General features: G+C 61.5%; 45 protein-coding genes, 1 tRNA gene and 1 pseudogene. 23 read left to right on the forward strand and 24 right to left on the reverse strand.

The window, feature by feature from the left end; translation table 11 throughout:
• Positions 1–115: IS3 family transposase (locus tag ROE7235_RS12180; RefSeq protein WP_220669565.1), on the forward strand; the 115-nt coding region annotated here is incomplete at its 5' end.
• Positions 116–323: 208 nt separating this feature from the next.
• Here ROE7235_RS12180 and ROE7235_RS12185 read toward each other — a convergent pair.
• The 3 genes from ROE7235_RS12185 to ROE7235_RS12195 all read right to left on the reverse strand — a co-directional run bounded on the left by ROE7235_RS12185 (position 324) and on the right by ROE7235_RS12195 (position 1,839).
• Positions 324–400 (reverse strand) — tRNA-Met (locus ROE7235_RS12185).
• Between the two features lie 61 nt (positions 401–461).
• On the reverse strand, positions 462–1,520 hold the full coding sequence (mnmH, locus tag ROE7235_RS12190) for a tRNA 2-selenouridine(34) synthase MnmH (RefSeq protein WP_121095806.1): 1,059 nt from the start codon (positions 1,518–1,520) through the stop codon (positions 462–464).
• Between the two features lie 91 nt (positions 1,521–1,611).
• Positions 1,612–1,839: a DUF1127 domain-containing protein gene (locus ROE7235_RS12195; protein ID WP_121095807.1), complete on the reverse strand. Its 228-nt coding sequence runs from the start codon at positions 1,837–1,839 to the stop codon at positions 1,612–1,614.
• 94 nt (positions 1,840–1,933) lie between these two features.
• Between ROE7235_RS12195 and ROE7235_RS12200 the strand changes: the two genes are divergently transcribed.
• On the forward strand, positions 1,934–3,337 hold the full coding sequence (locus ROE7235_RS12200) for an aminotransferase-like domain-containing protein (protein ID WP_121095808.1): 1,404 nt from the start codon (positions 1,934–1,936) through the stop codon (positions 3,335–3,337).
• On the opposite strand, the gene ROE7235_RS12205 is transcribed toward ROE7235_RS12200, so the two are convergent.
• The 5 genes from ROE7235_RS12205 to ROE7235_RS12225 form a co-directional block, all read right to left on the reverse strand.
• Entirely contained in the window at positions 3,334–3,924 is a 591-nt protein-coding gene (locus tag ROE7235_RS12205) for a methyltransferase domain-containing protein (RefSeq protein ID WP_121095809.1), read from the reverse strand. The two genes, ROE7235_RS12200 and ROE7235_RS12205, sit on opposite strands and share 4 nt — an antisense overlap.
• A gap of 15 nt (positions 3,925–3,939) precedes the next feature.
• The gene (locus ROE7235_RS12210; protein WP_183073498.1) at positions 3,940–4,578 is read right to left on the reverse strand and encodes an exopolysaccharide biosynthesis protein; all 639 of its coding nucleotides are present in this window, start codon (positions 4,576–4,578) and stop codon (positions 3,940–3,942) included.
• 94 nt (positions 4,579–4,672) lie between these two features.
• The gene (gene nagA, locus ROE7235_RS12215; protein WP_121095811.1) at positions 4,673–5,818 is read right to left on the reverse strand and encodes an N-acetylglucosamine-6-phosphate deacetylase; all 1,146 of its coding nucleotides are present in this window, start codon (positions 5,816–5,818) and stop codon (positions 4,673–4,675) included.
• A complete protein-coding gene (locus ROE7235_RS12220) occupies positions 5,818–6,840 on the reverse strand; it encodes an SIS domain-containing protein (RefSeq protein ID WP_121095812.1) in 1,023 nt (340 codons plus the stop codon). The genes nagA and ROE7235_RS12220 overlap by 1 nt, the downstream gene beginning before the upstream one ends.
• On the reverse strand, positions 6,837–7,712 hold the full coding sequence (locus ROE7235_RS12225) for a glucosamine kinase nucleotide-binding domain-containing protein (RefSeq protein ID WP_121095813.1): 876 nt from the start codon (positions 7,710–7,712) through the stop codon (positions 6,837–6,839). Before ROE7235_RS12225 ends, ROE7235_RS12220 begins: the two co-directional genes overlap by 4 nt.
• 316 nt (positions 7,713–8,028) lie before the next feature.
• Between ROE7235_RS12225 and ROE7235_RS12230 the strand changes: the two genes are divergently transcribed.
• The 7 genes from ROE7235_RS12230 to ROE7235_RS12260 all read left to right on the forward strand — a co-directional run bounded on the left by ROE7235_RS12230 (position 8,029) and on the right by ROE7235_RS12260 (position 14,797).
• Complete coding sequence (locus ROE7235_RS12230) at positions 8,029–9,282, forward strand: ABC transporter substrate-binding protein (RefSeq protein ID WP_121095814.1); 1,254 nt, start codon at positions 8,029–8,031, stop codon at positions 9,280–9,282.
• Positions 9,283–9,347: 65 nt separating this feature from the next.
• Entirely contained in the window at positions 9,348–10,277 is a 930-nt protein-coding gene (locus ROE7235_RS12235; RefSeq protein ID WP_121095815.1) for a carbohydrate ABC transporter permease, read from the forward strand.
• Positions 10,278–10,293: 16 nt separating this feature from the next.
• Positions 10,294–11,133 carry a carbohydrate ABC transporter permease gene (locus ROE7235_RS12240; protein WP_121095843.1) on the forward strand — a complete coding sequence of 280 codons (840 nt, stop codon included), beginning with the start codon at positions 10,294–10,296 and terminating at the stop codon, positions 11,131–11,133.
• Entirely contained in the window at positions 11,130–12,164 is a 1,035-nt protein-coding gene (locus tag ROE7235_RS12245) for a Gfo/Idh/MocA family protein (RefSeq protein WP_183073499.1), read from the forward strand. The genes ROE7235_RS12240 and ROE7235_RS12245 overlap by 4 nt, the downstream gene beginning before the upstream one ends.
• A gap of 1 nt (position 12,165) precedes the next feature.
• Positions 12,166–13,176 (forward strand): ABC transporter ATP-binding protein, encoded by a 1,011-nt coding sequence (locus tag ROE7235_RS12250; protein ID WP_121095816.1) that lies wholly within the window; start codon positions 12,166–12,168, stop codon positions 13,174–13,176.
• Positions 13,177–13,187: 11 nt separating this feature from the next.
• Positions 13,188–14,066, forward strand: a complete 879-nt coding sequence (locus ROE7235_RS12255) for an N-acetylmuramic acid 6-phosphate etherase (protein ID WP_220669564.1) — start codon at positions 13,188–13,190, stop codon at positions 14,064–14,066.
• Entirely contained in the window at positions 14,063–14,797 is a 735-nt protein-coding gene (locus ROE7235_RS12260) for a GntR family transcriptional regulator (protein WP_121095818.1), read from the forward strand. Before ROE7235_RS12255 ends, ROE7235_RS12260 begins: the two co-directional genes overlap by 4 nt.
• On the opposite strand, the gene ROE7235_RS12265 is transcribed toward ROE7235_RS12260, so the two are convergent.
• The 5 genes from ROE7235_RS12265 to ROE7235_RS12285 form a co-directional block, all read right to left on the reverse strand.
• A complete protein-coding gene (locus ROE7235_RS12265; protein ID WP_121095819.1) occupies positions 14,792–15,346 on the reverse strand; it encodes a sarcosine oxidase subunit gamma in 555 nt (184 codons plus the stop codon). The two genes, ROE7235_RS12260 and ROE7235_RS12265, sit on opposite strands and share 6 nt — an antisense overlap.
• Positions 15,339–18,284, reverse strand: coding sequence for a sarcosine oxidase subunit alpha family protein (locus ROE7235_RS12270; protein WP_121095820.1), 2,946 nt, complete (start codon positions 18,282–18,284; stop codon positions 15,339–15,341). Before ROE7235_RS12270 ends, ROE7235_RS12265 begins: the two co-directional genes overlap by 8 nt.
• Positions 18,281–18,568, reverse strand: a complete 288-nt coding sequence (locus ROE7235_RS12275) for a sarcosine oxidase subunit delta (RefSeq protein ID WP_121095821.1) — start codon at positions 18,566–18,568, stop codon at positions 18,281–18,283. Before ROE7235_RS12275 ends, ROE7235_RS12270 begins: the two co-directional genes overlap by 4 nt.
• Before the next feature lie 81 nt (positions 18,569–18,649).
• Positions 18,650–19,900 carry a sarcosine oxidase subunit beta family protein gene (locus ROE7235_RS12280; RefSeq protein ID WP_121095822.1) on the reverse strand — a complete coding sequence of 417 codons (1,251 nt, stop codon included), beginning with the start codon at positions 19,898–19,900 and terminating at the stop codon, positions 18,650–18,652.
• A gap of 209 nt (positions 19,901–20,109) precedes the next feature.
• Positions 20,110–21,480 (reverse strand): trimethylamine monooxygenase, encoded by a 1,371-nt coding sequence (locus tag ROE7235_RS12285; RefSeq protein WP_121095845.1) that lies wholly within the window; start codon positions 21,478–21,480, stop codon positions 20,110–20,112.
• 169 nt (positions 21,481–21,649) lie between these two features.
• Between ROE7235_RS12285 and ROE7235_RS12290 the strand changes: the two genes are divergently transcribed.
• Positions 21,650–22,957, forward strand: coding sequence for an ABC transporter substrate-binding protein (locus ROE7235_RS12290; protein ID WP_121095823.1), 1,308 nt, complete (start codon positions 21,650–21,652; stop codon positions 22,955–22,957).
• On the opposite strand, the gene ROE7235_RS12295 is transcribed toward ROE7235_RS12290, so the two are convergent.
• The 3 genes from ROE7235_RS12295 to ROE7235_RS12305 all read right to left on the reverse strand — a co-directional run bounded on the left by ROE7235_RS12295 (position 22,954) and on the right by ROE7235_RS12305 (position 26,515).
• Positions 22,954–23,685, reverse strand: coding sequence for a FadR/GntR family transcriptional regulator (locus ROE7235_RS12295; RefSeq protein WP_245963955.1), 732 nt, complete (start codon positions 23,683–23,685; stop codon positions 22,954–22,956). The genes ROE7235_RS12290 and ROE7235_RS12295 overlap by 4 nt on opposite strands.
• A 144-nt stretch (positions 23,686–23,829) precedes the next feature.
• Positions 23,830–25,188 carry an ammonium transporter gene (locus ROE7235_RS12300; protein WP_121095847.1) on the reverse strand — a complete coding sequence of 453 codons (1,359 nt, stop codon included), beginning with the start codon at positions 25,186–25,188 and terminating at the stop codon, positions 23,830–23,832.
• A 322-nt stretch (positions 25,189–25,510) separates the two neighbouring features.
• Positions 25,511–26,515, reverse strand: a complete 1,005-nt coding sequence (locus ROE7235_RS12305; protein WP_121095824.1) for a GlxA family transcriptional regulator — start codon at positions 26,513–26,515, stop codon at positions 25,511–25,513.
• 89 nt (positions 26,516–26,604) lie between these two features.
• Between ROE7235_RS12305 and ROE7235_RS12310 the strand changes: the two genes are divergently transcribed.
• A complete protein-coding gene (locus tag ROE7235_RS12310; RefSeq protein WP_245963956.1) occupies positions 26,605–27,267 on the forward strand; it encodes a helix-turn-helix domain-containing protein in 663 nt (220 codons plus the stop codon).
• Between the two features lie 3 nt (positions 27,268–27,270).
• Here ROE7235_RS12310 and ROE7235_RS12315 read toward each other — a convergent pair whose 3' ends face one another.
• Genes ROE7235_RS12315 through ROE7235_RS12330 form a run of 4 tightly spaced genes read right to left on the reverse strand, consistent with a single transcriptional unit; the run spans position 27,271 to position 31,116 of the window.
• Positions 27,271–28,338, reverse strand: a complete 1,068-nt coding sequence (locus ROE7235_RS12315) for a heme-dependent oxidative N-demethylase family protein (protein ID WP_121095825.1) — start codon at positions 28,336–28,338, stop codon at positions 27,271–27,273.
• Between the two features lie 13 nt (positions 28,339–28,351).
• A complete protein-coding gene (locus ROE7235_RS12320) occupies positions 28,352–29,314 on the reverse strand; it encodes a PDR/VanB family oxidoreductase (RefSeq protein WP_121095826.1) in 963 nt (320 codons plus the stop codon).
• A complete protein-coding gene (locus ROE7235_RS12325) occupies positions 29,311–29,919 on the reverse strand; it encodes a dimethylamine monooxygenase subunit DmmA family protein (protein ID WP_121095827.1) in 609 nt (202 codons plus the stop codon). The genes ROE7235_RS12320 and ROE7235_RS12325 overlap by 4 nt, the downstream gene beginning before the upstream one ends.
• Positions 29,920–29,979: 60 nt before the next feature.
• Entirely contained in the window at positions 29,980–31,116 is a 1,137-nt protein-coding gene (locus tag ROE7235_RS12330; protein ID WP_121095849.1) for an aminomethyl transferase family protein, read from the reverse strand.
• 397 nt (positions 31,117–31,513) lie between these two features.
• Here ROE7235_RS12330 and ROE7235_RS12335 point away from each other — a divergent pair, with 397 nt between their 5' ends.
• From ROE7235_RS12335 to purU, 5 genes are all read left to right on the forward strand, one after another.
• Entirely contained in the window at positions 31,514–32,410 is an 897-nt protein-coding gene (locus tag ROE7235_RS12335) for a class II glutamine amidotransferase (RefSeq protein ID WP_121095828.1), read from the forward strand.
• A 3-nt stretch (positions 32,411–32,413) separates the two neighbouring features.
• A complete protein-coding gene (locus tag ROE7235_RS12340) occupies positions 32,414–33,097 on the forward strand; it encodes a GltB/FmdC/FwdC-like GXGXG domain-containing protein (protein WP_121095829.1) in 684 nt (227 codons plus the stop codon).
• A gap of 11 nt (positions 33,098–33,108) precedes the next feature.
• Positions 33,109–34,452 (forward strand): FMN-binding glutamate synthase family protein, encoded by a 1,344-nt coding sequence (locus ROE7235_RS12345; RefSeq protein ID WP_121095850.1) that lies wholly within the window; start codon positions 33,109–33,111, stop codon positions 34,450–34,452.
• A 72-nt stretch (positions 34,453–34,524) separates the two neighbouring features.
• Positions 34,525–35,853, forward strand: coding sequence for a type III glutamate--ammonia ligase (gene glnT / locus ROE7235_RS12350; protein WP_121095830.1), 1,329 nt, complete (start codon positions 34,525–34,527; stop codon positions 35,851–35,853).
• Between the two features lie 41 nt (positions 35,854–35,894).
• Complete coding sequence (gene purU / locus ROE7235_RS12355) at positions 35,895–36,779, forward strand: formyltetrahydrofolate deformylase (RefSeq protein ID WP_121095831.1); 885 nt, start codon at positions 35,895–35,897, stop codon at positions 36,777–36,779.
• On the opposite strand, the gene ROE7235_RS12360 is transcribed toward purU, so the two are convergent.
• The gene (locus ROE7235_RS12360) at positions 36,755–37,783 is read right to left on the reverse strand and encodes a LacI family DNA-binding transcriptional regulator (protein WP_121095832.1); all 1,029 of its coding nucleotides are present in this window, start codon (positions 37,781–37,783) and stop codon (positions 36,755–36,757) included. The genes purU and ROE7235_RS12360 overlap by 25 nt on opposite strands.
• 157 nt (positions 37,784–37,940) lie before the next feature.
• Here ROE7235_RS12360 and ROE7235_RS12365 point away from each other — a divergent pair, with 157 nt between their 5' ends.
• From ROE7235_RS12365 to ROE7235_RS12395, 7 genes are all read left to right on the forward strand, one after another.
• The gene (locus ROE7235_RS12365) at positions 37,941–38,138 is read left to right on the forward strand and encodes a hypothetical protein (RefSeq protein WP_147434209.1); all 198 of its coding nucleotides are present in this window, start codon (positions 37,941–37,943) and stop codon (positions 38,136–38,138) included.
• 25 nt (positions 38,139–38,163) lie between these two features.
• Positions 38,164–39,318, forward strand: coding sequence for a TRAP transporter substrate-binding protein (locus ROE7235_RS12370; RefSeq protein ID WP_121095834.1), 1,155 nt, complete (start codon positions 38,164–38,166; stop codon positions 39,316–39,318).
• Positions 39,319–39,393: 75 nt separating this feature from the next.
• Positions 39,394–39,900 carry a TRAP transporter small permease gene (locus ROE7235_RS12375; protein ID WP_121095835.1) on the forward strand — a complete coding sequence of 169 codons (507 nt, stop codon included), beginning with the start codon at positions 39,394–39,396 and terminating at the stop codon, positions 39,898–39,900.
• 10 nt (positions 39,901–39,910) lie between these two features.
• The gene (locus ROE7235_RS12380; protein ID WP_121095836.1) at positions 39,911–41,239 is read left to right on the forward strand and encodes a TRAP transporter large permease; all 1,329 of its coding nucleotides are present in this window, start codon (positions 39,911–39,913) and stop codon (positions 41,237–41,239) included.
• A gap of 37 nt (positions 41,240–41,276) precedes the next feature.
• Positions 41,277–42,593, forward strand: a complete 1,317-nt coding sequence (gene hisD / locus ROE7235_RS12385) for a histidinol dehydrogenase (RefSeq protein WP_121095837.1) — start codon at positions 41,277–41,279, stop codon at positions 42,591–42,593.
• Positions 42,593–43,348, forward strand: coding sequence for an SDR family NAD(P)-dependent oxidoreductase (locus ROE7235_RS12390; RefSeq protein WP_121095838.1), 756 nt, complete (start codon positions 42,593–42,595; stop codon positions 43,346–43,348). The genes hisD and ROE7235_RS12390 overlap by 1 nt, the downstream gene beginning before the upstream one ends.
• Positions 43,349–43,357: 9 nt before the next feature.
• On the forward strand, positions 43,358–44,347 hold the full coding sequence (locus ROE7235_RS12395) for a zinc-dependent alcohol dehydrogenase (protein ID WP_121095839.1): 990 nt from the start codon (positions 43,358–43,360) through the stop codon (positions 44,345–44,347).
• A gap of 12 nt (positions 44,348–44,359) precedes the next feature.
• On the opposite strand, the gene ROE7235_RS12400 is transcribed toward ROE7235_RS12395, so the two are convergent.
• The 3 genes and pseudogenes from ROE7235_RS12400 to ROE7235_RS12410 all read right to left on the reverse strand — a co-directional run.
• Positions 44,360–44,824 (reverse strand): YaiI/YqxD family protein, encoded by a 465-nt coding sequence (locus ROE7235_RS12400; RefSeq protein WP_121095840.1) that lies wholly within the window; start codon positions 44,822–44,824, stop codon positions 44,360–44,362.
• Positions 44,811–45,557 (reverse strand): GntR family transcriptional regulator, encoded by a 747-nt coding sequence (locus ROE7235_RS12405; RefSeq protein WP_121095841.1) that lies wholly within the window; start codon positions 45,555–45,557, stop codon positions 44,811–44,813. The genes ROE7235_RS12400 and ROE7235_RS12405 overlap by 14 nt, the downstream gene beginning before the upstream one ends.
• Positions 45,558–45,568: 11 nt before the next feature.
• Positions 45,569–45,769, reverse strand: a pseudogene (locus ROE7235_RS12410) (IS630 family transposase); the annotation flags it as partial.

Below are 45,769 nucleotides of genomic sequence, written 5' to 3' on the forward strand. Positions count from 1 at the left end.
GCGACAGGCTGAGATGGCCATCTTCGAATATATCAATGGCTTCTACAATCCGCGCCGCCGTCACTCAGCACTGGGCTGGAAAAGCCCGGTCGCATTCGAACGAAAGGTAGCTTAAACGAGCACTTGGGGCGGCACAAAAACGGGACAGGTCCATCACTCCAAATTAAAAACAGGCAGATCAGCAAGATAAAAAGGGTGTTTCGGGCATCGCCCTGCAAGACTGAAAAAATGCAGGATTTGTCGGTCTTGCCTTGGGTATAGCAAGAACACGCAAAATCCTATGCCCATTCGGTGACTTGGGCAACGTTGCAATTTGGGAATTTTGGTAGCGGAGGAGGGACTTGAACCCCCGACACGCGGATTATGATTCCGCTGCTCTAACCACCTGAGCTACTCCGCCGGACCGAGAGTGCGTTTAAGTGAGCCCGCGGAGAGCGTCAAGCCCTCAAGCGGTGTCCGTTTCAAGATTTCGGCCCCTTACGCGCAGCGGTATCACACAAGGTGTGTGCCGCCTGTTTCAGCGTGGTTTGGGACATGTCGGCCAGCGTGATTTTTTCCAGCACGGTCGCGCTGCGCGGGGCTGGGGCATAGCGCCGGTCGTAATGCTGCGCGATCAGGTCTCGGGCCAGATCAACGGGTTGCGCGATCATGGCCTGCCATGCCTGCACACGCGCGGCGGGGTGATGTTTGCGCAGTCCGTCCAGTATCTGGGAAAGCTGGGCGCTATCTTGCGACATCTGCGCGTATCGCTCTGCAATATAGTGCGCACGGGCATCCAGCGGTGCGGTGATCTGCACCAGATCGGCCCCGCGCATTGCATCCCAAAGCGCGGGGGGCAGCCGAATTGCGCCTATACGGTTGGATTCGGCTTCAATCAACACGGGCCTCTTGGGGTCCAGCATGGCCATGGCGCGCGCCAGCCGTGTCTCGAACAGTTTTTGCGAAGGTTGCGGACCGGTGCTGCCGAAGACAGAGCCACGATGCTGCGCAAGTCCTTCAAGGTCGATCACCTGCGCCCCCATGGCGGCTGCGTGATGCAGGATGTCGGTCTTGCCAGTGCCCGTGCCACCATCCAGAAGCAGCACGGGGGCCGGAAACGCGGTTTCATAAAGCTGCGTCTGCACCATGCGACGCCAGCTTTTATAACCGCCCTCCAGCACGGATACCCGCCAGCCGATCTGTGACAGGATTGTCGCGAAAGACCCAGAGCGCTGCCCGCCCCGCCAGCAGTAAACCAAGGGCGCCCAGCCACCCGGCTTGTGCACAAGTGCCGTTTGCAGATGGTGCGCGGCATTTTGTGCGACGAGGGCTGCGCCGATCTTGCGCGCTTTGAACGGGCTGTCCTGGGTGTAGATCGTGCCGACCTGCGCGCGCTCTGCATCCGACAGGACCGGCAGGTTGATCGCGCCGGGTACATGGTCTTGGGCATATTCGGATGGCGCGCGTACGTCGATGATTGTCTCGAACGGGGACGCGCACAGATCGCGCAACGTGTCGGGGGTGTAGCGGGATAGACTCATCCCGGTGCTATAGTCGGTCTGCGACCCCCTTACACCCACAAAAAAATGGCGCGGGCAAAGCCGCGCCAAGTCAGAGAGAACTGGTATGCGCCTATGGGCGCCAGAAGGGCTTTTGACCTTCGCGCCATGCTTGCGCTTGCGTCAGGCCAATATCGCGCAGGCCGCCCGCGTCCAGTTTGTGCAAGTCTTGGCGGGTGCGGCGGCGTTCTGACCATTTTGCCACGGCGACAGCCACACGCAGCGCCAGAACCGAAATCGCCGGCAGCGTGGTCGCTGTGGTCAGATAGGCGAGGGCAGGGCGGGTGATGGTCTGTGTCATGGCAGTGTCCTTTCGATTGTATTGACACAATATTAGCTTTCGCTATATTGATACGATACAAACTGCGAAGCGGCCTGTCCAAGGAAACATTGTTATGGATACAATTTTGGCGCATTACGTTCCGGGGGCCGGGCGATCCAAGTTTCGCGATGTGGTGGCCGCCATTCGCGGGGCGATTGCCCAAGGCGTGCTTGAACCGGGCGACCAGTTGCCGCCCGTGCGCGACTTGGCATGGACGCTGGGCATGACGCCGGGCACCGTGGCCCGTGCCTATGCCGCGCTGACGGACGAGGGCGCGACCGAGGGGCAGGTCGGACGCGGCACATTCATCGCGCGCCCGCAACCGCCGGTGCAATTCGTGCCAGAGCCTTGGGTTGAGAGCACGCTCGCCGCCGAGGGCGATGAGCAGATCAGCCTGTTTGCGACCGCGCTTCCCGATATGGGGCAGGTGGCGCTGATCCATGACGGCTTTGCGCGGTTGGCCGAACGCGCTCCGCGCGATCTCCTGGCCTACCCGTCGCGTGCCGGGTTCGCGCCCGCGCGGCGTGCCGTGCTGCATTGGCTGGAAGGCGCGGCCCTTGGGCCGATAGACCAAGAGGATATCGTGCTGTCGCATGGCGGGCAGTCGGGTGTGTCGCTGGTCATGCAATCCGTATTACAAGGCCGCAAGCCGGTGGTGTTGCTGGAGGAACTGACCTATCCGGGCTTTCGTCGTGCCGCGCAGATATTGCGCGCCGATGTGGTGTCGGTGCCGATGGATGCACAGGGTATTATACCCGAAGCTTTGGCCGATCTGGCACAACGTCACGAGGCGCAGCTTTTGTGCACCTGCCCCGAAGTGCACAACCCGACCGGTATGTTCACGCCGGAAGCACGGCGCAGGGATATTGCACGGGTTGCGCGCCAACTCGGTCTGCATGTTCTGGAAGATGATTGCTATCGTTTGGGTGTGGCCCGTGCGTCCAGCTATCGCGCGCTCTTGCCCGATCTGGGGTGGTATGTGTCATCGCTTTCAAAATCATTGACCCCGGCCTTGCGCATCGGCTTTGCGGTCGCACCGCGTGCCCATGCCACCACCTTGCGCCGCGCCGCAGAGCACGGATTTTTTGGTTTGGCGCGGCCACTGGCCGATCTGACAGAAGACCTGCTGCAACGCCCTGAGACGATGGCGATCGCGGAAAAAGTTCGCGCGCGGTTGCAAAGCTATACCCGTGTGGCGGTAAATGGGTTGGGCGGCTACGATCTGCGCTGGGGCGATGATGTGCCATTTCTGTGGCTGACCTTGCCCGAGGGGTGGCGCGCGGGATCGTTTACAAAAGCCGCTGCAAGCCGGGGTGTGCAGCTACGCTCTGCCGAAGATTTCGCCCTGCGCGACGCTCGCGTGCCCCACGCCGTGCGCATCGGGATCAACGCGCAAATCCCGCTTGGGCGGTTTGAAAGCGCCATTGCGCGGTTGCGCGACCTGCTGGACAACCCGCCCGACGGGATGGTGGTTTAGCGCGTTTCGCGCCTGAAAACGGCCATCTGGCTTGCCCCGCCAAGCTTTGGGTGCGCGCCGCCCAGGTCTTGAAATACCACATCGTATCCATGCGCATGCGCGACCCGCGCAGCCCATGCGCGGAATTTGACGCGCGGCCACTCGAATTTGTGGTCAGGGTGGCGAAAGCGGTGGGGCGGCACACCCAGCAGCGTGTTGAATTCGGCATTGGGCGTGGTCACGACAAGCTTTGCAGGCCGCAAGGTCCGCCACAAGGCACGTTCCAGTTTCGACAGATGCGCCGGATCCAGATGTTCGATGACCTCGACCAGTGCGGCGCAGTCGAACCCGGCCAGATCGGGCGGCGGGTCCAGAGCAGAGGCCATTCGTATCTCGACGCCAGCTTGGCGGGGCATGCGCGACCGCAGACGGGCCAAAGTCCCGGCGCAGGGGTCGATCCCGACCAGCCGTTCAAGCCCGTGTGTGCCCGCCAGCCGCAGCATCAACTCGCCATCGCCGCAGCCAAGGTCAAGCACCCGCGTCGGGGCGTCTGCAAGAATTTCGGCCAAGACCGTATCCAGTCGGTCGCGGTGCAACGCTGTTGTCATGGCTGGCCTTTCACGTCAGGCAAAAAGCCACTGAAATATCTCGCCCGAAATCCGGTAGACAAAAAACGCTCCTGTCGCGGCCACCATATAGCCTGCCAGCATCAACACCCCGTCGCGAAACAGCAACCCCGCCGCGAACAGCGCAAGCGCGCAGGCGACAAAGCTTGTGACAAAGGGCATCAACTCTATCAGGGGCATGAAGAGTGGCATAATGCAGCAAATCAGCAGCGCAGGATAGTTGCCGGGGCGGTCGGTCAGCACGGTCAGGCGTTCGTTTATGAACGGATCAAGCCAATAGGCAAGCTTGCGCAAAAAACGCAGGCTTTGATCGAACCTGCGCGCGCTCAACCGTTTGCGCAGCAGGAATTCGGGCAGCCAGACCTTGTCATGTTTCAGCACGATCTGCATGGCAATCAGCCCGATGGCAATGCACAGCATCGTCGGCACTGTCGGGATGGCAGAGGCGGGCGAGACAATCGCCAGTGCGGGCACCAGCAACATCGGCCCGAAGGACCGTGGCCCGAGCGTGTCGACAATGTTGCGCAGGGTCACACCGTCTGTGCTTCCTGCCTCTGCCACATGCTTGACCAGCCTGTGCAGATTGCCGCGCTTGTATTTGAGTTTCGCGCCGATAGGGCCGCGGTCGAAGGGCATGTGCTTGGGCCGCCTTGAAATAGAATAGGGATTATATGGCGTTTGGCGCAGCTCTGCACCACTGCAATAACGCAAGCGTGAGCCTGTGCCGCGACTATAGCTGTGCCGCCACCGATGCCGATTGCGCTGCGCGCCAGACCTGACGGGGTTGGAGGGCATCGTCGAGAAGCACCATATCGGCTTGTGCCCCGGGCGTGAAACGCCCCAGATGGCGCGCCCCGATCGTATCGGCGGGGATACGGCTGGCCATGGCGAGCGCGCGTTCCACCGGCACGCCCAGTCCGGCCAGATGCGCCACCGATTGAGGTAGCGAAATATCGGCACCCGCCAGCGTGCCATCGGCCAGTGTCAGACGTTTGTTGCGGCGGAACACTTGCCGCCCGTTCAGCATGAAAGAACTGGCTGTGCTTCCTGCCGCCGCCATCGCGTCGCTGACCAGAAACAGCCGATCCGGGGCCATCATGTTCAGGGCAACGCGCAATGGGTCCTCTGCCACATGCACGCCATCGGCAATAATGCCTGCGCGCGCATCGCTGCACAGCGTGGCACCGACCAGCCCCGGCGCGCGGTTGCCAAGCTGGCTCATGGCATTGAACAGATGGGTCACGCAGCTTGCACCATCAGCGAAGGCAGCGCGCGCTTCTTCGGCGGTGCAATTCGTGTGGCCAAGGCTGACGACCGCGCCCGCTGCCCGCAATCTTGCGATCTGCGCCGAGGTGACTGCGACCGGCGCCAATGTCACCATCAGCGCGGGCAGGTCATGCGCGGCTTGTTCCATTGCGGCCAGATCGGCCTCGTCCATCGGGCGGATCAGGGCCGGATCATGCGCACCATGGCGGGCCGGGTCCAGATGCGGGCCTTCCAGATGAAGCCCGGCAAATCCGGGGATCTTGGCCTTTGCCGCCGCACGCGCGGCGGCAAGCACCCGCCCCGTCACGTCGGGCCGGTCCGTGATCAGCGTGGGCAGGATGCTGGTGGCCCCCAGGGCAAGATGCGCCGCGCAGATGCGGGCGATCTGGTCAATGTCGGTGTCGGGGCCGATCATCTCGCCCCCGCCGCCATTGACTTGCAGGTCTACCATACCCGGCGCCAGCACCCCTGCGCCTGGCTCTGTCACCGGCACACCTGCGGGGATCGTGTCGACCACAGCTTCGACACGCGCACCGTCCAGCAACAGCGCCCGGCCCGTATGTATCTGCCAGCCGTCGAAAATCTGGTCTGCCCGGAGCGCGCGTCGCATCAGACCGTCTCTGTTACTTTGCGCAGGTGGCGCGGCGTGTCGGGCTGCAAGCCGCGACGGCGTGCCAGCGCCTCTATGAAGACATAGAAGCTGACGACGCTCAGAAGCGGGTCCAAAAGCGGGTGCAATGGTGCGGCGCGTGGCAATTCCGTGGTGCCTGCAACCTTGTCGGTCACGAACACATCTGCGCCTTGGCCTGCAAGCTTGGCGGCGGTGTCACAAAACCCATCGCGCGCGGCATCATCGCAGATCAGGCCCAGCACCGGAAAACCGCGTTCCACAAGTGCGGACGGGCCATGCAGAACCTCGGCAGCGGAATAGGCTTCGGCATGAATGGCGCTGGTTTCCTTGAACTTGAGCGCGATTTCAGACGCAATCGCATATCCCGGTCCGCGCCCCAGCACATAGAGCGCAGGCGCGCGCACCAGGCGGTCGGCAAGGGGCGACCAGTCTTGCGCAAGTGCCGTAGCACAGGCGTCGGGCAACTTGGCCAACGCGGTTTTCAGCGCAGTATCTTCGGCCCAATGGGCCAGCATGGCCAAAGCGGCGACCACAGAGGTGACAAAGGTCTTGGTGGCCGCAACGCTTTGCTCTGGTCCGCAACCCAGCGGCAGGCAGAAATCGGCGGTTGCGCCAAGCGGCGCTTCGGGGTGGTTGGTGATGGCCAGTGTCTTGGCCCCGGCGGATGCACTGGCGCGGGTCATCGCCACGATATCGGGGCTTTTGCCAGACTGCGAAATCCCCACGCAAAGCGTGCGTGGCAGGCGCAGCGGCACACCGTAGACCGATGCAACCGATGGGCCGACAGAGGCAACGGGCACCCCCGTGAGGATTTCGCAAGCATATTTCATATAAGTCGCCGCGTGGTCGGACGAGCCGCGCGCAACACTGGTTACAAGTTGGGGGTCATGCGCGCGAAGCGCGGCACCGATGTCGTCCAGTGTTGCGGCATTGCATGTCAGCATTTCACGCACCCGATCCGGAATTTCCGCAATCTCGCGCGCCATATGGGTTTCGGTCATTCGGTAAGTCCTTTGGTTTTGGCCAAATGGCGGGCACGCCAGAGCGCCCCGTCCAGTGCAGTGCCTTTGGGTGGTGTGATGTGCAGGGGCGGGCTTGTGCCTTGCGCGATCCGGTCCAGCAGAACCGGACCTAGCCCGCCCGTTGCCGCGACAGGCAATTCGGCGTTACCGGCCTGCAAATGGCGGATAGCCTTCAACAGATAGGCACAGCCCTCGTCCAAAATGCGGCGGGACAACGCACAGCCTGCTTTGTCCAACGCAACGATCTGCGGTGCAAGCGACGCGAAATCGGCGGGCCGGGACGCGGATGTAAAGGCCAGAAGCGCCGGCACGGTTTTGAAGCGTGCCCAGACGGCTTTGGCAAGCGGTGCATCCGGAACAAGCCCGTCGCGCACATGAAGCGCGGCAGACAGGGCGCGCCGCCCAAGCCATGCGCCGCCAGCCTCATCGCCCAACGCGAAGCCGTAGCCGCCCACCCGTTGCATCTGCCCCCCGACCTGCCGCGCCAGCACAGATCCGGTGCCAACTGCCATGACGATCCCGTCCGCATCTTCGAACGCGCCGGACAGGGAAATATCTATGTCGCCCAAAACCGTCAGGTTCGGGTAGGGCAAGGCCGCCGAAAGCCGCGCGGCTGCGCCGGATTCGGATGCACCAGCCAAGCCAAGGACGATATGCAGGTCAGTGTCGGCATAGTCTTCGGCAGCCAGCAGGCGGGCCAACACATCGCTGATCTGCTGCTCTGCGCCGGTGGGGTCGGAATGGATATTGGCGCTGCCTCCCTCGAAAATGGCGCCAAGGCTTCCATCAGCACGGGCAGCGCGTGCACGGCACCCGGTGCCGCCCCCATCAAGGCCAATATACAGCGTCATTTTTCACCTCATCATTTGATCTAATACCACAGTAATACCAAAAGGAAAGAGGCTTTGGCCGACGACCTGATACCGCGAGCCGGAGACGGGAAAATTTATCATGGTACCTTTATATCATTTATTTTCATATAAATAGGCTAAAACCTTCTGGTTGAATGCCAGACATCTATCACCCAAACGAGGTTTTGAAAAAGAAAACTCTGGACAAGTGGTATTAGTTTGGCATTACATGTGGCGCAGGGGATGCATGGGGACTACACCGCCAGTAACGTGCGGTGGACCATTGCGTCCTTCGGCAACACGGAGGTTCCACAAAATGACGGCACGCAAGACGACTTTCGCCGCGGCGGCATTCCTGCTCAGCGGCACTGCGCTTATGGCGCAGGATGTGACGCTGACCATCGAAAGCTGGCGCAACGATGACATCTCGATCTGGCGCAACCAGATCATCCCCGCATTCGAGGCGGAATATCCCGGCATCAAGCTGGATTTCCAGCCGACCGCGCCCGCGCAATACAATTCCGCGCTCAACTCCAAGCTGGATGCGGGTACGGCGGGCGATATCGTCACCTGCCGCGCGTTCGACGCGTCGCTGGCGCTGTTCCAGAACGGACAACTTGCAGACCTGACCGAACTGGACGGCATGGCGAATTATTCCGACGTGGCGAAATCGGCATGGTCCACCGATGATGGCAGCCAGCAATTCTGCGTGCCGATGGCGTCCGTGATCCACGGGTTCATCTACAACGCCGATGCGTTCGAGGAACTGGGGCTGGAAGAGCCTGAAACCGTTGACGAATTCTTTGCCGTGCTGGATGCGATTGCCGAAGATGGCAGCTATATCCCGATGGCGATGGGCGTGAACGACCAGTGGGAAGCGGCGACGATGGGCTATGCCAATATCGGGCCGAACTACTGGAACGGCGAAGAGGGGCGCAACGCGTTGATCGCCGGCGAGGCGAAGCTGACCGATGCCGAATTCGTCGCCCCGTTCGAGCAACTGGCGCGCTGGTCCGACTATCTGGGCCGTGGGTTCGAATCGCAAAGCTATCCTGACAGTCAGAACCTGTTCACCCTGGGCCGTGCCGCAATTTTCCCGGCCGGATCGTGGGAGATCGCGGGCTTCCGCACGCAGGCTGATTTCGAGATGGGGGCCTTCCCGCCGCCAGTGCAGAACGCGGGCGACACCTGCTACATTTCCGACCATACCGATATGGGCATGGGTTTGAACGCGGCCTCGCCGCATCAGGAAGCCGGGCGCACTTTCCTGAACTGGCTAGGCAGCAGCGAATTTGCCAACCTGTTCGCCAATGCTGTGCCGGGCTTCTTCCCGCTGTCGAATGCCGATGTGTCGCTGGATGATCCTCTGGCGCAGGAATTCATCAGCTGGCGTGGCGAGTGTGAAAGCTCGATCCGGCCCTTCCACCAGATCCTGTCGCGTGGCACGCCCAACCTTTCGAATGAAAGCTGGGGCACATCTGCCAACGTGATCCGTGGTGGCCAGACCCCCGAAGAGGCTGGCGCGCAAATGCAAGAGGGTCTCGCCTCTTGGTATGAACCGCAGCAGTAAACCTGCTCTGGGCGGCCCCGTTTCGGGGCTGCCCAATCACTTTTCCCGAACCTGATAGGTTGCCTATGTCTGACCGCGCCCAGAAAAGGCCGTTCCGTTGGCATATCGTTGTGTTTCTGGCACCTGCCGTGCTGATCTACACCGCGATCATGATCATACCGCTCTTCGGCACGCTGAACCTGTCGCTATTTGCGCGCGCAGAGGACGGCACCCGCGTTTTTGTCGGGTTGCAGAACTTCCGCACCCTGTTCGGCGATGACCGCTGGTCCGATGCCTTCTGGAACGCAACCGGCAACAACCTGTGGTTTTTCGTCATTCACATGCTCGTGCAGAACCCTATCGGGATTGCGCTGGCGGCCATCCTGTCCACACCGAAACTGCGCTTTGCCGCGTTCTACCGCACGGCTATTTTCATCCCCGCCATTCTGAGCTTCGTGATTGTCGGCTTTGTCTGGAAGCTGATCCTGTCGCCGCTGTGGGGCGTTGCGCCCACATTCATGGATGCACTGGGCCTCGGCGACTGGTTCGCGCCGTGGCTGGGGTTGGAGCGGTCGGCGCTGACCACGCTGGCGCTTATTTCGGTCTGGCAATTCGTCGGCATCCCGATGATGCTGATGTATGCCGCACTTCTATCCATCCCCGACGAGGTTCTGGAAGCTGCCGAGATGGACGGCATCACCGGCGCAAGCCAGTTCTGGAAGATCAAGCTGCCGCTGCTGCTGCCCACCATCGGGATCATTTCGATCCTGACTTTCGTCGGCAACTTCAACGCGTTCGACCTGATTTATGTGACTCAAGGCGCGCTGGCGGGACCGAATTTCACCACCGATATTCTGGGGTCATACCTGTTCCGCACCTTCTTTGGGTTTCAGTTGCAACTTGGCGATCCGAATATGGGGGCGACGGTGGCGACCGTGATGTTCGCGATCATTCTGGTCGGCGTCTCTATCTACTTGTTCGGCGTTCAAACGCGGCTGCGCCGCTACCAGTTTTGAAAGGGGCCGGAAGATGATGACCTCTGCCCGTGCCAATATGGGGCGCTCTGCCGCCGCCCATGCTATCCTGATCGCCTACACGGTATTGGCGCTCTATCCGGTGTTCCTGATCCTGATAAACTCGGTCAAAGGGCGGCGCGCCATTTTCAACGACCCGCTTTCACTGCCCACGGCCGAAACCTTCGACCCGATCGGCTTTCAGACGGTGTTGGAGCAGGGCAATTTCCTGCTCTATTTCCAGAACAGCCTGATCGTGACGGTGGCGTCCCTGTTCTTTGTGCTGCTGTTCGGGGCAATGGCGGCGTTTGCGCTGGCCGAATACCGGTTTCGCGGCAACCTGCTGATGGCGCTGTATCTGGCGCTGGGCATCATGATCCCGATCCGTTTGGGAACGGTGGCGATTCTGGAAATCATGGTCGCGGCGGGGTTGGTCAACACGCTGACGTCCTTGGTGCTGGTCTATACCGCGCAAGGGTTGCCGCTGGCGGTGTTCATCCTGTCGGAATTCATGCGGCAGGTGTCGGATGACCTGAAGAACGCCGCACGGATTGACGGCCTCAGCGAATACCGCATCTTTTTCACCATCGCGCTGCCACTGGTGCGCCCCGCCATGGCGACGGTTGCCGTGTTCACCATGATCCCGATCTGGAATGATCTGTGGTTCCCGCTGATCCTGGCACCGGGAGAGGCCACGAAAACCCTGACGCTCGGCAGCCAGATCTTCCTTGGCCAGTACGTGACCGACTGGAACGCGGTTCTGGCGGCGCTGTCGCTGGCGATATTTCCGGTGGTGGTTTTGTATCTGATCTTTTCGCGCCAGTTGATCCGGGGCATCACGAAAGGAGCGGTCAAATGATCCGTGTGCTTGTCGTGGGCCTTGGGCAGATGGGGCAAAGCCATGCGCTGGCCTATGCCACCAACCCTGCCTATCAGGTCGTGGGATTGGTTAACCGCAGCCCTGTAGACCTGCCGGAAGCGCTGGCCCACCTGCCGGTTGACCACGATTTCGATGCGGCCTTGGCGCGGCTAAACCCCGATATGGTTGCGATTGCCACCTATTCCGACAGCCATGCGCAGCTTGCCCTGAAAGCAATGGATGCTGGCGCGCATGTGTTCGTCGAAAAGCCGCTCGCCACCACGGTTGACGAATGTGAACGTGTGGCAGACACCGCCCGCGCAACCGGCCGCAAGCTGATGGTCGGCCATATCCTGCGCCACCACCCGACATGGCAGGCCCTGATTGCCGAAGCGCGCGCATTGCATGGCCCCTATGTGTTCCGGCTGAACCTGAACCAGCGCTCCACCGGCCCTGCATGGGAGATTCACAAGGCGCTCATGCAATCGACGCCCCCTATTGTGGATTGCGGCGTGCATTATGTTGATGTGATGTGCCAGATCACCGACTCGGCGCCCGTTGAGGTGCGCGGCATGGGCCTGCGCCTGAGCGATGAGATCGCGCCCGATATGTACAATTACGGCCATTTCCAAGTGCTGTTCGAGGACGGCTCTTGCGGTTGGTATGAAGCGGGCTGGGGGCCGATGATGTCCGAAACCGCGCATTTCGTCAAAGACGTGGTCAGCCCCGGTGGCGCGGTCAGCTTGCGCGCGCCGCAAGGCGTGGGCTCTGCCGATGTCGAAGGGCACACCGCCGCCGACCAGTTGATTGTCGCGCCCACAGGCCAGGGCGAAACCTGCCACGAATTTCCCGACAGCCCCGGCCATCAGGCCCTGTGCGACCGTCAGGCCGCCGCAATGGCGCAGGCGATAACCGAAAACCAGGATCTGACCCGCCATGCAAAAGATGCCGTGCGGTCCGTCGCCATATGTCTGGCGGCAGATGAAAGCGTGCGCAGCGGCCAGCCCGTGCGCCTGAAGCCAAGAGGATAGAATGGGACACCTGACACTGCACAATGCCTGCAAATCCTTTGGCACCGTCGATGTGATCCGCGATGTGACCCTAGAGGTTCAGGACGGTGAATTCTGTGTGTTTGTCGGCCCTTCGGGCTGCGGAAAATCCACATTGTTGCGCATGATCGCAGGGCTGGAGGATATCACCTCTGGCGATATTCGCATTGATGGACAGTTGGTCAACACCACACCGCCCTCGCAGCGCGAGATCGCGATGGTGTTCCAGTCCTACGCGCTCTATCCGCATCTGAACGTGCGTGACAATATGGGGCTGGGTCTGAAACAGGCAGGCCAGCCCAAGGCGCAGATCGCCGAGTCGGTCGATCGCGCGGCGGGGATGCTGGACCTTGGCAGTTATCTGACCCGTCGCCCCGGTGAACTGTCGGGCGGGCAGCGTCAGCGTGTGGCCATTGGCCGTGCCATCGTGCGCAAGCCCAAGCTGTTCCTGTTCGACGAGCCGTTGTCGAACCTTGATGCGGCCCTGCGTGTGCAGACCCGCATTGAAATCGCCAATCTGCACCGCGAACTGGGCGCAACGATGGTTTATGTCACCCACGACCAGGTCGAGGCGATGACGCTCGCCGACCGCATCGTGGTGCTTCGTGACGGCCGGATTGAACAAGTCGGTGCCCCGATGGAGCTGTATAACAACCCCGCCAACGAATTCGTCGCCGGATTTATAGGATCGCCCAAGATGAACTTTCTGGACGCCCCCGCGCTGGGTGCGGTTGGAAAATCCATGGGTGTGCGACCGGAACACATCACCCTTGCAGACAGCGGCGCGGGCATAGATGGGCGCGTCAGCCATGTCGAGCATCTGGGCGGGGAAACGCTGGTTTATGTCAATGCCGACCCCCATGGGCTGGTCACGGTGCGGCTGTTCGGCGAGCACGCCTACGCGGTCAATGATAGCCTTGTCATGCGTCCCGATATGGCGCGCGCGTTCCATTTCGACGATACCGGGCAGCGCCTGCATCCGGCATCTGCCTGAAGGACCATATCATGACCGAACTCGCCGACCCGCGCTACCGCGACATTGACACTTGGGATGACGAAACCGCGCTGCGCGCCATGCTGGAAGGGCAAATGGCGGCGCTGGCCGCGATCGCGCCCGCGCTGCCCGAAATGGCCGATGTGGTTGCCGCCGCCGCGCCACGCCTGCGCGCGGGCGGGCGGCTGGTCTATGCGGGTGCGGGCACGTCCATTCGTGTCGCGGTGCAAGACGGCATCGAATTGGGCCCGACCTATGATTGGCCAGAGGCGCGCACGCTGTACCTGATCGCAGGGGGCGAAGCCGCCCTCATGCTGGGTATTGAAGGGGCCGAAGACAATGCCGAGGATGGGCGCGCCCAAGTCGCGGATAACGGCATCGGGCCGGACGATGTGGTCATCGGCCTTGCCGCCAGCGGGCGCACGCCGTTTACCGTTGCGGTCATAGAGGCAGCGCGCGTGACCGGCGCGCTGACCGTAGGCATTGCCTGCAACGCAGGCGCGCCGCTCTGCGCAGTGGCCGAACACGGCATTCTGGCCGCGACCGGGGCCGAGGCGATTGCAGGGTCCACCCGCATGAAAGCAGGCACGGCGCAAAAGGCGATTCTGAACCTGTTGTCCACGCAGATCATGCTGCGGCTGGGCCATGTGCATCGCGGCTTGATGGTCGATATGCGGCCCCAGAACATCAAGCTGCGCGGGCGCGCAACCGGGATGGTGGCAACTCTGGCGCAGGTCGATGACGCCACGGCGCAAGCCGCCTTGGAAACGGCCAGTTGGCAGATCAAACCCGCGATTCTGGTAGCGCAGGGTTATGATTTGCCTGCGGCCCGCGCCGCGCTGGACGCAGCCCAAGGTGTGCTGCGCAATGTCGCCGGGGCACAGGTATGACGTTGCGGCCCGAGCTTTTGTCGGGCAAGGCGGATTCAACGCCGCTCTATGTGAGGCTGGCCTCACTCCTGCGCGAACAGGTGCGCCACGGTGCTTTCGCGGTTGGCGAAGCCTTGCCATCCGAGCGCCAGCTATCCGAACAGCTTGATGTGTCGCGCGTAACGGTGCGCAAGGCGCTGGAATTGCTGATGCGCGAGGGGGCTCTGTCGCGCAAGCAGGGGTCGGGCACGTTTGTCGCCCCGCGGATCGAACAGCCATCGGCGTTGCTGGCGGGCTTCTCGGCAGATCTCGCGCGGCGCGGCATGGCGCCGGGGTCCGTCTGGCTGGAAAAAGCGATTGCGCCTGCCGCGCCCGAGGATGTGTTGGTCTTCGGCCTGCCGGTGGCGTCGCAAGTGGCGCGGTTTTTGCGCATTCGCACCGCGAATGATGAACCACTGGCGCTGGAACAAGCGACGGTTCCGGCGCGGTTTCTTCCCGATCTGGGACATGTAAGCACGTCGCTGTATGACGCGTTGGACCATCTGGGCAACAAGCCTGTCACGGGTTTGCAGCGGATCACCGCGTCCTTGGCGACAGAGGCCGAGGCCGGGCATTTATGTGTTCCGCCCGGCGCCGCCATTCTGCGGATCGAGCGGCGCGGCTACCTGCGTGATGGCACCATGGTCGAATTCACCCGCTCGGCCTATCGTGGCGACCGGTACGATTTCGTCAGCGAGTTGCGCGAGCTATAGCGCACCTGCCGAAAGGCACAGCGCATGATGCAGGCTGGCTGCGAACGAACGCGGACCATAGACGCTATACGTCGCCCCGCGTCGCAACAGGTAGCAGCCGATATGCTCCATCACCGTGCGCCGCGCGAAACGGTTGGGCAGGGTGGCAAGGTCCAGATTGGTCAGCCGCGCCAGCATGTCGTCCGGCCCATCGCCCGACAGGTCGAATCGCGCCCATGCGTCGGTTTGCTCTGTGACGCTGGCCAGCCCCTCAAACCGCGTTCCAAGGTCGCGCGCCATGTCCTCGTGCGTGGCGAAGGGTGCTTCCAGCATCCACATGTCGGGGCCAAGCCAGAAACCCGTCTTGGCATCGCCCGAATGCTGCGCCACCTCCGGCACCGGCGCGCCCAGCCAGTCGGCCAGCGCGGTGGCGCAGGGTTCGGATTTCCCCCGCCGCGCCGCGACAGAGGCGAGCGCGACATTCGGGTTTTCCGCAATCGTGACACCGCCGATCATGTCGTGCCGGGGCGTCGCCGCGCCAAGCGCGGTCAGGGGGGCAAGGTCATGCACGAAGCCGTTCTCCTTCCGGGTCCACGAAATGGGGCGAGACGATCTCGACCGGCACATCTACCCCTGTCAGTGGCGACGCCGCGCGCAGGCGCGTGCCCATCCGCGTGCCGCCCGCCTGCACAAAGGCCAGTGCGATATAGCTGCCAATCGTCGGCGAGTAACAGGCAGAGGTCGCATAGCCGAGGTCGTTCGCGGCCGTAGCTGCCGCACCCGGTTCCAATATATGCGCGCCCGCCGGAATCTGCTTCTGCGGATTGACCGCGCGCAGGCCGACCAGTTCCAGCCCGCCCTCTTCGGTCAGCCCCTCGCGGCGTGACAGGACCGCGCCGATGCTGTCTTTCTTGGTGCTGACCATGCGGCCCAGCCCAAGATTGCGCGCGGTGGTGGTGCCGTTCAGTTCATTCCCGGCGGCGTGGCCTTTTTCAATGCGCATAACCCCAAGCGCCTCGGTGCCATAGGGCGTGACGCCCAGATCGGCGCCCTTATCCATCAAGCGGCGCATAAGTGCGTCGCCGTAGCGGGTGGGCACGGCCAACTCGAAAGCCAACTCGCCCGAGAACGAGATGCGGAACAGCCGGGCGCGCAACCCGCCGCAAACGGTGATTTCTGCGCAACCCATGAATGGGAAAGCGTCGTTCGACAGGTCATAGGCCGGGTCGACAATCCGTTGCAACAGTTCACGGGATTTCGGCCCTGCCACGGCGACCTGCGCCCAGGCTTCGGTTGTGGACACAAGCTGCACATCCATGTCGGGCCAAAGGCACTGGCGCGCGAATTCCATATGCCGGAACACCGGCACGGCGTTGGCGGTCGTGGTTGTGACGACGAAATGATCCTCGGCCAGACGCGCGGCGGTGCCGTCATCCATGGCAATGCCGTCCTCGCGCAGCATCAGCCCGTAGCGCGTTTTACCGACCGCCAGTTTGGCAAACCCGTTGCAATAGATGCGGTTCAGGAACGCGGCTGCATCCGCGCCCTGCACGTCGATTTTGCCCAAGGTGGTCACGTCGCAAATGCCGACACCGCTGCGGGTGGCGTTGACCTCTCGGTCCACGGTTTGCCGCCAATGCGTTTCACCGGCGTGCGGGAAATATTGCGCACGCAGCCATTGGCCGACCTCGACAAAGGTTGCCCCCTGTTCCGTTGCCCAGACATGGCTGGGGGTCTTGCGGGTGGGTTTGAAATCGGGGCCGGTGGCACGCCCCGCCAACGCCCCCATGGCCACGGGCGTGTAGGGCGGGCGGAACATGGTTGTTCCGGTCGCTTCTATACTCTGGCCGGCCAGTTCGGCCATAACCGCAAGTCCACCAAGGTTAGAGGTCTTGCCCTGATCCGTCGCCATGCCCAGTGTGGTATACCGTTTCAGATGCTCGACCGAGCGGAACCCTTCCTGATGCGCAAGTTTCACGTCCTTGACGGTTACGTCATTCTGGAAATCGAGCCATGCACGTTTGGTGCCGCCGACATGCCAGAAGGGGGTAATGCGGTAGAGCGCGTCATCCGCTTGCGGCAGGTCGGGCGTGCTGGCCGGGATGCCAAGGTCGCCCAAAGCTGCCGCTGCCTGTGCCGCACCACCGGCCAGCGCGGCATGGGTGCCGAACTGTCCTGCGGCGGCACCTGCGACCAACATTCCAACGGGCAACATGCCGCCGGGTACAAAGCTTGCGATGTCATCGCGCCAGACGGGCCGCCCGCGCTGGTGGCACGACAGCGCGACATTCGGGTTCCACCCGCCAGAGACACCGAGCGCGCCGACCTCCAGCCAGTGGCTGCGCCCGTTCGCGCGGGTGATCTGCGCCGCGCTCAGGCCCAACCGCCCGCGCGTGCCGGTGATCTGCCCACCGGCGATGACCTCTGTGCCGTCGAGCTTCGGCGCATCGGCGCGGGTGTCGATCACCGCGCGGACATCGACACCCAGCGCAATCAGGTCGCGCGCTGTGGCGTGGCCGCTGTCGTTATTCGTAAAGATCGCCACACGGCTCGCGGGGCTGACGGCCCAGCGATGGGCATAGGCCGCAAGCGCGCCCGCCAGCATGATGCCAGGGCGGTCGTTGTCAGCAAAGGCAATCGGGCGTTCCAGTGCCCCGGCGCAGAGCACAGCGCGCTTGGAATAGATGCGCCAAAGCGTCTGACGCGGCTTGCCGGGCAGAGGTTGGGGCAGGTGGTCCGAGACACGTTCCACCGCGCCGTAGATACCGTGGTCGAACGCGCCGACCACCGTGGTACGGGGCAATATTCGGACATTGGGCAGAGTGCCCAGCTCTGCGAGCACCTGTGCCGCCCAGTCGGTTGCTGCCTGCCCACCGATCTGCTCTGCCGACGCGTTCAGCCGCCCACCGGGGGTATAATCCTCATCTGCCAAGATGACCCGCGCGCCTGCTCGCGCGGCGGTTAGCGCAGCCATCAGGCCGGATGGTCCGGCGCCGATCACCAGCAGGTCACAATGCAGAAAGCCCTTGTCGTAGCTATCGGGGTCCGGGTCGGTGCTGATCGCGCCCAGACCAGCGGCGCGGCGGATCATAGGCTCATACAGCTTTTCCCAGAACGCAGCGGGCCACATGAAGGTCTTGTAATAGAACCCGGCGGTCAGGAAGGGCGACAGGCGGTCATTGATCGCCATCGCGTCGAACCGCAGGCCGGGCCATGCGTTTTGCGAGCGCGCCTCTAGCCCGTCGAACAGTTCTGCCACCGTTGCGCGGGTGTTGGGCTCCTGTCGCCCGCCCCGGCCCAGCGTGACAAGCGCGTTGGGTTCTTCGCTGCCCGCCGCGATCGGGCCGCGCGGGCGGTGATACTTGAAGGACCGCCCCATCAGCCGCACGCCATTGGCCAGCAGTGCCGAAGCGAGCGTATCGCCCGGATGGCCGCGATACTGCTGCCCGTCGAAAGTGAAACGCAGGCTTTGGCTGCGGTCGATTTGTCCGCCGGAAGGAAGTCTCATGCGCTGCGCCCCTTCGCCCGCGCGACATCGCGCGCCAGTTCGACCGATGTGATGTCATGCGTGACCGTGTCGCGGGTGACGACAAGCCAGGAGCGGTCGCCCTGTTCGTGGAACCACAATTCACGGTGCAGGCCTGCCGGGTTGTCGCGCAGATACAGGTAGTCGTGGAACGCTGCGTCGGCGCCGTCGGCCATGCCATCGGGCCGGTCGATCAAGGACGCGTCGCCCAGATAGGTGAATTCCTGCGCATCGCAGGGGCCAAGCAGAGGATGGTTGATGATCATGTGCAAATGTCCTGACGTGGCGCGGTATGGCGGCTGTCGGAATGTGAGTATTTGGGGCAAGATGAAGTTTGCATGAGGCGCTCAATGCAGGTTGGGCTGCGCGCCCATGCCTTTTTCGTCGATCATCCGCCCGCGTTTGAAGCGGTCGAAACGGTAGGCGGTGGCGGTCGGGTGCGGCGTGTCTGTGGCCAGCAGATGCGCGAAACACCAGCCAGAGGCCGGGGTGGCCTTGAACCCGCCATAGCACCAACCGCCGTTGAAATAGAGCCCGTCGATATGCGTGCGGTCGATGATGGGCGAGCCGTCCATCGACATGTCCATGATGCCGCCCCACATGCGCAACAGGCGCACGCGGCCAAGACCGGGAAAGAGCGCCATGCCGCCTTCGGCCACGTCTTCGACCACGGGCAGGTTGCCGCGCTGGGCGTAGGAATTGTAGCCGTCCAGATCGCCGCCGAAGACTAGCCCGCCCTTGTCGGACTGGCTGCAATAGAAATGCCCTGCGCCGAAGGTGATGACGCCGGGCAGGACCGGTTTCAGCCCCTCGGTGACAAAGGCTTGAAGCACATGGGATTCGATGGGCAGGCGCATGCCAGCCTTGGCCATCATGCGGCTGGAATTGCCCGCAACCGCCACGCCGACCTTGCCCGCGCCGATGAACCCGCGCGAGGTCTCGACTCCAAGGCAGGTGCCGTTTTCGATGCGAAAGCCAGTCACCTCGCAATTCTGGATGATGTCGACGCCGCGGCTGTCTGCGCCGCGCGCATAGCCCCAGGCAACCGCATCGTGCCGGACCGTGCCGCCTCGGCGCTGTGCCAAGCCGCCCTTGATGGGAAAGCGCGCATTGTCGAAATTCAGGAACGGGTATTCGCGGCGGACCTGTTCGGCGGTCAGCAATTCGGCATCCGCGCCATTCAGGATCATGGCATTGCCACGCCGGGTGAAGGCGTCGCGCTGCGCATCCGAGTGGATAAGGTTCAGGATGCCGCGCTGGCTGACCATGGCGTTATAGTTGAAATCCTGCTCCAACCCTTCCCATAGTTTCAGCGAGAACTCGTAGAATGGTTCATTGCCGTCGAGCATGTAATTCGAGCGGATGATGGTCGTGTTGCGCCCGACATTGCCGCCGCCGATCCAGCCCTTTTCCAGAACCGCGATATTGGCCTGCCCGAACTGGCGCGCAAGGTAGTAGGCGGTTGCCAGCCCATGACCGCCGCCCCCGATGATGACGATGTCGTAACGCGGCTTGGGGGCCGGGTCGCGCCATGCGGGCTGCCAGCCTTTATGGCCGGTCAGGGCCTGTTGCAGAACGCGAAAGCCGGAATAGCGCATCGGGGCCCTCCTTTGTGGCCTCCTCTGCATATCGCTGCAGTGCCGCGCGCGTCACGCGCAAATCGGACATGACCCTTCTCAGATGCGACTCTGGCGGCGGAAAGCGCCATAAATAGTTGCAGGAAGTTCGCGACTCGCGCGTTAAAATGCGACACGCCCGGCCCCCGTGGAAAGGGCCGGGCGCACAAGGCCCACGCGTTGGCCGGGGGTTATTCCGCCGGCGTGGTCTCTGCCTCGTTCTGCAAATAGGCTTCCATGCTGTCATCCAGCGCGTCTTTCCATGGCGTATGGTGGACAGGTGCCATTGTGCCCGTGATGACCGAGCGGTAGCTGTTGTTGCGGAAGGCCATGATGTCCTTGGCCTTGTGCTTTTTCCACTGGTAGAACGCCTCGCATGCGCCGCCGACGTCGAAAGAGGGATAATCGGTTTCGGCCACGAGTTCCTGAATATAGTCGCCCTGATACTTGATGGCGTATTTGGTGTCGTCGCTGGTCTCTTCGCGGGCCTCGCGTTCTGCGACATCCGCCAGCAGCTCCGCTTTGTCCTCGGGGATCGCAAGCTTGCCCATGATCGCGTCGCGCACCCACCAGGCTTGCGCATCGAACATGTTGAAGGTGAACCATTGGTCCTGCATGCCCAAATAGAACAGCTTGGGGTTATGCACCCAGACCACGCCTTTATACAGGTCTGCCGCGGCCAGCCGATTGGCGGTTTTCAGGCGCAGATCGTCGGGCAGGAAGTTGAAGCTATGCTTGTAGCCGGTGCACAGAATGATCGCATCGACATCTTTTGACGTGCCATCCTTGAAATAGGCGGTGTTGCCGTCGACCCGTTCCAGCGCGGGCTTTTCTTCCCAGTTCGAGGGCCAGTCGAAGCCCATCGGGGCAGAACGGTAGCAGGACGTGACTGTTTTTGCGCCGTATTTCCAGCATTGCGAGCCGATATCCTCGGCGGAATAGGACGAGCCCATCACCAGAATATCCTTGTCGGTGAATTCGCGCGCATCGCGGAAATCATGCGCGTGCAGCAAGCGCCCGTTGAAGGATTCGAAGCCCGGGTAATGCGGCACATTAGGCACCGAGAAATGGCCCGACGCGACGATAACATTGTCGAAGTCTTCGGAATAGACAGTGTCTTTCGAATGGTCATGCACCGTTACGGTAAATTTTTCGGTGCCGGTATCGTAGCTGATCCAGCGCACTACGGTGCTGAAACGGATCATGTCGCGCACACCGGCCTTGTTCACGCGGCCTTCGATGTAGTCGAACAACACGGCGCGTGGCGGGTAAGAGGCGATCTGCTTGCCGAAATGCTCCTCGAACGAATAATCGGCGAATTCCAGCCCTTCCTTGGGCCCGTTGGACCACAGGTAGCGATACATCGAGCAATGGACCGGTTCGCCGTTTTCGTCCAGCCCGGTGCGCCATGTGTAGTTCCACAGCCCGCCCCAGTTGTCCTGTTTTTCAAAGCAGACGATTTCCGGGATCGGTTCGCCCTTGGCGGCGGCAGACTGGAAGGCGCGAAGCTGGGCCAAGCCAGAGGGGCCGGCCCCGATGATTGCGACTTTCTTCTGGGTCATTGCGATGTCTCCGTCAGCGGTGGAAGGAACCAATACAAGAATTGGTCTGAACCAATGCTGCGCCAGTTCGGGCCAATCTGTCAATAAAATTTCATCACAGTAATAAATGTTTTCTGGCGCGCGGCGCATTTTCCGTCGCGCGCGCCGACCGGCGTGCTAATCTTCTGTCATGATAGACACGAGTTTCGCCCATCGCATGGCCATGCGCAGCCTTTTGCCCAGCTTTGGCGTGGGCATGACGCAAGAGGTCAAGATTGGCATGTTGGTGCCGCTAAGCGGTCCGGCCGTGTCTTGGGGTCTGCCCGGCTATCAGGGATGCCAGATCTGGGAGGACTGGCTGAACCGCGCGGGCGGCCTGCTGATTCAGGGGCGGCGCTACCCGGTGCGGGTTATCGCGCGCGATTGGGGTGGTGACACGACCGCATCCATGAATGCCGCGCGCGAGTTAATCGTGCAGGACGGTGTGTCCCTGCTGATGCTGTTGGGCGGGGACCATGTCGCCGCCCTGCGCGGGTTGTTGAACGAACACCGTGTTCTGGCCTCTACGCTGCTGCCCAGCGATCTGTCGCCCGATGCCCGCTACCTGATCGCCCCGTCAGAGGTGCATCCGGTTTATAACGTGACAGGGGTGGACTGGATCGGGCGACATTGCCCCGAGTTGCGGCGCGTGGACGTATGCAGCCAGCGCGACGGGTTCGGCCTGCCATCGTTGGCAACCTATCGCGCGGCGCTGAAAGCGTCGGGTCATACGCTGTGCAAAGAGGTCCAATACGCGCCCGACGACACGGACGTAGCCGGAATTGTTCAACCTATGCTGGATGAGACCCCCGATCTGCTGTGCTGGTGCACCAGTTATACCCCAATGGTGCACGCCATGACCGAATACGCCCATGCCCAAGGGTTTCGCGGCAAGATCCTGTCCTGCACACTGGATCAGTATGAGCGGCTTGTCGCACGCACCTCGACCGAGTTCATGGAGGGCGCGATTTTCCAGTTCCCGGATTTCGACGATCCGGCGCTGGCGGAAAAAGCGTTTTTCTTCAACCAGCCGCACAGCTTTTATGCCGAATATCAGGATCGCTTCCCCGACAGTTGGAGTGCGGTCAGTTGGGAATATGTCGCCATTCTGGATATCTGGCACGCAGCGGTCGAAAAGGTCGGCGCGCTGAATGCCGCGGCTGTGCTGGCTGCGATGAAGCAGATGGGCAAGGTCAACCACGCTTTTGGCCCGGCAGAATGGTGGGGCGAGCGTGTTTTCGGGATCAGTCATGCACTGGTCGGTGATTGGCCGGTTGTGCGAATTACCGAAGGAAAGGCGCGGATTGTCGAATTCGGATCGGTGCGCGGATGGCTGGACCGGCATGAAAGCCTGCTAGAGGCCGAAATGCGCGATCTGGGTCAGCTTTGGCACCAGAAGCTGGCGGCCCCCGTGACTCCGCAAGCCTTGCATCCGCGCGTTCCGGGCGGGGCGCTCTAGCTTTCGTGCAAAAGAAGCTTTTGTTCGTCGATCAAGTGTAGCTTCACGAATTCGACCGCAGCTTCCACATCTCGCGCAGCAATCGCATTGAACAGTGTATTGTAGCGGGCTTGGTAGTTCTGAATGCGGTCCTGTGTCAGATGACGGCGCATCAATGCGGTGCGGAAGCTTTGCCGACACACGTCAATCGTCAGCTCGTAGCAGGCTTCCAGCAGCGGGTTCCGCGTTCCCTGCGCGATCTTGCGATACAGCTCTTCCTCGCATTTGATGAACTCGCCCACATCCGTGCGCACGCGTTCTATGCGCGATACGATATCGTCGAGTTCTTCCAACTCGCGCGGGCTCATGTTGATGGTCGCAAGGCGCACCATCTCGGGCTCTATGATGCTGCGCACGACAAGATGGTCCAAAGGACTGGTGCGTTCCGCGATAGAGCCGCTGCCCGCCTGTTCGACCGCGCGGGCGCGATAGGTTACAAAGCTGCCGCTTCCTGCCCGCCTGCGGATAATGTCATGCGTGGCCAGCACATCCAGAGCCTCGCGCACTGTATTGCGGGACACGCCAAGTTCGGCGGCCATTGCGCGTTCGCTGGGCAAGCGCGAATCGGCGGGATATTCCTCTGACTGGATTTTGGCGAAAAGCGTGTCGATCACGACCTGAACCGTGCCGCCTACAGCCTGATCCAGCACAAGCCCCGCTTCCAGCCGTGAATTCATCGCCAGTCCCATATTGCCTATTCCTCTGACTGCGCGTGCAGCGCCGCCTGCTTTGAACAGATACATAATGGTTGTCGGCGTGGTTTGCCAGAAAAGCCGGACGGATAGTGGCGTGCGCCATGGCCAAAGCACTTTGGCGCACGCCTGTTTTGGGGTTTATTCGGCTGGCGTTGCCGAAGGTGGTGCGATGTCCCAGACCTTTTGGTCCAGACCACTTGCCTGGTCGTCTTCCTCGACCTTCAGGCCGATGGTCTTTTCAAGAATGAAGCCCAGCACCAATGCGGTGACAACGCCCGTCCCCACGCAAGCCAGAATGCCGACCACCTGCATCACGATCCCGATCTGGCCATGTTGGAATGCATAGGCGCCGTCCTCGAAGCCCAGATAACCGCCGCGCGCGGTGCCGGCCTTGAAGATACCCAGCATGATCAGCCCGTAGCTGCCCGCGCCCAAAAACAGTGGGAACAGTTTGTGTTCGTCAATGCCGCGCTTGAGCGTGAACTCGTAGACCGCATAGGCGACAAAGGGCGCGCCAAGGGCCACAAGGAACATCTGCCACGGCAGATACACATCGAACCCCGACGCGCCTGCAACGTAGCCAGCAAGCGGGCCAAGCAGAGTATAGGCGTAGCTGCGGGTTTTATACGCGATCAACAAACCCGAAATTGCGCCACCAGCCCAAGCCAGACCGTAATTGTTAAACGCAATGCCAACGCTGGTATTGGCCATGGTCACGCTGACCGCCAATGCTTCGGGGTCGAAAAAGAACAGGCAGGACAGGATCACCATGGGCAACGAGGCAAAGATCGTCACAAGCCCTGTAGCCGCCAGCCCGATGCTGGGGGCATCATAGCTGGCCACCTTGGGGTGTGGGCCGAACATGCCGGGACGCGCGCCCAGTTTCGGGACCATGACCAGCGCCATGCCTGCCGGGAACAGGTAGACGAAACCGACGCCGAAGAAGTCGTGAAAACCGGGGTTGGTCAACGGCCCGACAGAGCCCCATGTTGCCCAGCTAAGCGCCGAGGACACCACCGTCGCGACCGCGCAAAAGATAAAATAGGCCGCGGCCTTCATGCGTTCTGCCACAGCGAAATGGAACAACACATTGATGATGCCGGCAAAGCACGCAAGGAAGAAGATGAATATCTGGAACGTGTTCAGACCGGGAAAGACGCCCGGATCGACCTCATGCGCACGGGCGTTGGCCATTCCGCCAGCCAGCCACCAATCCTTGATGGAGTCGGTCAGCGTTGCCCCTTCCATGATGTAGTATTGCGCGGCCCAAAAGCCGAACCCGATTATGAAATAGGTGGCAAACCCGATGAAAAAGCCCAACAGCTTTTCAAGGGTCGAGTTGAGCAGATTGTTGCTGCGGGTCGTGCCCGCGTCGATCATCAGCAGGCCGACAACGACCATGATGGCCCCGACCGTGCCAGAGGCATAGACAAGGTTCTGCACAAGCGAGTTCAGTGTGACCTGCTCGGCAAAGACGGTTTCCAGATTGAGTGACATTTCATTCTCCATGACCGGCAGCAGGGTGCGGGGTATCCCCTCGCGCTCGCTGGATGGGTCTTGATCCCTGTTGTCTGTCGCCGACTCTTGAACCAATTTTACAACCGGTTGCCGGGACAGGAAAAGGATGACCCTAGGTTCAGGTTTTACAAAGCAAAAAATTGCCCTTTGCGAATAAAACTTTCCTAGAAGTGGGAAATTGGCCTGATATTTGGTCCAAATTTCCTGGCTTGAGGCCCATATGGTTCAAACTGGTTCGAAATTCGGTCTTATCTGCGAATCGGTTGTGGCCGGTCCGAATCAGTCATCAGCGGGCTGCCTGCTAGCTGGAAGGCACCGGTGCGTTTTGCTGCACGCGAAACATGTTGATGCGGTCGCGGTCTTCTTCCGGGGTCAGGCTGTAGGCCTCTGCGTAGCGTTTGCGCAATGCTGACGGGCTGGAAAACCCAGACGCCAGAGCAATCTCGCGCAGCGGGCGGTTGGAATACATGACCAACTGGCGCGCCGCATCAAGCCGTTTCTCGCGGTAATAAAGCTTGGGGCTCTTGCCAAGTTGCATCTTGAACAACCTTTCCAGGTGCCGTGGCGAAATGCCGATCTGCTCGCAGATATCGCCCACCGCAATCGGGTCTTCCAGATGGTCATCCATGATCCGCAATGCCTGCCCGACGGGTTCGGGCAGCATATCGGACGCGGCGGTCGAACGAAGCGCGGGCACGCGCTGGCGCACGCCGTCGCCACGCACGAACGGGTGCTGGAACCAGCAGGCTACTTCGGTTGTCACCTCGTCGCCCAAGCGCTGCTGGATCAACCGTAAGGCAAGGTCAAACCCGGCTGCCGCACCGGAAATCGTAACGCGGCGGCGGTCGACCATGATGACATCATCGGTCGTGCGATGGTCGGGGAATTCATCCGCGAAAGCCGCAGCATAACACCAATGCACAGAGGTGACATGCCCGTCCAACAGCCCAGAGCGTGCAAGCGGGAACACACCACCGCTGACGCCGCCCATGATCGCGCCATGGCGCGCGCGGTTGCGCAATGCGCCATAGCCCTTGCGCGGGTCGATGAACGTGCCGGTGGGCGGCGATAGCAAGAACAGGTAATCCAGATGCGCCGCCCCTGCGAGGGCGCAGTTGGGATGGAATGCCACCGCCGCGCTGCTTTCGACAGGGCCACCCTCTTCCGAGATCAGGGTCCATTCAAACGCGCGGGTGTCGGCAATTTCATTGGCCGCGCGCAATGGCTCTATCATAGAGGTCAGGCAGGCCATGGGAAAGCCCGGAAAAATCAGGAAGCCAAGCTGGATATTTTCATTTTCAGTCATACTATGTATACTGCGGGTAAACATTTCGCAGGCTCCTTGATGACCCGATCTCTAGCGGTCATGGACGAATGATTGGCAAAGGGCGATAGATGACGACGACTGTTGAAACCGCTGACATGGCTGGACGGGCCGCGCAGTTGCGTCAGGATCCGCACAGCACCCGCGAAGAACGCGAAAAGGTGCTGGAGGTGGCAATTGGGCGCGAAGTCCGCGCGTTTCGGCGGCAAAAGGGCATCACCGTGGCTGATCTGGCCGAGTTGACGGGCCTGTCCATCGGGATGTTGTCGAAGATAGAGAATGGAAACACCTCTCCGTCGTTGACTACCTTGCAGGCGCTGTCGCATGCGTTGAGCGTGCCGCTCACTGCCTTTTTTCGCGGCTTCGAAGAACATCGCGAAGCCGTCCACACCCCCGCTGGCACCGGGGTAGAAACCGAGCGCGCCGGCACGCGCGCGGGCCATCAATATAACCTGCTTGGGCATATCGGGTCCAATGCCAGCGGCGTTATGGTCGAGCCCTACCTGATTACGCTGACCCACGAGTCCGACATTTTCCCAACCTTCCAGCATGGCGGAATTGAAACGATCTATATGCTGGAAGGGGAATTGCAGTATCGCCATAACGATACACTCTATCACTTGCAGCCTGGTGACACGTTGTTTTTCGACGCAGATGCGCCGCACGGGCCAGAGGTTCTGGACAAGCTTCCGGCCCGTTATCTGTCTATCATCGCCTATCCGCAAAGCACCTGACATTCAGCGGCGCAGCGGTGGCTCTGTGTCCAGATCAGGCCAGATACCGGGTGACGTGGTCTGCCCATCGTCATATTGCGACAGATAATCCAGAATCATCGGGCGATTGTCGATGAATCCTTTATAGGTTGCCAGTTCCTCGGGCAGATCACGGATCACGCGGTGCAAACGGCGGCCCCATTTCGGCACGGTCACGAGGTCTTCCAGCGCGATCAGGTAGCAGCGGATCGGGAAGACCAGCGCGTTAGAGCGCGGCAGGCGAAAGAAGGTCTGCAACTCCACCCGCAAATGCTGCTTGCGGCCCACGTTTTCGGGCGTCAGCATGGTCTTTTGAATGCCCCATTTGTGGTAGTTTTCGGGGCTGGTATCCAGCAACGGGTTGACCGTCATCGTCCAGTTCAACCGCCGCGCGGGGCTGCCTTGCTGCACATTCAGCAGGAATTTCAGCGCGCGTTTGAACACGCCCATTTCATGCGCCATCGGCACCGGCGCGTGCCATTCGAAAAAGTTCATCCCGATGTCGAAATCCAGCGACCAGTCGGCCTGTGTTGTGACCATGCCCGCATCCATCCACAGGTTGTTTTCGCGCTGGTCCAGCACCGCGAAATCGCCTTGGGTCTGGCGGGTAATGTACTCCATCGGTCCATAGGGCAGGCTGGACTCGTCCATGAAGGTAAAGGTGTCATCAATGCCCAGAGGCTTGTTGACCCAGCGCCATGTCGCGCCGTCGCGGTGCAGCTCGAACAGGTCGGGGTAATCCTCGGATTTGCTGACCATGATCAGCTCCAGCAAGTCCCACCCCGCCAGCGTCATATGCGGCAGTGACTGGCAGCGCAGCGGGTCATCCGCCAAGACCTGCGCGCGGTCGCGCATTTCCGAGATGTAATGCTCGTCCACATCGAAGCGCTTTTCGTAGACCGACCCTTCCGGCCCGCCGCGGTGGCGTTCCATGTTGACCGAATACATGTAGCTGTCTTCGTGGAAGGGGAAGGGAAAACGCCGGATTGCCCATTCCGAGTTGCGGAAGGTGTAGTCGTCGCGGAAGGTTTCGTCGTTGAACTGGATCGTCATGGTCCCGTCTCCTTTACCTGTCCAGCACCAGCCGGCTGCCTTCGAACCGGCTGACACAGGGCATGATCTTGCTGCCGTCGCGCTCGTCATCTTCCAGCCAGTGGTCGTTATGTTGCAACGTGCCGTCATGCGCGATCACGCGGGTTTCGCATTGCCCGCAGGCGCCGCCACGGCACAGATAGGGCGCATCGACGCCCTCGCGCTCCATTGCTTCCAGCAGGCTTTCATGTTCGCCGACGGTGATGGTTTTGCCCGTTTGCGCCAGGTCCACCGTGAATGGTTTGCCGGATTGCGGGGCAAGGAATTCTTCGGAATGCACGGCCTCGGGCGGCCAGCCAAGCCGTTCGGCGGTGGCCAGAACCCAGTCGATCATCCCGCGCGGGCCGCAGACATAAACATGCGTGCCCGGCGGCTGACCCGACAGCAGGCGTTCCAGCGGGATTTGCTGGTTCTGGTCGTCCAGATACAGGTTGACCCGTTTGGGATGCGCCGCGCGCAAGTCGTCGGCATAGCTGGCCAGCGCTTGCGACCGGGCGGAATAGTGCAATTCGAACGCGCCGCCCGTGGTCTGCAATTGCTTGATCTGCGCCACAAACGGCGTGATCCCGATGCCGCCCGCGATCATCAGGTGCTTGCGCGCGGTCAGATCCAGCGCGAACAGGTTGACCGGCATGCCCAGCATCAGCTTGTCCCCGACCTGTACCTTGTCATGCAGGAATACGGACCCGCCACGTCCGGCCGCGTCGCGCCGCACGGAAATGGCGTATTGCGTGGGGTCCATCGGGTCCGACATCAGCGAATAGGGGTTCAGGCGGGTCTTGGCACCATCCTGCATTTCAACGACCGTATGCGCCCCGCCGGAAAACGGCGGCAGCGCCTTGCCGCTTGCATGGGCGAATTCGAAGCGCGTGACCAAATCGTTCAGCTTGACCTTGGCCGTGACGATAACGGGCAGCTTTTCCAGACCGGCGCTCATGAATACAGCTCCACCGATGGGGGCACGTTGCCGGGGTCTTCGGCATCTATGCAGACGCCCTGAAACGCGGCCAGCCTGCGCGAGTAATGGTCGCGCACAAACAGGTTCAGCCCGCAATGGCCGCATTGGAACGGGTCGGTCATCACGTCTTCGGTGATGCCCTTGCAATGCACGCATTGCACGCGCCGCGCGACGGACCCGCGATGTTCGGTCTGGATGGCGGATTTCGGAATCCCGATCTGCAGGGCCAGCGCCATGGCCTGCCCGATCAGCCCCTCCGTTCCGGCCAGATAGATCTGCGCACCCATCGGCGCTGCGCTGAAAACCCGGTGCAAGCGCTGCGTGCAGGCGGGGTAGCTGGGCGCGATGTGCAAGATGTCCGGGGCGGCGGCGCGAAGCGGGTCGGTGAACCGCTCGCCCGTGTGCTTAGGTATGTAGATGACATGCGCGCGATGCATCAGCTCCGGGTCGGCCTGTGCGACCGCCAAAAGCGCCTCTGCGCCTTCAGCATCGGCAAGCATGATTTGTGCAGCACCCGCGCGCGGGGCGAGCGCTCCATAGGTCGGGCGGCTGGCAATGGAGGGGGGGAAGTCGAACGTGCTCATCCGGCGTGCATCTCCTGTCTGGCAGGGGGCGCGCGTAGGGCCGCGCGCCCTGTTGGCGGTTTAGCCCTTGGCGGTGCGGCGCTTTTTGTCCGGGTCGTAGAAGGGCATGGAATGGGCCACGCAGGGGATTTCGCCATCCGCGTTCTTGACCACCATGGCCGTGCCATCGACCGCGCAGTCCACCGGCATCCGGGCAATCCCGACATTGTGCTTGTTGAGCGAGGAATACATGCCGATGGTCACAACCCCGACCTGGTTGCCGTCTTTCATCAGCGCGGCACCTTCCTCGGCAGGGGTGGTGCCTTCCAGTTTCACACCGTAAATCTTGAAGCGTTCCTTGCCCTTCAGGCGGTAGTGTTCTTCCGCGCCGCGAAAGCCGGTCTTGCCCTTCGATACGGTGAAATCCAGCCCCAGCTCCCACAGAGTATCGCCGGCCTTTTCATCCTCGAACGGATACTGATCGGAATTGTCATACGGGTAGAACAGCAGGTAGCTTTCAGCGCGCAGCCAGTCGAGCGTGGTGAAGCGCGTCGGGATAATCCCCATCGGGGCGCCGTGTTCGACCAATCCGTCCCAGATTGCCACGGCATCTTGTGCGCGGCAGAAAATCTCGTACCCGCGCTCGCCGGTGTATCCAGTCCGCGAGATCATGACCGGCTTATCCCAAAGCATTGTCTGAACATGAGAGAAATAGGCAAGATCACGAATGCCAGGAACCCCCTGTTTTTCCAGGAAATCCACCGCCATCGGCCCTTGCAATGAAATGTCATGCAGGTTGTCGTCGAAGCGGATATCGACGTCGCGGCCCATGGCTGCCATGGTCAGTTGCTCATGCCCCTGACCCGCGCCATGGACAACCATGTAAGCATTCGGGCCGGTGCGATAGATCACGCAATCGTCGATGAACTTGCCTTCGTCGTTCAACATGGTCGCGTAGGAACTGCGGCCCGGCTTGATCTTGTCGGCGTTGCGCGTGGTTGCGCGGTCGATGACATGAAACGCATGCGGGCCGACGACATGCACTTTTTTCAGGCCTGACACGTCCATGAACCCGGCCTTGGTGCGGATCGCGAGGTACTCTTCTTTCTGATCCTTGTCGTAGCTCCAGGCGGTGCCCATCCCCGACCAGTCCTCTAGGTTCGAACCCATCGCGCGGTGACGGTCTGCCAATGCTGAAAATCGCCAAGATTGCGTCATGTCTGTCTCTCCCATCGTCTGTGTGGCGCATTTTGGTATAAATTGGTTTTGCTTGCCTGCTGGCGGAGCGAGGTGATTGCGCCTTCTAAGTCAAAGCAGACCACACTGAGCCAAAAAATCAACATAAAAAGAAAAATATATTCCTGATAGGCAATAAATCTGTTCTAAATTGGTGCGAGTTGCGCATTCTTGGTGCTAAATTGGTTCTCAATTGGCGCAAGCTCACCGAATCGGGCCAGCGCAAGATCGCCGCGCGTGCGTGCCCAAGTGATCGCTCAGGAATTGGGCAAGGCGGCTTTAGGATATTTCCGCTTAGGAAAAAATAATTCTTATCAGTTGATGGGCGGTTGGATTGCTGCTAGCGTGTGATCAACCCCAAGACCAAGAGGAACAAGCCATGTGCGGGATTGTCGGATTATTCCTGAAGGACAAGTCGCTCGAACCCCAACTGGGTGCGATGCTGACCGATATGCTGATCACCATGACAGATCGCGGCCCCGATAGCGCCGGGATCGCGGTCTATGGCGCGGGTGCGGGTGGTCGCACCAAGATGACCGTGCAATCGGCGCAGGCGGAACAGGACTTTGCCACTCTGGCGGAAGATCTGTCTGCCGCGCTGGGTGTTCAAGTCACGCAACGCGTGGTCGACACACATGCCGTGCTCGACCTGCCTGCTGACCGGGCAGAGGACGCGCGCGCCGCATTGACCGATCTGCGCCCCGGTCTGCGCGTTATGAGCGACGGCGAGCGGATCGAAATCTTCAAGGAAGTGGGCTTGCCCAAGGATGTCGCGTCGCGCTTCAGCCTATCCGCCATGCAGGGCAGCCACGGTATCGGCCATACCCGCATGGCGACCGAATCAGCTGTCACCACGCAAGGCGCGCACCCGTTTTCGACCGGCGCGGACCAGTGTTTGGTGCACAACGGGTCGCTGTCGAATCATAACAGCCTGCGCCGCAAGCTGCGCGCGGCGGGCATGCGTATCGAAAGCCAGAACGACACAGAGGTGGGCGCGGCCTATCTAAGCTGGCGGATGCGCGAAGGCGCAACACTGGGCAAGGCGCTCGAATCCTCTATCGACGATCTGGACGGCTTTTTCACCTTTGTCGTCGGGACCAAGGACGGCTTTGGCGTGGTGCGCGATCCTATCGCTTGCAAGCCTGCCGTTATGGCCGAAACCGACCAATATGTTGCGTTCGGGTCCGAATACCGCGCGTTGGTCAACCTGCCGGGCATCGACGCCGCTCGCGTCTGGGAACCCGAACCCGCAACCGTTTACTTCTGGAGCCACTGAGCCATGCAGACCATAGACCTTGCCACCCAGCCGCTGCGCGAATTGAACGCAACGCTTCAGGCGCAGGCGGAACAGACCAATGCCACGCAATGGGAAGTGCACAATCCGCGCGGCGCGCATGCCATCGCCGTGGGGCTGGACGCCCCGATCGACGTTACCGTGCGCGGATCGACCGGGTATTATTGCGGCGGCATGAACAAGCAGGCGACGATCCATGTCACCGGCTCTGCCGGGCCGGGTGTGGCCGAAAACATGATGTCGGGCACTGTCGTTATCGACGGGGATGCCAGCCAATATGCCGGTGCGACCGGGCGCGGCGGCTTGTTGGTCATCAAGGGCAACGCATCCAGCCGCTGCGGCATTTCGATGAAGGGCATCGACATCGTGGTGCAGGGCAATATCGGCCATATGTCCGCCTTCATGGGGCAGGCGGGTAATCTTGTTGTCTGCGGCGATGCGGGCGATGCGCTGGGCGATTCGCTGTACGAGGCGCGGCTTTTCGTGCGCGGGTCGGTCAAAAGCCTTGGCGCCGATTGCATCGAGAAAGAGATGCGTCCCGAACATCTGGAGATTTTGCGCGATCTTTTGGCGCGCGCGGGAATAGACGCCAAGCCGGAAGAGTTCCGGCGTTACGGCTCTGCCCGAAAGCTCTACAACTTCGATATCGACAATGCTGCGGCCTACTGAGGGGTATGACCATGAAAGACGATGAACGCCGCACACCGCGCACCATGCCGATTCAATCGGCGACTTTCTCGAACCCGATCAACGCCGAAATTCGCAGGGCCGCGGCCACCGGCATTTACGACATTCGCGGCGGCGGTGCGAAACGCCGCGTGCCGCATTTCGATGACCTGCTGTTTCTGGGCGCGTCGGTCAGCCGCTACCCGCTGGAAGGCTACCGCGAGAAATGCGATACCAGTGTCACGCTGGGCACGCGCTTTGCGAAAAAGCCGATCAAGCTGGACATTCCCATCACCATCGCGGGCATGAGCTTTGGGGCTTTGTCCGCGCAGGCCAAGGAAGCCTTGGGGCGCGGCGCGTCGGAAGCGGGCACGTCGACCACCACCGGCGATGGCGGCATGACAGCCGAAGAGCGCGGGCATTCCAAGACATTGGTCTATCAATACTTGCCCTCGCGCTACGGCATGAACCCGGACGATCTGCGCCGCGCCGATGCGATTGAAATCGTCGTGGGCCAAGGGGCGAAACCGGGCGGCGGCGGTATGTTGCTGGGGCAAAAAATCTCCGACCGTGTCGCTGAAATGCGCACTTTGCCCAAAGGGATCGACCAGCGGTCGGCCTGCCGTCACCCGGACTGGACCGGGCCGGACGATCTGGAAATCAAGATACTGGAGTTGCGCGAGATTACTGGCTGGCAAGTGCCGATCTACGTCAAGGTCGGGGGCACGCGCCCCCAGTATGACGTGGCGCTTGCTGTCAAGGCGGGGGCCGATGTGGTGGTGCTGGACGGGATGCAGGGCGGCACGGCGGCAACGCAGGATGTGTTCATTGAAAACGTCGGCCTGCCGACGCTGGCGTGCATCCGCCCTGCCGTGCGCGCGCTTCAGGAACTGGGTGTGCACCGCGAGGTGCAGTTGATCGTCTCTGGCGGTATTCGCACCGGCGCGGATGTCGCCAAGGCTCTGGCGCTGGGGGCTGATGCGGTCAGCATTGGCACGGCGGCCATGATCGCGCTGGGCGACAATGACCCTAAATACGAGTCCGAGTACAACGCGCTGGGCACCACGGCGGGCGCGTATGATGACTGGCACGAGGGCAAAGACCCGGCTGGCATTACCACCCAAGACCCGGAGCTGGCGGCACGGTTGAACCCGGTAGAGGCGGGGCGCCGCCTGCGCAACTACCTGAAGGTGATGACGCTGGAAGCGCAGACCATCGCGCGCGCCTGCGGTCACAACCACCTGCACAATCTGGAACCCGAAGACCTATGCGCGCTCACGATGGAAGCCGCCGCAATGGCGCAAATTCCACTAGCCGGGACGGATTGGTATCCGGGGAAACCGGGCAGCGGTTACTGACAGTTTACTGACGCGGGCTGGCACATGCTGGCCCGCGTTTTTCGATCAAAAAGACCAACAGGGGACAGACGCATGACACTCGATCTGGCACAATTCGCCGCCGACCGCGGCATCAAATATTTCATGATTTCCTTCACCGACCTGTTCGGGGGGCAGCGCGCCAAGCTGGTGCCCGCGCAGGCCATTGCCGATATGCAGGCCGATGGCGCGGGGTTCGCGGGCTTTGCAACCTGGCTGGACATGACGCCTGCTGACCCCGACATGCTGGCCGTGCCGGACCCGGCATCGGTTATTCAACTGCCTTGGAAACCGGAAGTGGCCTGGGTCGCAGGCAATTGCGTGATGGAAGGGCAGGACGTCGCGCAAGCGCCGCGCAACGTGTTGCGCCGGCTGGTGGCAGAAGCCGCCGAGGAAGGGCTGCATGTAAAAACCGGGGTCGAGGCTGAATATTTCCTGCTGACCCCCGAAGGCGATGCCATTTCCGACCCGTTCGATACCGCCGAGAAACCCTGCTACGACCAGCAGGCCGTCATGCGCCGCTATGACGTCGTGCGCGAGGTGTGTGATTACATGCTGGATATGGGCTGGGGTCCGTATCAGAATGACCATGAAGACGCGAACGGCCAGTTTGAAATGAACTGGGAATTCGACGACATCCTGAAAACTGCGGACAAGCACAGCTTTTTCAAATTCATGGTCAAGTCGGTGGCCGAAAAGCACGGGCTCCGCGCGACCTTTATGCCCAAGCCCATCGAGGGCCTGACCGGCAATGGCTGCCATGTGCACATCTCTGTCTGGGACGCGCCGGGCAAGCAGGCCAAGGTCAATGTCTTTGCCGGTGAGGGCGAAGGGCAGACCGGCGAGGTCGGGCTGTCAGAGCGCGGCAAGCATTTCCTTGGCGGGATCATGAAGCACGCAAGCGCGCTTGCGGCCATCACCAACCCCACGGTGAACAGCTACAAGCGGATCAACGCGCCGCGCACCATGTCAGGGGCGACATGGGCGCCCAATTCGGTGACATGGACCGGCAACAACCGCACCCATATGGTGCGTGTTCCGGGGCCGGGCCGGTTTGAATTGCGCCTGCCCGATGGCGCGGCCAACCCGTATCTGTTGCAGGCAGTCATTATTGCGGCGGGTCTGAGCGGCATCCGCACAAAGGCGGACCCCGGCCCGCGCCGCGACATCGACATGTATTCGGAAGGGCACAAGGTCACGGATGCGCCCAAGCTGCCGCTGAACATGCTCGACGCGCTGCGCGCCTATGAAGATGATGCCGCGCTGATGGAGGCGATGGGCATGGAGTTTTCGCGCTCCTACCTGAAACTGAAACACAAGGAATGGAATTCCTTCGTGTCGCATTTCAGCCGCTGGGAAAAGGACAACACGCTTGATATCTGACGCGCAAACCGCGCCCGATCGGGCATATCAAAGGACTTCCGATGAATAGTTTTGCTCTGACCGTCACCTGCGCCAGCACGCGTGGGATTGTCGCTGCCATTGCCGCCTTTCTGGCAGATCATGGCTGCAACATCACCGACTCCTCGCAATTCGACGATATGGAAACCGGCCGTTTTTTCATGCGGGTCAGCTTTGCCAGCGAAGAGGCGGCGACGCTCGACAGTCTGCAAACGGGCTTTGCCGAGATCGGTGCGCGCTTCGGGATGGAATATGCGTTCCATGACGAAGCAGAGCGCATGAAGGTCATCATCATGGTGTCGCGCTTCGGGCATTGCCTGAACGATCTGCTCTATCGATGGCGGATCGGGGCGCTGCCCATCGACATCGTGGCCGTGATCTCTAACCATATGGACTATCAGAAGGTTGTCGTGAACCACGATATTCCATTCCATTGCATTCCCGTGACCAAGGCCAACAAGCCGGATGCAGAGGGCCGCATCATGGAAGTGGTCGAGCAGACCGGCGCGGAGTTGATTGTTCTTGCGCGCTACATGCAGGTTCTGTCCGACGCGATGTGTCAGAAAATGTCGGGCCGGATCATCAATATCCACCACAGCTTCCTGCCCAGCTTCAAAGGGGCCAACCCGTATAAGCAGGCCTACCAGCGCGGGGTGAAGCTGATCGGCGCGACCTCTCATTATGTGACGGCAGATCTGGACGAGGGGCCGATCATTGAACAAGACATCGTGCGCGTGACCCATGCGCAGTCGCCCAGCGATTATGTCAGCCTTGGGCGTGATGTGGAAAGCCAGGTTCTGGCCCGTGCGATCCACGCGCATATCCACCGGCGCGTGTTCCTGAACGGCAACAAGACGGTGGTGTTCCCGGCCTCTCCAGGGTCTTACGCGTCTGAACGCATGGGGTAGGGCGCGGCCGATTGCCGGACGACCATCGTAATCGGCAGGCGCACGCTTTCGCACTCCGGCGTGTCATCGGTCAGCCGCCGCAGAACCATTGCGGCGGCTTCGGCCCCGATACGGGTGGCCGGTATATCCACCGTGGTCAACGCGGGCGACAGATGTGCGGTCACATCAATATTGTCGATCCCGACAAACGACATGGTGTCCGGAACGGAAATGCCGCGGGATTGCGCTTCGAGCATCGCGCCCATCGCGAGCATGTCCATTGCGCCAATAATCGCGGTCGGGCGGGGGGATTGCTCCAGTAATGCAGCGCAGCCGCTTCGCCCGGCCATGACATTGGGGGCCTGCTCTGAAATTTGCGCATCGGGCAATGCCAGCCCCGCCGCATGAATGGCTGTGCGTATGCCGTCCACCCGTGCCGCCTGGCGGTCGTTTATCGCCAGATCGCCGCAGATGACGGCAATGCGCGTATGCCCAAGGTTCAGAAGGTGTTGCGCAGCCATTCCGCCGGCACTGCGATTGTCGACCAGCACGCGGTCAAACCCTTCCCGCCCTTCCCAAAGTTGCACCAGTGGCACTTCGGCGCTGTCGATTTGCGCCCAGGTCGATTGCGGGCGCGCGGCGCCGATCACGACCAGCGCATCCACCCCGTGAGAGATGAGTTGCGCCAAAGCTGTCGCCTCTGCCGCCGGGTCATATTCGTGCGAGGCGATCAGAAGCTGATAGCCGTTGGCCGCGAGCGCCTTTTGCATTTCCTGCAATGTTGCAGAGAAAATCGGGCTGTTGAGCGTGGGTACCGCGACACCGACGGTGTTCGAGCGCCCCGACACCAAAGCCCGCGCTCGCCGGTTGGGCACATAGCCCATGCTGGCCGCAACCGTGCGGACACGCTCCAGTGTCTCGGGTTGAACAAGGCCCGGCTTGGACAGCGCGCGCGACACTGTGGCGATAGACGTATCGCAGGCGGCGGCAATGTCGATCAGTGTGGGTTTGGATCTTTTCGTCATGTTTTCGTCTTGAAATGTAAAATTTACATAGCATGACCGCGGGCGCGGGCCAAAGATTTTATCTAAACTATATAGAAATTGTTTGACTCGATTCGCTCCGTATGTAAGCGTTTACAGGAAGCGGAAACGGCACGCGGCAAGCATGAGGGAGGTCATCATGCCACGATGGGAGAATCTGGCTTTGCTGGCGTCCTTGGCGCTGTTTTCAGGCTATTTCGGGCATGTGATTTATGCGGCCAGCACGCGCAGCCCGATTATCAGTATTCAGCAAGAGGCGATTTTGCTGGGCATTGCGGTGATTACTTTCGCCGCAGGCAGCCTTGGGCGCGAAGCGCGCGAGCGCAATAAAAACTGACCAACATCTAGGGAGGAGACAGGTCATGACGGATAAGACGACACATACGGAATTGCAAAGCGCGGAGCGGCGCAATTTCCTGAAACTCGCCTCGACCGGCGGGTTCACAGCGGCGTTGGTCGCGGGCGCTGCGGGCACTTTGTGGTCGTCCGAGGCAGCCGCGCAAACAGCCGCCGAAGAGCGTGAGCGCCAAGAGGCCGCAGAGCATATCATGACCGTCGCGACAGCCTATGTTCTAGGTGCGACACGCAGCTATCCGATCATGCAGCTTGACCTAAAGGAGAACATCCAGAACGCCACCAACGGCAAAGTCTATGTGCGTCTGGCGCCCGGTGGTCAGCTTGGGTCCGGCGGTGAGCTGGTCAGCGGCGTGCAGAATGGCGCCATCCAGTGCGCGCAGCATTCGCTGTCGAACTTCGCGCCTTTCGCGCCGACTGTGGACCTTATCAACCTGCCTTACCTGTGCGGGTCGAACCAGCGTTTCGTAAACCTTGTCAATTCCGACACATGGATCAACCGCGTTCACCCCAAGGTCGAAGAGCGTGGGTTCAAGCCTCTGTTCTACATCGTCATCGACCCGCGCGTGATCGCGCTGCGTCGTGGCATTGAAAACCCGGTTCTGGTGCCGTCTGATCTGCAAGGCGTGAAATTCCGCGTCCCCGGCTCGCAGATGTTGCAGCAATATTACTCGATGGCGGGTGCGAACCCTACGCCGGTCGCTTGGGGCGAAACCCCGTCCGCGATTACGCAAGGTGTGGCCGATGGCCTTGACCCGTCGGTCGGCGCGCTCAACGTGTTCGGCTTCCGCGACATCCTCAGCCATGTCACATTCAACCAGCCGGTGCCCGACAGCCAAGTCTATTCCATGAACCTCGAATGGTTCAATTCCATGCCGTCGGATGTGCAGGAAGGGATCGAAGAGGCCGGCCGCATCACCATGATGCAGAACCTTGCCAAGGTGCCTTCGGCGCGCAACTACGCGATGGCCGAAATGCGCAAAGCCGGTGTGCAGTTCCACAGCCTGAGCGAAGAGCAGCTCAACGAATGGCGCGAAACCGTGGGCTACCAGCGCAGCGAGTGGGACAACTTCAAGACCGAACTTGCAGGCGATATGGACAGCTTCAACGCGCTTGCCGAAGCCGCTGATACCTATGCCGGTATTCCGGTGCACGACGCCTAAGCCCAGATCGCCGCCGGGCCAAACGGTCCGGCGGCGCATTTTACCCGACCAGTCACCGAACCAAAGGGGGCGGCCATGCTGAGCGCATTGGACCGCAATGCCGAACGCTGGGCATTGCTTGTTTTCTACATCCTGCTCGTCACCACTATGGTGGTCGAAGTGATCCGCCGCGAGGTTCTGGCCTATTCGTCCATCTGGGGCGAGGAACTGGTGCGCTACTCTTTCATCTACCTTGTCTGGATCGGCGCATCCGCCGCCATCAAGGACCGGGCCCATATCCGCATTGACGTGATCTTTCACGCGCTGCCGCATCGCGGGCAAACGCTGCTTTACCTGCTGGGCGACCTGATCATGCTGGGGGTCGCGGTGGCCGTTGTCATCTGGTCATGGCACGCGGTCGAAACATCCATGCGGTTCGGCTCTGTCAGCCACGGTTTGCGTGTGTCGATGGTGTATTTCCTGCTGGCGGTGCCGATCGGGTTTACCATGGTCAGTGCGCGGCTGGTGCAATCCATCTGGCGCGACATCGGCAGCCTAAGACGCGACGAACCGCCATTCACCGGCGAAAAACTGTTCGACTGAGGGGGCCGCAATGCTGTGGACACTGGAACAATTCACGGTCGAACTGGGCTGGGATTTTTACCTGCCGCTGATCGGCTTTTTCGTTTTGATCGCGTTGGGCGTGCCGATCTGGGCCTGCATCGGCGTGGCGTCGATTGGCATTCTGGTCATGTCGCAAGCCCTGCCTGTCGGCATTGTTGGCGAAACGCTGTTCGGCGGCATCGACCATTTCGCGCTGACGGCGGTGCCGCTGTTCATCCTGACGGGTGACGTTCTGGTCCGCACCGGCCTGTCTCGCAAGTTTCTGGACGTGGCCGATGCGCTGACCTGCTGGGCGCGGGGCGGCTTCGGGTCCGCGACCGTGCTTGTGTGCGGCATGTTCTCTGCCATCTCGGGCTCTGACGCCGCGGGCGCTGCCGCCGTTGGCCGCATGACCATCGACCGGCTGGTCGAAGCGGGTTACGCCCGCCCCTATGCCTGCGCGCTGGTTGCGGCGGGCGCGTGCACCGGCATTCTGATTCCGCCGTCCATCGCCTATATCGTGATCGGCTTGGTGCTGGGCATATCCGCCAGCACCCTGTTCAAGGCGGCTGTGATTCCGGGGGTTCTGATCCTTGGCTCCATCCTTGTCACCAACATCATTGTCAGCCGCAAGATGGCCAAGGCCGAAGGGCAGTTGATGAGCTTTGGCGAATGGGCCGCGAATTTAGGCCGCGTTCTGGCCAAGGGCTGGTATGCCTTCATGATCCCCGGCATCATCTTCTGGGGGATATTCTCTGGCCGTTTGACACCGACAGAGGCGGGTGCGGCCGCCGTGACCGTCACCATTCTGATGGGGTTCCTGCTGGGCACGCTGAAGATTTCAGATTTCCCGTCGATGATGATCTCATCCGCCAAGGTCAACGGAGTCATCCTGCCCATCGTCGCATTTTCGCTGCCGCTGTCGCAGGCCATGGCTATCATCGGCGTGCCGCAAGGCTTTGTTTACGCCATGACAACGGTGTCCGACAATCCGGCCATCATCATCCTGCTGATGATCGCGATCCTGATCATCGCGGGCTGCGTGATGGAAACCACGCCGAACATCGTGATCCTGGCGCCGCTGATGTTCCCGCTGGCGCAGGAAATCGGGATGAACGATGTGCAGTTCTGCATCATGATGATCACCACGCTGGGGGTGGGGTTCATTACTCCGCCCTTGGGGTTGAACCTGTTCGTGGTGTCGGGGCTGACGGGCGAATCCATCCTGAAAATCGCCCACCGCGCCATTCCCTTCATGCTGCTGATGCTGATCGTCGTGCTGATGATTGCCTTCATCCCCGCGATTTCGACCACATTTTTGCCGCCGCTCATGCGTTGAGCGTGGCTGACCAACCCAAGAAAACAAAGGAAAGCAGATGGCAACGACCTATCTGAAAAAAGCGGAAAAAACGCCGGAAACCAACTCGGCAGAAGCGCAGCGCGTGGTCAACGACATGCTGGCCCGGATCGAGGCCGAGGGCGAAGAGGCGGTCAAACACTACGCCAAAGCACTGGACAAGTGGGACGGCGCGATCCTTGTCACCCGCGAGGAAATGGACGCCCGCGCCGAGGAAGTGCCCGATCAGGTGAAAGAGGACATCGCCTTTGCGGTCGAGCAGGTGCGCACCTTTGCGGTGGCGCAGCGCGACTCGGTCAAGGATTTTGAGATGACCATGCCGTCGGGCCTGACGGCGGGGCAGAAATGGGTGCCGTGCAATGTCGCGGGCTGCTACGTGCCAACCGGGCGCTACGCGCATATCGCGTCGGCCTGCATGTCGGTAGCGACCGCCAAGGCGGCGGGCGTGGAAACGGTCATCGCCTGTTCCACGCCGTTTCGTGGCGGGGCCATGCACCCATACGTTCTCTATGCAATGCGCGAAGCGGGCGCCGATGTGGTCATGACACTGGGCGGCGTGCAGGCGATTGCCGCCATGGCCTATGGACTGTTCACCGGCAAGCCCGCCGATGTGATCGTCGGACCCGGCAACAAATTCGTGGCCGAAGCCAAGCGCACGCTGTTCGGCAAGGTCGGCATTGACGTGTTCGCCGGGCCTTCTGAGATCGGGATCATCGCGGACACCTCGGCAGACCCCGAAATCGTCGCGGTCGATCTGGTCGGGCAGGCTGAACACGGCCACGAAAGCCCTGCGTGGCTGTTCACCGATGACCGCGCATTGGCCGAAGCCGTGATCGCGCGCGTGCCCGAACTGATTGCAACGCTTCCAGAACCCGCGCGCGAAGCCGCCGACGCCGCATGGCGCGACTATGGCGAGGTTATCCTGTGCGACACGCGGGCCGAAATCGTCGAGGTGTCGGATGTCTACGCCTCCGAGCATCTGGAGCTGCATTGCGCCGACCTGGATTGGTGGATGACGAACTTGACCAATTACGGCAGCTTGTTCGTGGGTGAGGAAACGACCGTCGCTTACGGCGACAAATGCTCCGGCCCGAACCACATCCTGCCCACGAAATACGCGGCCAAATATTCGGCGGGGCTGTCGGTGCACAAGTTCCTTAAACCCCTGACATGGCAGCAGGCGACCCGCGACGCGAGCAAGGAATTGGGCATCCGCACCGCCCGCATTTCGCGGCTGGAGGGGATGGAGGCGCATGCCCGCACCGCTGACGCGCGCTTGGCAAAGTATTACCCCGGCCATAATTTCGACCTTGGTGCGCCGGTTGAGTCCGTCTGATGCGACTGGCGCATTTGTTCGACCTCACTGGTCGGCGCGCGCTGGTCACGGGGGGCAATTCGGGCATCGGTCTGGCCATGGCGCGCGCGCTGGGGCTGGCCGGGGCGTCTGTCGCCCTCGCTGCCCGCGCGCCCGACAAGCTGGACGCGGCGGTGGCAGAGCTTGCGGCGGATGAGATCGACGCCAGCGCCCACCCGACCGGTCTGGCTGACCCTGCCGCGCTGAAAGAGCTAGCGCAAGCGGTGGGCGACGTGGACATCCTCGTCAATGCTGCCGGTGTCAACCTGCGCGAACCTTACGCGCAGGTCACGGCAGAGGCGTTCGACCTGCACATGGCCTTGCACCTGCGCGCGCCCTTTCTGTTGGTGCAGCATCTGGCACCGGGCATGGCGGCGCGCTCATGGGGGCGGGTGCTGAACATCGCCTCGCTGCAATCGGTGCGCGCGTTTGCCAATTCCGCGCCTTACGGGGCAGCCAAGGGGGGTGTTGTGCAACTGACCCGCGCCATGGCGGAAGAGTTCTCGCCCCAGGGCATCACCTGTAACGCCATCGCGCCGGGCTTCTTCCCCACGCCGCTAACTGCGCCGGTTTTTGGCAACCCGGACCTTGCCGCCGCCAATGCCGCGCGCACCGCGATCGGTCGCAATGGCGAATTGGAAGATCTGCACGGCGCCACCGTGTTCCTGTGCTCCGACGCGTCGGGCTACATCACCGGGCAGACGCTTTTCGTCGATGGCGGTTTTACTGCGAAATAAGGACAGACCATGCGCGCGCTAGTTTACACCGGGCCGAACCAGATGGAACTGGCAGACCTGCCTGTACCCGTGCCAACCAATGACGATGTTCTGGTCGCCGTTCATGCCGTGGGTATCTGCGGGTCCGACATGCACGCCTATCACGGGCATGATGATCGCCGCCCCGCGCCCTTGGTGCTGGGTCATGAGGCGGCGGGCATTGTCGCGGACGGCCCGCGCAAGGGGCAGGCGGTGGCGATCAACCCGCTTGTGGTGGACCCTGATTGCCCTGCCGCAAAGGCGGGCCGCCCGCATCTGTCGCCCACGCGCGCGATTATTTCCATGCCGCCGCGTCCGGGGGCCTTTGCCGAATATGTAACCATTCCAGAGCGGAACCTGTTGCCGATCCCCGAGGGGCTGTCGATGCGCGATGCGGCTTTGGCCGAACCCGTGGCCGTGTCTTGGCACGCGGTGCGCATCGGGTTGGAACGTTTGGGCCAAGCGGCGCCGCGCGTGCTTGTGCAGGGCGCGGGGGCAATAGGCGTCGCCGCCGCCTTGGTCGCGCGCCATATGGGGGCAGCCAGCATTCACGTGGCCGAACCTCATTTCGGTCGGCGGGCCACCCTTGCCCCGGAAGCTGGGATAGCGACCTTTGACCCGACCACCCACGACCCCGGCGCGGATGCGTTTGATCTTGTGATCGACGCGGTGGGTGCCGCGGCCACTCGCGCCGATGCCTCGCGTCTGGTTCGGCCCGGTGGGGTAATCGTGCATGTGGGGCTTTTGCCGGGGCAAGACGGCTACGACATTCGCCGCATCACGTTGCAGGAAATCTGCGTCACCGGATCATATTGCTACACGCCACACGATTTTGCCGATGCTCTTGCCGCGCTTGCGGCAGGGGCATTGGGCGGCTTGGGCTGGGTGGAATCCCGCATGCTGGACGACGGTGCCCAAGCCTTTGCCGATCTGGACGCTGGGCGCGTGGATGCCGCCAAGATCGTGTTGCATGTCGTTTGACGCGAACGGGGCCTAGGCTCGCTTGGCCCTTTGCATGGCCCGTTCCAGCCCATCCAGAAACCGCGAACGGTCGGCCTTGGCAAAACTGCGTCCGCGCCCTTGATGGAACGGGTCTGCAGCGCGGACATCGGCCATCAGGTCACGCGTGGCCAGAACGCTGCCGATATTGGCCTCTGACAACTCCGACCCATCGTGGCGCAAGACCTGCGCGCCCGAGGCCACGCATTTCGCAGCCAGGGGAATATCGCTGGTCACGACCACGTCGCGCGGTCCGGCGCGCTCTGCGATCCACTTGTCGGCCTCATCCGCGCCCGCGCTGACAATCACGGTGTCGACCATCGGGTTCTGCGACGGGCGTATGCCCCCATTCGACACGATCACCATCCGCACGCGGTGCCGGGTGCCGACGCGTTCAACCTCTGCCTTGACCGGGCAAGCATCGGCATCGACATAGATGACGGGTTCAGAGCTCGGCATGGTAATGCACGGCGCCGGTGTTGATATAGGAAATCCGCAGTTCCAGCGGCGCGCCGTTGTAGTCCACGGCCACGCGGTGCACGCGCAGCAACGGCGTGCCCGGTGTGCAGCCAAGTTCGCGCGCGCATCCGTCTTCGGCCGCACTTGCCGTGACGTGCTCCAACGCGCGGTAAACACTGGCCCCGAAATCTGTCTGATAAAGCTGATAGAGCGTGTTGGGCAATGGGTCGGGAAGCGTCAGCAGGCTACCGAACCGCGCGGCATCCAGAAGGATTTCTTCGTAGATCAGCGGAACGCCGTCGCCGTCGCGCACGCGTGTGATGCAGATCACCTCTGCTCCTACGCTCAGGCCAAGCGCAGTGGCTTCGGCAGGGGTCGCTGCACGAAATGCGCGGTCCAAAACCCTGCTTTCAGGGTGAAATGTGGTGCCATCGGCGCGGCGCAGGTTGAAGAAGCGAAACAGCACCGCGTCGCTGTCATGGCTGGAGACAACAGTGCCCTTGCCCTGCCGTCGCAGCACCAACCCTTCGGCGGCCATGTCCAGCAAAGCCTTGCGCAATGTGCCCACTGCGACGCCGTATTCTTCAGCCAGCCGGGTTTCGGATGGCAGGAAGGTGCCCGGCGACCACTCACCGGATTCGATGCGCGCCAACATCAAGTCGCGCAACTGCTGGTGGAGCGGTTGAGAAACTGGGCGCAGGGACATGGACACCTCCGGACGAAACGATTTCATGTATACTTCTTCTACTCCAAAACCCGAAAGTTCTCGTGTGTTATGACGCGGAAGTTATCTGACACCTTGTCGCGGAATTTCTTCCATTCCTGCGGGATGGTCTCACGCATGAATGCAAGGATGGCGTCGGCGAATTGCTTCTGACTTCGGTAGTAGCGATTGTGGGTGACATAATGGTGCAAGACCGCCCAAAGACGTTCAATTGGATTGAG

The sequence above is a fragment of the Roseinatronobacter ekhonensis genome, assembly GCF_900499075.1.
GTDB classification, from domain to species: domain Bacteria; phylum Pseudomonadota; class Alphaproteobacteria; order Rhodobacterales; family Rhodobacteraceae; genus Roseinatronobacter; species Roseinatronobacter ekhonensis.

Bases quoted from the DNA above. Each gene is read 5' to 3' on its own strand.
- nagA (WP_121095811.1), bottom strand. From the start codon at position 5,818: ATGCGACGCGCGCTCCGGGCAGACCAGATTTTCGACGGCTGGCAGATA.
- ROE7235_RS12255 (WP_220669564.1), top strand. From the start codon at position 13,188: ATGACCGAACTCGCCGACCCGCGCTACCGCGACATTGACACTTGGGAT.
- ROE7235_RS12250 (WP_121095816.1), top strand. From the start codon at position 12,166: ATGGGACACCTGACACTGCACAATGCCTGCAAATCCTTTGGCACCGTC.
- ROE7235_RS12285 (WP_121095845.1), bottom strand. From the start codon at position 21,480: ATGACCCAGAAGAAAGTCGCAATCATCGGGGCCGGCCCCTCTGGCTTG.
- ROE7235_RS12210 (WP_183073498.1), bottom strand. From the start codon at position 4,578: ATGCCCTTCGACCGCGGCCCTATCGGCGCGAAACTCAAATACAAGCGC.
- ROE7235_RS12390 (WP_121095838.1), top strand. From the start codon at position 42,593: ATGCGACTGGCGCATTTGTTCGACCTCACTGGTCGGCGCGCGCTGGTC.
- ROE7235_RS12395 (WP_121095839.1), top strand. From the start codon at position 43,358: ATGCGCGCGCTAGTTTACACCGGGCCGAACCAGATGGAACTGGCAGAC.
- glnT (WP_121095830.1), top strand. From the start codon at position 34,525: ATGACACTCGATCTGGCACAATTCGCCGCCGACCGCGGCATCAAATAT.
- ROE7235_RS12305 (WP_121095824.1), bottom strand. From the start codon at position 26,515: ATGACTGAAAATGAAAATATCCAGCTTGGCTTCCTGATTTTTCCGGGC.
- ROE7235_RS12290 (WP_121095823.1), top strand. From the start codon at position 21,650: ATGATAGACACGAGTTTCGCCCATCGCATGGCCATGCGCAGCCTTTTG.
- ROE7235_RS12295 (WP_245963955.1), bottom strand. From the start codon at position 23,685: ATGGGACTGGCGATGAATTCACGGCTGGAAGCGGGGCTTGTGCTGGAT.
- ROE7235_RS12330 (WP_121095849.1), bottom strand. From the start codon at position 31,116: ATGACGCAATCTTGGCGATTTTCAGCATTGGCAGACCGTCACCGCGCG.
- ROE7235_RS12345 (WP_121095850.1), top strand. From the start codon at position 33,109: ATGAAAGACGATGAACGCCGCACACCGCGCACCATGCCGATTCAATCG.
- ROE7235_RS12230 (WP_121095814.1), top strand. From the start codon at position 8,029: ATGACGGCACGCAAGACGACTTTCGCCGCGGCGGCATTCCTGCTCAGC.
- ROE7235_RS12405 (WP_121095841.1), bottom strand. From the start codon at position 45,557: ATGAAATCGTTTCGTCCGGAGGTGTCCATGTCCCTGCGCCCAGTTTCT.
- ROE7235_RS12235 (WP_121095815.1), top strand. From the start codon at position 9,348: ATGTCTGACCGCGCCCAGAAAAGGCCGTTCCGTTGGCATATCGTTGTG.
- ROE7235_RS12370 (WP_121095834.1), top strand. From the start codon at position 38,164: ATGACGGATAAGACGACACATACGGAATTGCAAAGCGCGGAGCGGCGC.
- ROE7235_RS12400 (WP_121095840.1), bottom strand. From the start codon at position 44,824: ATGCCGAGCTCTGAACCCGTCATCTATGTCGATGCCGATGCTTGCCCG.
- ROE7235_RS12335 (WP_121095828.1), top strand. From the start codon at position 31,514: ATGTGCGGGATTGTCGGATTATTCCTGAAGGACAAGTCGCTCGAACCC.
- ROE7235_RS12310 (WP_245963956.1), top strand. From the start codon at position 26,605: ATGACGACGACTGTTGAAACCGCTGACATGGCTGGACGGGCCGCGCAG.
- ROE7235_RS12380 (WP_121095836.1), top strand. From the start codon at position 39,911: ATGCTGTGGACACTGGAACAATTCACGGTCGAACTGGGCTGGGATTTT.
- ROE7235_RS12360 (WP_121095832.1), bottom strand. From the start codon at position 37,783: ATGACGAAAAGATCCAAACCCACACTGATCGACATTGCCGCCGCCTGC.
- purU (WP_121095831.1), top strand. From the start codon at position 35,895: ATGAATAGTTTTGCTCTGACCGTCACCTGCGCCAGCACGCGTGGGATT.
- ROE7235_RS12340 (WP_121095829.1), top strand. From the start codon at position 32,414: ATGCAGACCATAGACCTTGCCACCCAGCCGCTGCGCGAATTGAACGCA.
- ROE7235_RS12325 (WP_121095827.1), bottom strand. From the start codon at position 29,919: ATGAGCACGTTCGACTTCCCCCCCTCCATTGCCAGCCGCCCGACCTAT.
- ROE7235_RS12270 (WP_121095820.1), bottom strand. From the start codon at position 18,284: ATGAGACTTCCTTCCGGCGGACAAATCGACCGCAGCCAAAGCCTGCGT.
- ROE7235_RS12220 (WP_121095812.1), bottom strand. From the start codon at position 6,840: ATGACCGAAACCCATATGGCGCGCGAGATTGCGGAAATTCCGGATCGG.
- ROE7235_RS12200 (WP_121095808.1), top strand. From the start codon at position 1,934: ATGGATACAATTTTGGCGCATTACGTTCCGGGGGCCGGGCGATCCAAG.
- ROE7235_RS12225 (WP_121095813.1), bottom strand. From the start codon at position 7,712: ATGACGCTGTATATTGGCCTTGATGGGGGCGGCACCGGGTGCCGTGCA.
- ROE7235_RS12320 (WP_121095826.1), bottom strand. From the start codon at position 29,314: ATGAGCGCCGGTCTGGAAAAGCTGCCCGTTATCGTCACGGCCAAGGTC.
- ROE7235_RS12195 (WP_121095807.1), bottom strand. From the start codon at position 1,839: ATGACACAGACCATCACCCGCCCTGCCCTCGCCTATCTGACCACAGCG.
- ROE7235_RS12280 (WP_121095822.1), bottom strand. From the start codon at position 19,900: ATGCGCTATTCCGGCTTTCGCGTTCTGCAACAGGCCCTGACCGGCCAT.
- ROE7235_RS12365 (WP_147434209.1), top strand. From the start codon at position 37,941: ATGCCACGATGGGAGAATCTGGCTTTGCTGGCGTCCTTGGCGCTGTTT.
- ROE7235_RS12245 (WP_183073499.1), top strand. From the start codon at position 11,130: ATGATCCGTGTGCTTGTCGTGGGCCTTGGGCAGATGGGGCAAAGCCAT.
- ROE7235_RS12275 (WP_121095821.1), bottom strand. From the start codon at position 18,568: ATGATCATCAACCATCCTCTGCTTGGCCCCTGCGATGCGCAGGAATTC.
- mnmH (WP_121095806.1), bottom strand. From the start codon at position 1,520: ATGAGTCTATCCCGCTACACCCCCGACACGTTGCGCGATCTGTGCGCG.
- ROE7235_RS12260 (WP_121095818.1), top strand. From the start codon at position 14,063: ATGACGTTGCGGCCCGAGCTTTTGTCGGGCAAGGCGGATTCAACGCCG.
- hisD (WP_121095837.1), top strand. From the start codon at position 41,277: ATGGCAACGACCTATCTGAAAAAAGCGGAAAAAACGCCGGAAACCAAC.
- ROE7235_RS12240 (WP_121095843.1), top strand. From the start codon at position 10,294: ATGACCTCTGCCCGTGCCAATATGGGGCGCTCTGCCGCCGCCCATGCT.
- ROE7235_RS12375 (WP_121095835.1), top strand. From the start codon at position 39,394: ATGCTGAGCGCATTGGACCGCAATGCCGAACGCTGGGCATTGCTTGTT.
- ROE7235_RS12205 (WP_121095809.1), bottom strand. From the start codon at position 3,924: ATGACAACAGCGTTGCACCGCGACCGACTGGATACGGTCTTGGCCGAA.
- ROE7235_RS12300 (WP_121095847.1), bottom strand. From the start codon at position 25,188: ATGTCACTCAATCTGGAAACCGTCTTTGCCGAGCAGGTCACACTGAAC.
- ROE7235_RS12315 (WP_121095825.1), bottom strand. From the start codon at position 28,338: ATGACGATCCAGTTCAACGACGAAACCTTCCGCGACGACTACACCTTC.